This is a genomic window from Corynebacterium variabile, from assembly GCF_006539825.1.
GTDB classification, from domain to species: Bacteria; Actinomycetota; Actinomycetes; order Mycobacteriales; family Mycobacteriaceae; genus Corynebacterium; species Corynebacterium variabile.
In genome coordinates this window covers 1-57,020 of record NZ_BJNT01000022.1, presented here as the reverse complement: position 1 = coordinate 57,020, position 57,020 = coordinate 1, and the positions used below count along the sequence as shown (strand labels likewise).

The following is a 57,020-nucleotide window of genomic DNA, read 5'->3' as shown; positions in this document are numbered from 1 at the left end:
GCGCAGCTCGAGGAGCAGGCGTCCCGCAGCATCTTCTGGGAGCTGCCGGCCGGAACCCACCCGGACGACCCGGAGTTCGACAAGCAGATGTGGATGCAGTCCGTCCTCTACCGGTGGGGCATCTGCGGCTACACGGCCTATGTCGCCACCGGGGACGCCGGCTCGGTGGAGCGTCCCGCCGCCACCGTCTTCTTCGCACCCTCGGGGTACTTCCCGGGTGCTGCCGCGCTTCCCTCGGGACCGGCGTCCTCCGATGCGGTGCTCATCTCCACCGTCTTCGTCGACCAGCCCTACATGGGCCTCTACCTGGAGCACAGTCTCATCGAGACGGTCCTCACCGAGGCCGAACGCCGCGGGGTGAAGGCCGTGGAGGCCTTCGGACGCAATGACTCGGGCGAGGCCATGGACATGTACATCCCGGAGGGCTACCACGGCTGGGAGGAGCGTCCCGAGGGCGCGGATGACGCGTTGGAAGCTGCCCCGGTGCTCTCGGCGGACATCCTCGAGCAGGAGGGGTTCTACGTCATCGGCCCCCACCGACGCTTCCCCCGGTACCGCAAGGACCTCAACGCCGGGTCCAACCTGTTCTCCGCCTTCGGGGAGGACGCCCATGAGACGCTCAATGACCGAGGTCCCCTGTCCACGGTGCTCGGTGGTGGACGCTAGAGGCGCCCTTCCTCGGCCAGCAGCTCGGAGAAGGAGTACTGGCCGGTCTCCGCGACGTCCTTGTCGAACATGTAGAGCCGCTTGACGGCGACGACGATGGCCTCGGCGATCGCGTCGCGGGTGTCCGGGTTGGTCAGCTGGGCGACGTCACCGGGGTTGGTGATGTACCCGGCATCCAGCTGGACGGTCGGCATCTTCGTCGTGCGCAGTACGTCCCAGGTGCGACCGTGGGGGCGGTTGTCGCCCAGTGCGGTACGCGCGGTCACCTCACGCTGGATGATGCCTGCCAGGCGCTCGCCGGTCATCGAGGACGCCCCGGCCTCCGAGCCGTAGTAGAACGTCGCCGCGCCGCTGGCCTTGTCATTGGGGTACCAGTCACAGCGCAGTGAGATCATGAGGTCAGCGCCGAAGGCGTTGGCCATCGACGTGCGCTCCAGGTTCGACGGGTTGTCGGTCCGCGGCCGGGAGAGGATGGTCTCCATGCCCGCGGCGATCATGCGTCCCTCCGTGCGGGTCGCGAGGTCCCAGAGGATCTCCTCCTCCGCGATGTCCCCGTAGGGGCCGCGGACGATGCTGCCGGTGTCGCTGCCGCCGAAGCCGGGGTCGAGGACGACCCGCTTGCCGGTGAGCTGGGGGCCGGCGGCACGGATCTGCTCGCGCTCCCGGATAGCCTGGGGTGATCCACCGGTGATGCGGCGACCCAGGTAGGACAGTGCGCGCAGCGTCGCCGGGCCGACGATACCGTCAGGGTTCAGCCCGGCGTTGAGCTGGTAGGCCGCCACCGCATCGTGGGTCATCGGGCCGAAGTGGCCGTCAATCCGGGAGGTGAAGAAACCCAGGTCATGAAGGTGTCCCTGGAGTTCGGCCACATCGTCGCCGACCAGGTAGTGGCCGGGGCCCTGCAGGGACAGGACGCGGGCACCCAGCGAGTAGGACGCCTCGCGCAGTGCCCGGAGAGTGCCTTCGGTGATGTGGCCGTCCGCGATGATGCCCCGGTGCTGCTGGAAGCCGCGGAGGGCAGAGTCCAGCCCCTCGTCGAAGGTCTCGTCCTCGGGGCGCCACCGCTGGTTCGCCTCACCGGTGGCGTCACCGGCGAACCCGTCGATGAACCCCAGGCGCGCCAGAGTGCCCCGGACCTCGGCGACCCGGGGGCCGCGGTCACCCAGTTTGTACACTTCGTCGTACACTGCTGCGATATCCTGCCGCTCAGACCAGGGAGTCGAGCGCGTCGGTGAGCTGCGCCTTCGACTGCTTACCGTGGAACTCCGCGACCTTCTTGCCCTCGTTGAAGACGAGCAGTGCCGGGATGGACATGATCTGGTACATCGAGGCGAGAAGTCGCTCCTCTTCCACGTTGACCTTGGCCACCGTGGCCCGTCCGTCATACTCCTCGGCAATGTCCCGGAGGACCGGCTCCATCTGCTTGCAGGGCCCGCACCAGCTGGCCCAGAAGTCGACGATGACCGGCTGATCAGCGTCGATGACGGACGAACGGAACGAGTCCTGGGTGACGGTGACGGCTTCTGTCATGGGAGATCCTCCTGGGGTTGTGGGAGTGACAGACGATACCCCGAGGATACCCGGGAAAGGGTGCTATCCGGGCATTGACGCGGTCACCGGGGGAACCGACGGCAGCGTCAGAGTGCGGCGAGGTAGGCTTCCGCATCGAGCGCGGCACGGCAGCCGGAACCGGCCGCGGTGATGGCCTGCTGGTAGTGGTGGTCCACCAGGTCGCCGGCGGCGAAGACGCCCGGCAGCGAGGTGGCGGTGGAGGGCTCCGCGACCTTGACGTAGCCGTTGTCCTGGAGCTCGACCTGGCCCTCGAACACCGTGGTGCGCGGGTCGTGGCCGATGGCGACGAACATGGCGTCCATCGGGATCTCACGGGTCTCACCGGTGACGGTGTCCCGGAGCCTGAGGGCCTGGACGGTCCCCTCTCCCAGCACCTCGTCGACGGTGGCGTTCATGATCATGTCGATCTTCGGGTTGTTGCGGGCCCGCTCCTCCATGATCGCGGACGCCCGGAACTCATTGCGGCGGTGGATCAGGGTGACCTTCTCGCCGAACTTGGTGAGGAAGTCGGCCTCCTCCATGGCGGAGTCACCACCGCCGATGACGGCGATCTGCTTGCCCTTGAAGAAGAAGCCGTCGCAGGTGGCGCAGGCGGAGACACCGTGGCCGAGCAGTTCCTCCTCACCGGGGACGCCGAGGTAGCGCGGAGCGGCGCCGGTGACGAGGATGACGGACTTCGCGTGGAACTCCTCGTCCTCGGTGAAGACCTTCTTGACGTCACCGTCGAGCTCGACGCGAACGACATCCTCCATACGCAGGTCGGCACCGAAGCGCTCGGCCTGGTTGCGCATGTTCTCCATGAGATCCGGGCCCATGATGCCCGCCGGGAACCCCGGGAAGTTCTCCACCTCGGTGGTCTGCATCAGCAGGCCGCCGAAGTCCATGCCCTCGAAGACGAGGGGCTTGAGTTCGGCGCGGGCCGCGTAGACGGCGGCGGTGTAGCCGGCGGGGCCGGAGCCGATGATGATGACGTCGTGGAGGGTGGGGTTCTGCTCGCTCATGAGGTCCGATCTTAGACCCCGGGGAGTCAGAGCGTGACCGTGTCCGCTGACGGCGTACTACGGACGGTCGGAACCAGCCCGGCGGTGGTGAGATGGGCACGCAACTGGCGGCGCGCACGGCTGAGGCGTGACTTCACGGTGCCGACCGGGACACCGGTCCGGGACGACACGTCCTCCATCGACAGGCCGTGCAGATCGGAGAGCACGACAGCTTCCCGCAGTCCCGGGTGCAGGTTGTTGACCGCCTCGATGAGGACGAGACGTTGGACGGTGCGGGCGGCGTCCACGACACGGGGGTCCGGGGTGTGGCGGAGTCGGTCGAGCAGTCCGTCGGCCCCACCGTCGACGTCCTCGCGGCGGCGTCCCGCATCGCGGAGGTGGGTCAGTGCGGTGTTGGTGAGGATGGTGCGCAGCCAGGGCCCCGCTCCCCCGTTCCCCCGGAAGGACGCCGCCTGGCGGTGAACCTTCAGTAATGCGTCCTGCAGGATGTCGGCGTGTTGCTCCGGTGCTATCCGCAGGTGGTGGAGAGTCCATGTCAGTAGTCGTTCATGACGTGTGATGAGGACGCGGTAGGCCCGGCGACAACCGTCACAGTGACGTTGCAGGAGCTGTGCGTCGGTGAGGTCGTCGTGGTCGGTGGTGGTCTGGTCAGTTGCCGGCATCGGTGCCGGAAGTACAGCGGTCACTGTGGCTATCCCCTCGTGATATCCCCGTCTCCACCGCCCCGTGCTCGTGATCAAGCTGGTGGAGTATCCGTGAGTCGCAGTGTAGCGGGATTCCCCGCCTTCAGGGTGGAAACCGTTCTCCGGGTGCCCGGCCCTGTGGATGAGTTGTCCACAGCGGCCTGGTTGGCCTGCAGTGATGTGGTGAGGGGGTCGCGAACGGTCCGTCGGATGTCCGCGAGGGTCCTGTCACCTACAGTTGTGTAGCCCTACGCATACTATCGATGTAATTACATGTTTGGGATATGTGTTCGAATCGGTGCCGGACGGTATCGAAGAGCCGGCCGTTTCACGTGAAACGGGCGCTGCGATGTGATGTCGTGGCGGTGCGGAGCTCGTCATTGCACCCCGGAAACTCCCCGGTTTCACGTGAAACCGGCACTGTTTCCGCCGGATGCAGAAGGTGATGACCTGCGTCTTCCCGGAATTCGCAACAGAAAAAGCCACCGTTCCGGGTGGCTGTCGTATCTATCGGGGGCAGCTCCGGATCCTTCCCCGGCATCAGGAGCTGACAGTCGGCCGATGTGTGCGACACCGGTCAGTGTCACCTAACCGATCATCTGTACGTGACATCAATCGGCGAGTAGACCGCGGATTTTCGCGGCGATGTCCCGGGCGGTTGCCGTGGACACCGACGTGCCCCGCTGTGTCCCGAGAGTGAGGGTGTCGGCCAGGATGTCGGCCTGTCGCGCGGTGAGGCCGGCGAAGGCATCGGGGAATGCGTAGCGGTAACGGTCGGTAGGGGTGGTGGTGTCTGTCACGGGGGCTCCTCTCGTGCCGGATGCGGAACGCGCCCAGTCTGTCATCCAGGCGGACGTGCAACGGCACATATTCGAACATCTCCACTATATCTCTGAACGGTCGTTCCCGGGGTATTGCCGGGAATCCCGTCGGTTCGGAGAAGTGGTGATGCATTGATGCACCACTATGCCTGTAGTATTGCATCGATGCAACAGACGCTGGACGATGTCGTGACGGAGGTGGCGTCCATTCCCGAGGGATGGACCGCCACCGATGTCTCGCGTCGTGCCGGGATCAACCGGTCCACGCTCCACCGGATCAGTAACGGTGCCGTCGAGCCCACCCTCACCACGCTCCGGGAGCTCGCCATCGTCCACGGCATGGACATGACGGTGCAGCTCAGGCCGCTCAGCGACCCGGACGCCGCCACCGCCGCCACCCTCCTGCTGTCCGCCACGGCGGAGTCGACGGATGACCTCCCCACCGGCGTGCTGTCGTGGATGGACCGACTGGAACGTATCGCCGCAGGGGTGAAGAGCGATTCCGACCAGCAGGTCACCGTGGCGACACTGCAGGTGCTCAGTGCCGCTGGCCGGGCCTCGGATCTCCGGCACCGGGCCGGTGCCGCCTACCTGAGAGGACGGTCGGATGCCCTGCGTCTGGCCTCCGCCGGGGACGCGGCAGACGGCCAATGGGCGGTGTCGGGCGGTGCCGCCCCCGCATTCTCCGATACGACAGGACTGCCGGGCATCCTCTGGGTCAGTGATGTTGCGGCAACCGTCGCCGCCCTCTCCGACACCCACCGCAGCACCCGGGACCCGGCCCGTGCCGAGGTCATCGTCGCACCCGGCGACGAGTGTCTCTTCCGTGACCTCTCAGAACATGACGGTGTCTGCGTCGTCGCACCGGTCCGACAGGTGGTCGACGTCTGCGGCCTCGGTGCCGCGGCGGAGCGCACGGCACTCGATGTTGCCAGGTCGTGGTGGGAATGACACGAACATCTCTGCGAACGGCGCCGACTGCCCGTGAACTCCTCGGGACGCCCCTGGTGCCGCCTGCCACGGCACGCGAGCGCATCCGTCAGGTCGGAGTCTCCGAGGCGGTGGCCTCCTTCACTCGGGCACTCCCCCTCCTGGTGTGGAACATGACCGCCCTCGAGCACGGCTCCATGACTCTCCCGGAGGTCCACACGCTGCTCGGTGGCGTGACCGTCGGCGGGCACCTGCTCGACGAGGAGCACCGTGTCCTCGATCTCGCGTCCCGCTGCACCCGGTGCGCCCGCGCGGCCGGGACGGCGGAGGCCAGGGAGAGCGCACCGCCCACGGTGCAGGAGGCTCTCGCCCGCTACGTGGAGAACGTCGCCGCTGACGGGGAGGGACGCCGCGACCTGGCGTCCGCCCAGATCGGGCTCGCCACGGACCTGCTGGTCGGTGGTCACCGCGTCCCGCTCGTCCCCCGGTCGCGGCGGATCGAGCTGGACCACGCCCTGGCGACACTCGACCGCGGTGATCCGGCCGAGCTCGTCGGCTTCCTCAGGGACTGCGCAGTGCTGTGAACAGACGCGGTCTCGTAGAGTGAGAGCCGCGAAAACACCGCGAGCGACAGGAGAGCACCCCATGGAAGCACAGCGCCGGATCCCGAAGATTCGCGAGGCGTCCGGATTCAACGCCGTCATCTCGGAGAACTGGGGGCCGCTCGACCGCACCCCCACCCTGGTCCCGGGAACGGCCGAGGCCGCACAGGCCCACCGTGAGCGCTTCCTCGCCGCCGTGGACCGTCCAGGTGACGGCGTCTTCGTCATCGGTTCCGGCCTGCCGAGTGTGCGCAACGACGACAACGACCACGCCTTTCGCGCCAGCTCCACCTTCCTCTGGTTCACCGGCATGGGGATCGACGAGTCCTTCCTGGTCCTCACGGACACCAGCTCCACCCTCTACACCCAGCGGCCCGCCGGCCCCGGCGACCCCGACTTCTTCGGCAACGCCGCCTACGGCGAACTGTGGGTCGGGGCGATGACCGGACCGGCCGACTGGTCGGCGGCACTCGGTATCGACGTCCGACCGCTCAGCGAGCTCGACGATGACCTCACCACCCTCGGCGGCCCGTTCCGTGGTCTCGGCCGGATCCCCGACGCCTTGGCCCACCGCTTCGACATCCGTGCCGACGCGGACGCCCGCCGCGTCGCCGACCGGCTCCGTCAGACCAAGGACGCCTGGGAGATCGACCAGATGCGGGCCGCGGTCTCCGCCACCGTCCTCGGCTTCGAGCAGACCGTCGGACAGATCGCCACGGCGAAGACCATGGACCGCGGCGAGCGCTGGCTGCAGGGAACCTTCGACCGGGCGGCACGCACCTACGGTGTCGACGTCGGCTACGCCACCATCGTCGCCGCCGCGGGCCATGCCGCCCACCTGCACTGGACCCGCAATGACGGACCCGTCCGCGACGGTGATCTGGCGCTGCTGGACATGGGTATCGAGATGGAGTCCCGCTACACCGCGGACGTCACCCGCACCATCCCGGTCTCCGGAACGTTCACCGACGCACAGCGCGCCGTGTACGACATCGTCGTCGCCTCCCAGCGGGCGGGCCTGGCGGTCTGCACCCCCGGCCACCGCTACAGTGATTTCCACTTCGCCTCGATGCAGGTCCTCGCCGAAGGTCTCGACGATCTCGGCCTGCTGCCCGTCTCCGTCGACGAGGCACTGTCGGCCGACGGTCAGCACCACCGCCGCTACATCGTCTGCGGCGTCGGCCACCACCTCGGCCTCGACGTCCACGACTGCAGCCACTCCCCCTACGAGGACTACCAGGACGCCATGCTCGAACCGGGCATGGTCCACACCCTCGAGCCCGGCCTGTACTTCCACGTCAACGACCTGTCCGTGCCGCCGGAGTTCCGCGGCATCGGCGTGCGTATCGAGGATGACCTCGTCATCACCGCCGACGGCCACGAGAACCTCTCGGCCGACCTCATGCCCTTCGGCACCGACGAGATCGAGGCCTGGACGCAGGCCCGGCTGTAGCCGGACCTGCTCCCCCGGCTTCCCCTACTGCGCCGGGACGGTCTCACCGGCCGACGGAGCCTCAGTGCTCTCGTCCTCCTTCGCCACCTTCGGCGCGCCGTGCACGGTGATCTCCGCGACCTGCGCCGCGTCCGGCATTGGCAGGCCGGTGATCCACAGCAGCACCCGGTCCTGCGGATCCGGCAGATCCTTCGTCCCCTCCTGACCGTCGGTCGGCACACTCTTCGCGTCCGGCGCCAGGCTCAGCGTGTCGCCCTCCGAGGTGCCGGTGGCCAGCAGTGTGGTCTGGTCCAGTGAGGTGACGTCACCGGATCCGGTGCGCAGCTCGACGGTCATCCCGGGGTTCAGCCCGGACAGCTCGACCTCGGTCAGGGCCGTGGCCTGCGGAAGGGTCAGTAGCAGGCCGATGCCCTCCTTGACGGCGGCGTCCGTCGGACCGAACTGCACCTGGTACTGGGCACTCGCCCAGGCGGTCTCCGGGTTCCCGTCGATCGCGAGCGGGGCGTCCTCCGGATTGTCCGGGGTGCCTCGGCCGTCGACCGGGGACCACTCCGTGGCCTCCGTCGGCTGCTGCACACCGACGGTGCCCAGCCCCGAGCCGCCGAGGATCGAGTCGGTGGTGAGCGGCGAGTCCTTCCGGCCGCCGCCGAAGACGGCGAGGGCGATGACGATCACCGCGACCACCGCGATAACGCCGGCGACCGTCGCGACACCGATGACCGCCAGGCGGCCACGGTTCTCCGGGGCGGCACCGAAACCGGCCCGATCGGTGACCTCCGGGGTGACATCCGCAGCGGCCGCCAGATGCGGGCCGGTGTGCGGGTCGTCCGAGGGGCGGGTGGCACTGCGCAGTCGTCGCGCCAGCTCATGCCCGTCGGCGATCCCGCCGGACCGGGCGGCCTCCACGATCGAGGTGAGCTCGGCAGGGACGGTCTCGGGCGCACCGGGCACCCCGGAGAGCAGCAGGTCGAGGGAGACACCGATGGCGTGCACGTCGCCGGGACCGGCATCCGTGCCCGCATCGGTCGGGACCAGGCCGGGGAAGGCGAGGACGGCACGGCCGTCGGTGCTGATCCGCAGCCGGTTGCGGTGGTCGATGCCGAGGGAACAGCCGTTGCCCGCGGCGTCCGCCAGATCTGCCATGGCGTAGCCCGCGGCCAGCGGATCCGGACCGGACTCCGCGGCACGGGTCAGCGGGGAGCCCTGGGTCCAGTCCGAGACGATGACCACCACGGAACCCGCGTTGCAGATCTCCCGGACCAGCGCGACCGCCGGCGAGGTCGCCGTCGCATCGGCGAGCCGGGCGGACGCCGACACGATCTCGGAGGCCGACCGGCCCGACTTCAGCGTGTCGATGACGGTCAGGGCGACCAGGTCACCGTCGGCGTTGTCGCGGGCCTGCCACAGCCGGGCGGTCGGCGAGCCACCGTGGTCGGCGAGCAGCCGGAACCGGCCCTGCAGGATCGGGGCACCCGGTACCAGGCGCGGCCCGCGGACGCGGCCGGCGGACAGCGGCGGCAGCGCACCGACGAGGCCGGTGCCCATGCCGGAGTTGTCGCCGAAGGACATGTCGGTGATCCTCGTGGTGTAGCCGGTGGCAGGGGCGTTCTCCTCCAGGTCGGCGGCGGCGACCGCGGCCTTGCGGAAGAACCGGCCGACCAGGGGGAGTTTCGCCAGGGCCGCACCGATGGTGAGCACCTCCGGCAGCTTCGAGAACGACAGCATGACCCCGGCGAGGACCAGGAAGAGGACGCCGGTGACCAACAGGCGGACGATGTAGCCGATGGAGGAGGAGTCACTGACCACGAAGGCGGTGAGCAGGGCGTCCACCCGCCAGGCGATGAGGGCCGCGATGACGGACGCGCCCAGGGCCCACAGTGCCGTCTTCGCCACGCTGCGCATGCCCAGGTGCCCCAGGGACCGTTTGAGCAGCCGGTGGCCGATGATCGCACCGGTGACGAAACCCATGCCGTTCGCCGCACCCAGCAGCACCACGACAAGCCGCGGCTCACTGGCGATGTGCGGAGCGAGGTAGGCCAGCACCAGCTTGGTCACCGTGATTCCGCCGATGATGAAGGTCGGCGTCCACACCTCCTCGCGGGCGTAGAAGACACGCAGGTGCAGCAGCACAAGGGAGTAGGGGATCAGCGTGAACGCCGAGAAGCTGATCGTCCAGCCCAGGACGTTCGCCGCGTCCGCGGAGTAGTCGCCGTAGGCGAAGAGGGCGGGGCCGATGACCGTGCCGAAGGCGGTGAAGTAGATGATCACCGGCACCATGGCCAGCATCGTCAGCCGGGATGCCGTCGTCAGGTCCTTCACCACGGCCTTGTCGTCGCCGTCTGCGGCATTGCGCGACAGTCGCGGCATGAACGCGGTGAGCAGGGTGACGCCGATGATGCCGTAGGGCATCTGCAGCAGCTGCCACGCCTGTGTGTAGATCGTCGGGGCGCCGCCGTCCGCGGAGGACGCGATGCGGTTGTTGAGCACGAAGCCGACCTGGGAGATCGCCACGTACACGACGATGGCCAGGGCCATGCCACCGAACTGCTTGAGCCGGTCATCCAGCCCCCACAGCGGGCGGAGGTTGATCCCGGCCTTCTTCAGGTACGGCACCATGATCAGTGCCTGCACCACGACACCGGCGGTCGTACCCAGACCCAGCAGCATGATGTGCGGGTCGGTGATGGTCACGCTGTCCGTCGGGGAGAGCTTCGAGTCCTGCGGCAGCAGCCAGTAGAGACTCAGTACCCCGATCGTCACGACGTTGTTGACGACCGGGGCCCAGGCACCGGGTTTGAAGTACCCCTTCGTGTTGAGGATCGCCATCATCACCGCGAACATCGCGTAGAAGACGATCTGCGGCAGCACCAGGTAGGCGAAGGCCGTGGACATGCCCACATTGACCTTGCCGTCGGAGTCCAGCGACATCCGGGTCAGCAACGGCGCGGCGAAGACGGCGAGGACCGTCACCGTGATCATCAGGGTGAAGGTCAGGGTGATCAGGCGTCTGATGAACGCCTCACCCCGGTCGGGGTCCTCTTTCTCCGCGCGGACCAGCAGCGGGATGACAAGACTGGTGAGCACCGCACCGAGCACCAGCTCGGTGATGAGGTTCGGCAGGGTGTTGGCCGTGTTGAAGGCCGAACCGACCTCCACACCCAGCGCCGAGCCGATGAGCACGGTACGCAGGAAGCCGGTGATACGGCTCAGCAGCGTGGCAAAGGCCATGGAGCCGGTCGTACGCACGACATCGGCGTCGCTCGGCTTCCCGTCCGCTGCACCGTCGGCGTCAGCGGTGACGGTCGTGCCGGTGGCAGCCTTCGCACGCCCCGAGAGGGCAGACTCGGCCGAGACCGCGGCGTCCGCCTCGGCGGCGGAACCCGGGGCAGCACGGGACGCCCCGGTGGACGCCGCATCCGCGGACGCCGCACGCCGGGTCGGCTTCGACGGCCCACCGGATGCGCGGAACCGGTGGCGCTGCCCGGGCTTTTGCTCAGGGTCCTCGTTGGAATCAGTCACGTGCACCATCATTCTTTACTCGGCGGCTGTCTGGCGAACCGTCCACGGCGCGTCGTCGCTTCCGTAGTGTTCTCGCGGCGACGAAGATCAGCACGAGGCAGGCCGCGACGATGCCGACCAGACGCCAGTTCAGTCCGGGGACGGACGCCAGCCTGATCGTCACCTCATCGGAGATCCGCACGTCATCGGGGGTGGACAGGTACATTGTCAGGTCAGACTGCTCGGCCTCCGTGGGGATCTCGGAGGTCATCTGCAGGGTCACACTGCCCTGGGCGGGGATCTGCTGAACGCCCGGCGTGTTCAGGGTCACCCCGGGAGCTCCGGCGTAGTGCACCCGCACCGAGACCGGCAGCGGGAGACCGTTGCGGGCCACGACGATGAGCGGGGAGGAGTCACTGGTGCGGGTGAAGACATTGCCCGGCGGCAGCAGGGAGACCGAGGTGCGCAGGGCGTAGGCCAGACCGGTGACCTGCCCGGTGCGCTCCGAACCACGGTTGCGGACCGCCGCGGCGTCCTCCCGGAACCGGCGCCCGGTGTCGCTCACCGCGCGCAGCAGATCATCGAACATCGGCCGGGTGAAGATCCGGCGGGTCAGGGCGATGTTCGGGACATCCTCCATGATGTTGGTCAGATTGCGCAGGTGGCCGGCGACCTGGGCGACATTGCGTGCCGCACCGTCGTCGACCGGGGACGGGTCGATGTTCTCGGTCGAGTCATCGAGGGTCACGGGGGCGGCGGGGGCCGAGAGTGCGTCACCGAAGCTCACCGGTTCGGCCGACCCGTCGGCGAAGTGGTCCCGGACCGCGTCGAGGAAGGTCGTGGCGTCCTGCGGATCCACCGACCACGCGGCGGGTGGCACGGCGAGGACCTGGCCGGTCGTGGTGCGTGCGGCGTTCAGCTCCCGGTCGAGGACGCCCACCGCCGCCGCCATGCGGGACGCCGCCCCGTCCGCCGCGAGATCCCGGCGCGAGGAGGTGTCGGAGTAGGCGGCGGTCTCGGGACGCACACCGGTCGCGGCGAGGGCCGAGCCGAGTGCCGCGGGGAACTGCAGGGTGCGCATGGGGCTGTCCGGGAGGGTGCCGGTGGCGCTGCGGGTGATCTCGTCTCCCCCACTCTCGACCGTGCCCCGGTCGAGGGTCGCGTCGGCGATGACGGCCGTCGAGGGGGAATTCCCGTCCTTACCGCTGAGGTGGGACCGGGCGGCGGGTTCGATGTAGCCCGAACCGGGGATCTGGATTCCGGTGGCGGGGGTGATGTCGAGGACGTCCTCCACCACGGAGACGCCACGGTCGGTCATCTCCTCGGCGAGCCACGGGTCATTGCCGGTGGCGACGGCGTTGATGTCCGCGTTCGCGTAGGGCAGCGGCACCACACAGGCGTCCTTCACCACGTCGCGCAGGTCACTGAGCCAGGCGGACGCGGCGTCCGCCCCGGTGCCGGACTCCGAAGGGGCGTCATCGTCGTGGCGGTTCCAGCGGTCGCGCAGCCGGGTGGGCTCCTGGACCGGGGAAGGCACAGTGGCGCCCACCCGGTAGCCGTCGGTCATCCGGTCGACGGTCTCGAGCAGGTCAGGGTCGATGGCGAGGCAGGTGGACGCCTTGACCGTGGTGTCGCCGTCGGTGGCGTCACGCCAGGTGTCGAGCAGACCGCGGAGGCGTCCGCCCTCGGAGAGCTCACCGGCGAGGGTCTCGTCGGGGAGGTAGAGCTCGGAGGGGTCCGGGGCGTCGCCGACCTGACCGGCGACGGCGACGGAGGCCGAGGACAGCGGCCACAGGACCGTGAGGCCGGGTGCTGAGTCTCCGGAGTCCTCGTCTACCTGGTTGTCGGTGTCGGTGTCGGTGTCGGTGTCTTCGGTGACGGTGAGGGTCGTGCGCGCCCCGGCGAGATAGGAGATGTCGGCATCGCCGAGACTGCCGTTGAGGTTGAACAGCAGCGGGTGGACGCCCGCCCCGCTGAGCCCGAGGCCGGGCAGGGTCACATCGTCGGCGGTGGCGCCGGTGGCGTCGGCGTCCGTCTGGTACCAGTCGTCAGAGTGTCCCACCGGCACCCGGACGGTGATGTCGAGGGACTCCCCGGGACCGACCGTCGCGTCGAGCGTCTGGAACGGGCCGGCCCACGGGTACTCCCCCTGGTTGGCCAGCAGTGAGGTCGCCACACCGTCCGGCTCGGCGACCGTCTCCGCGTGCTGGGCGCGCAGCTCCAGGCCGGTGAGTGTCTGGTCCGAACCATTGGTGACCGAGACGGTGACCTCGAGCTCGTCATCCTCGGCGGCCCGTGCCGCCGACTGGGAGGTGACCTGCGCAGTCACCCCGGCCCCGGGCTCGGCCGAGCGGGCGTCCGGGTTCGCCCACAGCAGGTCAGAGGTGGTCGGGGCAGGGGCCTCCTGGGCGTCCTGCGCGGCCGCGGGAGAGACCGGGGACATCAGACACGCCCCCAGCGCCGCACTGACGGCGAGGGGGATCAGTCTGGAGAGCGGACGGGGCAGGCGCACTCGACCTCCTACCGCAGCGTCCGACGCCCGGCCTTCGCCTCGGCGCGGGCCAGGTCGGGCAGCCGGTCGAGGGCCTGTCGGGCGAGCTTGCGTTCATCGGCGTACGCCAGCTTCTCCACGAGATGACTCACCGGCAGCCAGGCCACCTCGGTGACCTCCGGGTCTTCGTCATTGAGTTCACCGTCGACCACGCGCAGCAGATGGTGGTGCACCGTCTTGTGGATCCGCTTGCCCTCGGTGACGAACCAGTAGTCGATGGTGCCCAGCTCGGAGAAGACCTGGCCGTGCACACCGGTCTCCTCCCACACCTCGCGCTCGGCGGTGGTGTGGGCGTCCTCGGCGTCCTCGATATGTCCCTTGGGGATCGACCAGAGGAGGCGTCCACGCCGGTCAAGGCGCCCGATGAGGGCGACGTACATCTTCGACAGGTCCACGGAACCGTCGCCGCGGACGGCCTCCGGCATGCCCGAGAGCACCAGGCCACCGGCGCTGGTCTCGACCGATGTCGGCAGTTCATGGTGGTCACGCTGGTGAACCGGGCGCGCCGGGGACCGCCGGGGGTCCGGGATGCTTCGACGACGCCTCTGACTCATGGTTGACCAGCGTAGTGCCTGCGACTGTGAAAGGGGGACCCGGCTGTACCATTGTGGGAATGCAACGAGATGCCGGAACCATGCTCGCGACCGCGCAGGACGCCGTGAAAGTCCACGACAGGACACTCACCGCCCTCGCCGGCGCCTTCGCCACCCGTGGACATTCCCTGTTCCTCGTCGGCGGTTCCGTCCGGGACGCCCTCCTCGGACGCCTCTCCCATGACCTCGACTTCACCACCGACGCACGTCCGGAGGTGGTGACCGGGATCCTCGACGAGGTGGCATCCACCGTCTGGGACACCGGCATCGCCTTCGGCACCGTCTCCGGTCTCATCCACGGGATGACCGTGGAGATCACCACCTTCCGGGCTGACCAGTACGACGGTTCTTCGCGTAATCCGGAGGTCACCTACGGCACCTCGCTGGACGAGGACCTGGTGCGCCGGGACTTCCGCGGCAACGCCATCGCCCTGGAGCTGTCGGCCGACGGTGCGCACGAGCTGCGGGACCCGCTGAACGGTCTCGAGGACCTGGTCAACGGTGTGCTCGACACGCCGGCCGCCCCCGAGCAGTCCTTCCACGACGACCCGCTGCGCATGCTCCGCGCCTGCCGTTTCGCCTCCCAGCTCGGCTTCGAGGTCGCACCCCGGGTGCAGGACGCGATGACACGGATGGCCGCCGAGATCGACCGGATCACCGTTGAGCGCGTCGCCGCCGAACTCGACAAGCTCATGCTCGGTGCTGAGCCGTGGACCGGCCTGGACCTCATGGTCGCCACCGGTATCGCCGCGCATGTCCTGCCCGAGCTGCCGGCCCTGCAGCTCACCCAGGACGAGCACCGGCAGCACAAGGACGTCTACGCCCACTCCCTGCAGGTGCTGCGCAATGTCACGGAGCTGGAGGGGCGGCTGGCCGGTGATCCCGAGGAGGCTGAGGACGCTGAGGCGCTGGACCACCGACGGCTGGTGCTGCGCTGGGCCGCGCTCATGCACGACTGCGGCAAGCCCGCCACGCGTGCCTTCACCGAGTCCGGTGCGGTGACCTTCCACCACCACGAGGTCGTCGGTGCGCGGATGACGCGCAAGCGGCTCAAGGCACTGAAGTTCCCGAAGAAGACCACCGAGGAGATCGGTCAGCTCGTCTTCCTCCACATGCGCTTCCACGGCTACGGCGAGGGCGCGTGGACCGATTCGGCGGTGCGCCGGTACGTCACCGACGCCGGAGACCTGCTCCCCCAGCTCCAGCTCATCGTCCGGGCCGACTGCACCACGCGGAACAAGCGCAAGGCCGCCCGGCTGCAGCGGGTCTGCGACGACCTGGACGCCCGGATCGTCGAGCTGAAGGAGAAGGAGGACCTCGCGGCGGTGCGTCCTGAACTGGACGGAAACGAGATCATGGAGATCCTCGGCCTCGCGCCGGGACCGGAGGTCGGCAAGGCCTGGGCGTACCTCAAGGAACTGCGGCTGGACCGTGGGCCGATGGAACACGACGAGGCCGTCGCCGCGCTCAAGGACTGGTGGAAGGACCAGGACCTCTAGTGTCCCCGACTATCCGCTCCGAGGTGACGGCCGGTGTCCGGGCGTCCTGGACGGTGGCACTGGGGCTGCTGCCGCTGGGCCTGGCCTTCGGCCTGCTCGTCAGCCAGTCCGGCTTCGCCTGGTGGTGGACGCCCGTCTTCAGCTTCGTCATCTACGCCGGTTCCATGGAGTTCCTGGCGATCTCCCTGGTCACCGGTGGCGTCGCCCCGCTGTCGGCGGCGGTGACCGGGTTCCTGGTGAACTTCCGGCACATCTTCTACGGGCTGAGCTACCCGGTGAAGGCTCTCACGTCGCCGGTGGCGAAGGCCTACGGCGTCTACGCCCTGACCGACGAGACCTATGCGATCCTCTCCGCGCACCGTGGGTCCTCGTGGACTGCGTGGACACAGCCGAAGATCATGGCGGTGCAGGTGTTCTGCCAGGCGTCCTGGGTGGTGCCCGGCATCGTCGGGGCACTGGTCGGAGCGGCCCTGCCGATGGACATAGAGGGGCTCGACTTCGCCCTGACCGCCCTGTTCGTGGTGCTGGCGATCGAGGCGATGTCTGCCCGCCGTGACGTGCTGCTGCCGGTCGTCGCCGTGGTGACCGGTGTGGTGGGGCTGCTCATCAGCCGGGACCAGATGCTGCTCATCGGGTTGACGCTGTACTTCGTCTTCCTCATCGGACGGTTCCTGTGGGACCGGCGGAAGGAGGAGGCATGATTCTGGCGTCCGCCGGTCTGCCCGAGGGCGTGGACCTGTCGAACACCCTGCTCATCCTCGGCGGGATCTGCGTGGTGACCGTGGTGCTGCGTGCCCTGCCGTTCGCGGCGATGAAGTTCTTCCGGGAGTCTGCGCTGGTGGCGTGGCTGGGCATCGCCATGCCGCTCGGCGTGATGATCGTGCTGGTCATGTACACGCTGGTCGACAGCACCGACAAGCCCGGCGGAGTGGGGGCGGCGCTCATTGCCGTGGCATTCACCGTGGGGCTGCACCTGTGGAAACGTTCGGCGACGTGGTCGATCCTGCTCGGTACGGCGCTGTACGTGGTCCTGGTGAACTGGGTGTTCTGAGCCCGTGGTGGGGCGTGGCCATTCCACGCCTGCCGAGTGTGCGCCGCCGTTTTCGGGTTTCGCTGCCATGGACCGGAGGACCCGGGGGCGCAAAGTCGACCGGAGGATCCGATGAGGCCGCTGTTTCGTGCCAGACCCGGGTGCGCGTCAGGTGTGCGTCGACTGGGTGGCCAGAACGCGGAAAACCACCCGGTCGACGCGTACCTGCGTGAGGGTGGGTGCGTGCGACGGGTGGCTCAGAGGCAGCGGAGGGAACGGCGGCCGTTCCACTACTGCACGAGACCTCCACGGAGGACTACTCCGTGGCGTCCTCCAGCTGCGGGACCAACAGGTCGAGTGCGTGAAGCATGGAGGCCGGAGTGCCCAGGGAGATCGCGTTGGCGAGATCCTCGTCGGCGACGACGGCGTGGCCGTCCTTCACCGCGGTGAGACGCTTCCAGGTCTTGTCGTTGGTCAGTTCGTCGGCGGTGAGCATGATCGGGAAGCCGACGACGACGTCGGAGTCGGCCTTGTCGGCGTTCTCCTCGGACAGTGAGACATAGAACTCGCCCGGCTTGGTCAGGTCGGAGATCTCCTTGTTCGGCTGGAAGCCGAGGCCCTGGAGCAGGTCAGCGCGGGCGTCGCCGGCGGAGTAGGCGGCCCACTCGACGCTGGTCTTGGCCAGGACGGTGCCGGTCTTCTCCGACCACTCCGGGTGCGCGTCCTTGACCTCGGTGATCCTGTCGTTGACCTCGGTGACCAGGTCCTCGCCCTTCTGGCTCTCACCGAGTGCGGTGGAGATCATCTCGACCTGCTTGTCCCAGGTCGTGGTGAATCCGTCGGCGTCTTCAGGGACGGCGACGGTCGGGGCGACGGCGGAGAGCTTGTTGTAGGTGTCTTCGTCGCCGGTGTCGCGGACGTCGAGGATGAGGTCCGGGTCCAGTGCGGCGATCTTCTCGAAGTCCAGCTCCTGGCTGTCGATGATCTCCGGGGCCTCGTCGTAGGATGCCTCGGCCCACGGGCTCAGGCCGTCGCCACCGAAGCCCAGCCAGTCGACGGCACCGACGGGCTGGACGCCCAGCTCGGTCGCGATCTCGGCATCGCCCCAGCCCAGGGCGACGACCTTCTGCGGCTGCTCCTTGACCTCGACCTCGCCGAACTTGGTGTCGACGGAGACCGGGAAGGAGTCGGTGGCGGTGGAGTCGGAGAAGGACGATGATGAGGAAGTGTCGTCATCGTCGTCGGAGGAGCAGGCCGCGAGAGCGACTGCGGTGGTCAGGGCCATGGCGGCCGCGCTGATGCGCATCATCCCGGAAGTCATGCAGGTGAGCCTACCGTTAGCCCGACGAACTGAACAGCCCAGAGGCGCAGACCGCGTTAGACTCGGAGCCCATGGGAACACCTCAGTTCATCACCGAACTCCGCGAGCACATCGGCCACACCGAACTGTGGCTCCCGGGCGTCACCGCGATCGTCGTCAAGGACGTCGCCCCGGACGCGCCCGCCTTCGCCACCCCGGAGGTCCTGCTGGTCCGCCGGTCCGACGACGGCCGGTGGACGCCGGTCTGCGGCATCGTCGACCCGGGTGAGGAGCCCCATGCCGCCGCCGTCCGGGAGGTCCGTGAGGAGACCGGCCTGACCGTCGAAGTGGACGCGCTGATCGGCGTCGGCGCCGTCGGCCCGGTCACCTACCCCAACGGCGACGTCTGCCGGTACATGGACACCACGCTGCGCTGCGTCGTCATCGGGGAGACGGAGGAGGATTGGACGCCGCGGGTCAACGACGAGGAATCCACCGAGGTCGGCTGGTTCCAGATCGCTCAGCTCCCTCCCCTGGACCCGCGGTTCCGCCTGGTCATCGCGGACGCCGTCGCCCAGCTCAAACATCCGGGCGGGTTCCGTCCGCGGATGGGTTACGTCAAGCGCGACCGGCCGGCCTGGCACTGAGACATGAGTCGGAAGCGGGCGCTGCCCAATGTCGTCGCCGATGCGCTGGAGCGCATCTGGGAGGGTGCGACCGCTGACGACCTGGAGTCCGCCGTCCTCGACTTCAAGGAGGACCCGGCGCACACCCCCACCCGCAATGCCACGGCCAAGGTCGTGGACATGCTGGTCAAGACGGCGACCTGTTTCGCCAACGGCTCGGCGGGGCGCGCCTTCATCGTCTTCGGCATCGCCGACCGCACCCCCGGCCCGGACGCCTTCAACGGCACCGAGCGGGATCCGGCGGACATCGCCCACACCATCTTCGCCAACACCCGACCCCACCTCACCGTGGACGCCTGGACCGCCGAGATCCATGACGCGCGCCTGGTCATCATCCGCGTCGCCGCCGGTATGGCCGTCTACACCGGCTTCGACGAGGTGGTGAAGCACCGGGTGGGGGACGCCTGCCTGCCGCTCGACGGTGAGGAACGCGTGGCTTTGGGGCGGGTGCGCCACAACCCGGATCCGACGGCGCGGCCGGTCGCACTGCCGGCGTCCGCTCTGGATCCTCACGGACTGTCGGTGGCGTGCGGCGTCCTCCAGGAGCGGGGCGGCTGGTTCGCTGAGGCGGTGGGTGACGGCTCGCCGGAATCGGTGCTGCATGCCCTCGACCTGCTGACCACTGACGGCTCCCCGACCCTGGCGGCGCGGATCCTGTTCGGGAGGCCGGACACTGAGCGTCCGGTGGCCCGGCATCTGTTCCGGGACTCGGGCGGGGACATGGTCGCGGAGACGGAGATCCACGACCCGCTGATTCTCGCCGCGCCGGCGCTGCAACGCCTGGTCAGGTCCCATGCGGATACGGTGATGCCGGTGCCGGCGCAGGCTGAGGCGCTGAATAATGCGCTACTGCACCGGGACTGGTCGCGGCCGGATCCGGTGGTGGTGTACCAGTCGACGGACATGCTGCGTGTGTCATCCCCGGGTGGCCTCGCGCCGGGTGTGGCGGCGGAACGGCTGCTGTCGGGGCCGTCGCAGCCGAGGAATCCGTCGCTGGTCAATGCGATGCAGATCCTCGGGTTGGTGGAGTGGTCCTCGCGGGGCTTCGACCGGATGTGGGTGTCGATGCTCGCGTCCGGGTTCGAGCCGCCGACGGTGGATGTCCGGGCGGACTCGGTGGATGTGGTGCTCTTCGACGGGGTCGCCGACCGGGGCTTTGTCGCGGCGCTCTCGGCGATCCGGGAGGAGTTCGGCCGGGGCATCACGCGGGACGCCGCGACGCTGGTCGTGCTGCGTTACCTGCTGGGCGGTTCAGATGCGGGAACGGCGGTGATCACGCTGGCGCGGGCGGCGTCCCTGCAGCAGTCCACCGAGGCGGACGCCAGGACGCTGATGACCTGGCTGGCCCAGCGGGAGCTGCTGCACCGCACGTCGAAGCGCCGGGACGAGTGGCGGTTGTCGGACAGGACGCTGGCTGTGGTGGTGGGGTGAGCGGGCGGAGAATCCCGTGTCCTACCAGGTGTTCTCCGGGCGTGTCGCCTCGTACTTCGCCGCGCGGACCGAGCACATCATCAGCTGCACCTGGTGGAAGATCATCAGCGGCACGATGATGAGGCCGGCCCCACCGCTGAACATCACCGTGGCCATCGGCAGGCCCGAGGCCAGGGACTTCTTCGTGCCGCAGAACTGGATCGCGACCTGGTCGGCGTAGTTGAAGCCGAGCTTCCTGGCGACCCACGAGGTCACCGTCAGCATGATCCACACCAGCACCACCGAGCCGATGATGATGCCGACGATCGCGACCCAGCTCACCGAGGACCACACCCCCATGACGATGCCCTCGGAGAACGCGACGTAGACCACCAGCCCGATGGAGATCTTGTCGACGTAGCTCGTCGGCTTGGCCTTGGCGAACGTCTGCACCGCCGGGACGACGGCACGGGCGATCTGCCCGACGATGAACGGTGCGAGCAGCTGCAGGGCGATGTCGAGGAAGACCGAGGTGTCGATGGTCAGACCGCCACCTGCCGAGCTCATCAGCAGCAGCACCAGCACCGGGGTGACGAACACGCCGATGAGGTTGGACGCCGAGGCACTGATGATCGCGCCGGGCACATTGCCCTTGGCGATGGAGGTGAAGTTCACGGACGACTGCACCGTCGACGGGACCAGACACAGGAAGAGAATGCCCTGGTAGAGGTCCTCGCCGATGGCGTGCTGCAGCGGCATCAGCGCCAGGCCGATGAGCGGGAAGAGCAGGAACGTGAAGGCCAGGATGAGCAGGTGGAGCCGCCAGTGCATGAGTCCGTTGAGCGCCTCACGCGTGGACAGTCGCGCACCGTAGAGGAAGAACAGCACGCCGATGACGATCTTCACGACCCAGTCCATGACGTCGGCGAAGGTGCCGTCGGCCGGGAAGATCAGCGCCAGGATGACGCCGAGGACGATGAGAACGATCAGCAGATCGGGCCGGTATCCCAGGATGCGGTCAATGAAGTTCCTCATGGTGAGACACCTTATCGGTCAGCACAGTTTTCTGCGAGATTCCGCACAGCGTCCCCCGGCGCATACGAGGACGCCGCCCCTGCCGCACGCACCGCCAGTGACCCGGCCGCAGCGGCGTACCGCGCGGCGTCCACCAGGGCCATCCCCTGTGCCAGAGCGGTGGCCAGGGTGCCGGCGAAAGCGTCGCCGGCCCCGGTGGTGTCCACCGCCTCCGAGACGGCAGGGGACGCCACCATCGTGCGCTCATCCTCCCCGTCACCCTCGATGACCAGCGCTCCCTGCGCCCCGAGCGTCACCACGGCACTTGTCGCAAGTCCGCGTCCGACCGCCACGGCGAGCCCGTCGAGGACCTCGTCCAGTCCGAGATCCCGGGGGACGCCGAGGACGTCCGCCGCCTCGGTCTCGTTGACGATCAACGGGTCGGCAGCGGCGATAAGCGCCCGGTCACGGGTGGTGACCGGTGCGAGGTTGAGGACGAATCGGGCACCGGTCCGCTCGGCGAGAGCGGGCAGCGCCGCGGAATGCTCCGGGGTGAGCTCCCCCTGCGCGAGCAGGACGTCCGCGGACTCCTCACCGGCACAGGACGAAGGGTCGGTCACCGTGTTCGCTCCGGAGGTCACGATGATGATGTTCTCCCCCGCCGTGTCATTCATGATGAACGCCTGGCCGGTCGGGGCGCCCGCGGTGCGTGCCACACCGGAGACGTCGACACCCGCATCCTGGAGGACGCCGAGTGCGGTGTCGCCGGCGGCGTCCTCCCCCACTGTGGCGATGAGCCGGACGGTGGCGGCCGGGTCAGACCCCCTGTCCTCCGCGAACCTCGCGGCGGCGACGGCCTGGTTCGCGCCCTTGCCGCCGAGCGCCTGGTTGCCACCGTCGGACAGCGCGCCGGGTGTGGCGATGACCGTCTCCCCGGCGGTCGGGAAGGCGTCGACGCGGACGAAGGTGTCGATGTTGACGGTGCCGCAGACGAGGACGACGGGGCCGGTGGACATCAGCTGCAGTGCTCGTTGACGTAGGTGTTGATGTTCACCGCGGACTGGGCGGTGCCCAGGGCGTCCGAGAGTCCGGCGAGAGGTCCACCGGAGCGCTCGGTCTCCTCGGCCTCATCGGAGTCGGAGCCGAAGGCGCGGTTCATGGTCTCGGCATCGTCCTGGATGTCCTCGGGGGCGACGTCCGCCAGTTCGGACCACATGTCACCGAGACTGTTGAAGGCGTCCCCGGCCTGGTTCAGGCCGTCGCCGATGTTGGCGCTGGAGGTGACGGTGTCCATCGCGGCGGTGAACTGGTCGCGGTGGTCGTTGACGGTCGAGCAGAAGCTCTCCTCGCTGCGCTCCTCGCCGGAGCAGGCGGCCAGGCCCGTCAGGGCTGCGACGCCTATACCCGCCACGGCCAGCAGGGTGCCGGTCCTCGTGATCGTCATGGTTCGCATGGGGCAGCCTCTTCCTCATCCGGTGTGGTTGTCGTACCCGCGACGGTACCCGCGGCGTCGGACCCGCTGCCGGTCCCCGTCTGTGCGGCCTATGGTGGCAGGCAGAAGGAGGAGATGATGTCCACGACGGAGTACACCTGCCCCATGCACCCGGAGGTCCGGCAGGACGGCCCGGGCACCTGTCCGACGTGCGGGATGGCCCTGGAACCGGCGGGTGGTGACGGCGCCGATCATGCCCACGGGCACGACGGGCACGCGCACCACGACAGCACCCCCACCACGCAGACCTCTGCATCCGACGGCGTGGAATACACCTGCCCGACGCACCCGGAGGTCCGGCAGATCGGCCCCGGCACCTGTCCGAAGTGCGGGATGGCCCTGGAACCGGTGAAGGCCAGCGACGCCACCGGCCCCGACCCTGAGCTGGCGGACATGACCCGCCGGTTCTGGATCGCCGCGGCTCTCGCCGTGCCGGTCATGGTCCTGTCCATGCTCTTCCCGATCGTGTCCGCTTTAGAGGACCTCATCCCGATGGCTGTATCCCAGTGGATCCAGTTCGCGCTGGCGACCCCGGTGGTCTTCTGGGCCGCCGCCCCGTTCTTCCGCCGCGGGTGGGACTCACTGCGCCACCGCTCGCTGAACATGTTCACCCTGGTCTCGATGGGCACCGGGGCGGCGTACCTCTACTCCGTCTTTGCGCTGCTGTTCCCCGGCATCTTCCCGGAGACCATGTACATGCACGGCCGCCCCGAGGTGTACTTCGAGGCGTCCGCGGTCATCGTCGCCCTCGTGGCGCTGGGGCAGGTCCTGGAACTGCGGGCCCGCGAATCCACCTCCGGAGCCATCCGTTCCCTCATGGACCTGGCGCCGGCGACCGCGCGACGCGTCGCCGACGACGGCACCGAGACCGAGGTCCATCTCGACGACCTGCAGGTCGGCGACGCGGTCCGGGTGCGTCCCGGAGAGAAGATCCCGGTGGACGGCACCGTGCTCGAGGGACGCTGCGCGGTCGACGAGTCCATGGTCACCGGCGAATCGCTGCCGGTCACCAAGGCACAGGGTGACGAGGTCGTCGGCGGTACCGTCGCCGGTTCCGGGACGCTGCTGGTCCGTGCGGACAAGCTCGGTGCGGAGTCCATGCTCTCCCGGATCGTCGACATGGTCGCGGACGCCCAGCGGTCCCGCGCCCCGATCCAGTCGGTGGTGGACAAGGTCTCCGCGGTCTTCGTGCCCACAGTCATCGCCATCGCCCTGGTCGCGGTCGTCGTCTGGCTGCTCGTCGGTCCCGACCCCCGCCTGACCCACGCGCTGGTCGCGGGAGTGTCCGTGCTGATCATCGCCTGCCCGTGTGCCCTGGGCCTGGCCACACCCATGTCGATCATGGTCGGGGTGGGACGCGGTGCCAGGGAAGGCGTCCTCATCCGGGACGCGCAGGCCCTGGAGGCGATGGAGAAGGTGGACACCGTCGTCGTCGACAAGACCGGCACCCTCACCGAGGGCAGTCCCGCGGTCACCGATGTGGTGCTCACCGGTTCCCTGACCAGGGAGGACGCCCTGCGTGTTGCCGCGGCGGTGGAGTCCTCCTCCGAGCATCCGTTGGGTGTCGCGGTCGTCGCTGCCGCGAAGGACGCTGACCTGACCGTCCCCGAGATCACGGACTTCACCTCTGACGCCGGCGGTGGTGTCAGCGGGACCGTCGACGGACATGAGGCGAAGGTCGGCAACCTCACTTTCGTCGGTGCCTCCGCAGGCGGTGCAGATGAGCTCCAGTCCCGTGCCGATGAGCTGCGAGCCGACGGTGCCACCGCGGTCTTTCTCGCCGTCGACGGGGAGGTCGAGGCGATCCTCGCCATCGCCGACCCGGTCAAGGAGACCACGCCCGGCGCTCTCGCGGCACTGCATGACCAGGGGGTGCGCGTCGTCATGCTCACCGGTGACAACCGCACCACCGCCGAGGCTGTCGCACGGAAGCTCGGCATCGACGAGGTGCACGCCGATGTCCAGCCCGAGGACAAGGCGTCCGTGGTCAATGACCTCACCGATCAGGGGCGCACCGTCGCCATGGCCGGCGACGGTGTCAATGACGCGCCCGCCCTCGCTGCCGCACGGGTCGGCCTCGCCATGGGCACCGGCACCGATGTCGCAATGGAGAGTGCGGGGATCACCCTGCTCTCGGGTGACCTCGGCGGCATCGCCCGGGCCCGGAGTCTGTCGCACGCCACGATGCGCAATATCCGGGAGAACCTGGTATTCGCGTTCATCTACAACGCCATCGGGATTCCGGTGGCCGCCGGTGTGCTCTACCCCTTCTCCGGCATCCTGCTCTCCCCCATGCTCGCCGCCGCCGCGATGGCGCTGTCCTCGGTGAGCGTCATCCTCAACGCCCTCCGGCTCCGGGTGACCGCGTTGGCGTAGCGGGGGTCCCGGAGTTCGGCGGCTTTCCCAGCTCACTGCCGTGGATTTGCAGGCACCTCGACCGTGGATTTGCAGGCAGTGCCGGGGCTGCGCCCTACTTCCCGTCCCGGGCGGCCATGGCGCGCCGGGCGGCGTCCAGGTCGAGCTTCGGGGCGCTCAGAGAGGTGGTGGTCCCGGAGAGGTCGTCGTCACCGTGGTCGCAGGCGCCGCAGTCCCCGCAGGATCCGCCACAGGAGTCACCGGCCGGGGAGACCACTCCGGTGGCGCCATTCGCCGGCGGGATGACCAGGCTGGCGTCCTCAGACGCGGCAGGAGCGTTGTTCCCCGAGGAGCAGCAGCCGGCCGCAGCACGCTGCTGCTCGGCCTCCTGGCCCTTGCGCAGGTCGATCTGCGCCATGATGTGCGCCCCATTCGCCGCACCGATGCCGATCAGTGCCAGAGCGCCGATGGCCAGCACACCGGCGACGACCCACAGCCAGCCACCCTGCAGGCTGACCAGCCCACTGAGCAGCAGGGCGACACCCGCACCGGTCCAGAACGGTCCGGCGATGCGGTGGCCGGTGACCCACATGTCCTTCGACTTGCGGACCTCCGGGATGCGCAGACCCACCCACCTGTTGCCCGGCAGCGTCCCCGTCAGCCCCATCAGACCGGTGACCAGCACCGCAATACCGAGGACGAACAGCAGGACAGAGAGAACGATCATGACCAGCAGTCTATTACAATGAGCAGCCATGAGTAATTCCAGCGAGTCCACCCCCTTCCGTTACACCCCGGAGCTCGCCGGCGACATCGAGGCCCGCTGGCAGAACACCTGGCGGGAGCAGGGCACCTTCAACGCCCCCAACCCCGTCGGGGACCTCGCTGACCCGGATCAGACGCTGCCGGACGACAAGCTCTTCGTCCAGGACATGTTCCCCTACCCCTCGGGTGTCGGCCTGCACGTCGGCCACCCCCTGGGGTACATCGCCACGGACGTCTACGCCCGGTACAACCGCATGCTGGGCCGCAACGTCCTGCACACGCTCGGCTACGACGCCTTCGGCCTGCCCGCCGAGCAGTACGCCGTGCAGACGGGTACCCACCCGCGCACCACCACCCAGGCGAACATCGACAACATGGAGCGTCAGCTCGGCCGCCTCGGCCTGGGCCACGACCGTCGCCGCGTCATCGCCACCACCGACACCGACTTCTACCGGTGGACGCAGTGGATCTTCCTGCGCATCTACAACTCCTGGTTCGACACGGACGCCCAGAAGGCCCGTCCCATCGCCGAACTCGAGGAGAAGTTCATCGCCGAGGGCGTCGACGGCACCGCCTGGGCCGACCTCACCCCGAAGCAGCAGCAGGAGGCGCTCGACGAGCACCGCCTGGTCTACCGCTCGAACTCCACCGTGAACTGGTGCCCGGGCCTGGGTACCGTGCTCGCGAACGAGGAGGTCACCGCGGACGGACGCTCCGAGCGCGGCAACTTCCCCGTCTTCCGCAAGCGCCTGTCGCAGTGGATGATGCGCATCACCGCCTACTCCGACCGTCTCATCGACGACCTCGCCGACCTGGACTGGCCGGAGAAGGTCAAGTCCATGCAGCGCAACTGGATCGGCCGGTCCCGCGGTGCCGAGGTCGACTTCGCCGTCGAACTCGCCGCACCCAAGTCCGAGGCCCGGATCCGGGTGTTCACCACCCGCCCGGACACCCTGTTCGGTGCGTCCTACATGGTCCTGGCCCCCGAGCACGAGCTGGTGGACGCCCTGGTCACCGACGCCCCCTACGCCGAGGGCACCAACCCGGCCTGGACCTACGGTCAGGCCTCCCCGAAGGACGCCGTGGCGTCCTACCGGACGGCCATCGCCGCGAAGTCCGACCTGGAGCGTCAGGAGAACAAGGAGAAGACCGGCGTCTTCACCGGCGCGTACGCGACCAACCCGGTCAACGGCGCGCAGGTCCCCGTCTTCATCGCCGACTACGTGCTGACCGGCTACGGCACCGGCGCGATCATGGCCGTGCCCGCCCACGACGACCGTGACCACGAGTTCGCCACCGTCTTCGGCCTGCCGATCCACGAGGTCGTGTCCGGCGGGGATGACGTGCAGAACGCCGCGTACACCGGCGACGGCGTCCTCGTGAACTCCACCAACGACCGCGGTCTGTCCCTCGACGGGAAGACCAAGGCCGAGGCCATCGAGGCGACCATCGCCTGGCTCGCGGAGCAGGGCGTCGGCGAGGAGAAGATCCAGTACAAGCTGCGCGACTGGCTCTTCGCCCGCCAGCGCTACTGGGGCGAGCCCTTCCCCATCGTCTACGACGCCGACGGTGTGGCCCACGCGCTGCCCGAGTCCATGCTGCCGGTCGAGCTGCCCGAGGTCGAGGACTACAAGCCGGTCAGCTTCGACCCGGACGACGCCTCCACCGAGCCCCAGCCGCCGCTGGCGAAGGCGAAGGAGTGGGTCGAGGTGCGCCTCGACCTGGGCGACGGCGAGCAGACCTACTGGCGCGACACGAACGTCATGCCGCAGTGGGCCGGTTCCTCCTGGTACCAGCTGCGCTACATCGACCCGACGAACTCGGATGCGCTGGTCGACATCGAGAACGAGAAGTACTGGACCGGCCCGCGGGAGGGCATGCCCTCCGGCGGCGTGGACCTCTACGTCGGTGGCGTGGAGCACGCCGTGCTGCACCTGCTGTACAGCCGCTTCTGGCACAAGGTCCTCTTCGACCTGGGCCACGTCAGCTCCTACGAGCCGTACCACCGCCTCTACAACCAGGGCTACATCCAGGCCTACGCCTACACGGACGCCCGTGGCGTCTACGTGCCTGCCGCCGAGGTCGAGGAGAAGGACGGCAGGTTCTTCTACAACGGAGAGGAGGTCAACCAGGAGTACGGCAAGATGGGCAAGTCCCTGAAGAACGCCGTCTCCCCCGACGAGATCTGCGACAACTACGGTGCAGACACCCTGCGTGTCTACGAGATGTCGATGGGTCCGCTGGACACCTCCCGCCCCTGGGCGACGAAGGACGTCGTCGGTGCGCAGCGTTTCCTGCAGCGTGCCTGGCGTCTGGCCGTCGACGAGGCGACCGGGGACGCTGCGGTCGCCGATACCGCTCTCACCGACGACGACAACCGTGCCCTGCACCGTACCGTCGCCGGCGTGCGTGACGACTACGCGAACCTACGGGACAACACCGCCGTCGCCAAGCTCATCGAGTACGTCAACTACCTCACCAAGGCCTACGCCGGTGCGTCCGTGCCGCGTGACGCGGTCGAGCCGCTGGCGCTCATGCTGGCCCCGGTCGCCCCGCACATCGCCGAGGAGATGTGGACCCGACTGGGCCACGAGGGATCGCTGGCCCACGCCGACTTCCCGACCTTCGGGGAGAAGTGGCTGGTCGACGACTCGGTCGAGCTGCCGGTGCAGGTCATGGGCAAGGTCCGTGGCCGCATCACCGTCGCGGTGGACGCTACGCGTGACGCCATCGAGGCGGCCGCCCTGGCCGAGCCGAACGTTGTCGCCCACACCGAGGGCAGGAACATCGTGAAGATCATCGTGGTCCCCGGCAAGATGGTCAATATCGTCGCCAAGTAGTCCGCGGGGGTCCTGGGGTGCCCCTGTCGGCCCCACGTTGTTCCCCGCAGTCCTGTTCGCCGGGCCCCTCCCCGACACAGCTGTTGCGCCGCCCTGGGTTCGGTCTCTCTGCCCTGGGTTTGTGTCGTTTTCACCGTCTGTGAGCGACACAAACCCAGGGCGCTGGGCATGTTCCCAGGGCGGTCGGGCGTCCGCTCTGTTCCGGCCGGCGAACCTGTGGCACACTTCTCCTATGAGTATCGGGGGATACGGTGGGGGAACCGCCGGCGAGAACGGGAACGTCGACTCATATGCATGTCTGATGCCGGAGCGGGAATGCGAGGTGACGGACCGGTACCGGGAGCGCATACGGAAGCGGGCGACACACGCAAGGGAGCTCCCCGGATACCGGCCTGTGACCAGGTCTGACCTGAAGGCAGCCGGCGTCACCCGGGCCCGGATCCGGAAGTTCTTCGTCAACGCAGAGCATGGGGTGTTCGTCCATGTGGACACACTGCTGCCGGAAATGACAGCCACCGGTTACCGCGGGGAGAGACGCATCCCCGCCGGGCTCCAGTACGGGATGACCCACTTTGTCGAGGAAGAGTCCCTGGAGTTCCTGGTGCCGAACGGTGCGGACACAACCTCGGCTCCTCCGCACGTCAGGCTGACGAGGACACGGAAACTCGAAACCTACCGTCGGGCGGCACTGTCACTGGACCCGACGTGCCCGGATCATCGGGCCACGGACCCTGCCACCACTCTGGCCAGGATGCTCATGGCGACGGCAGAGACGGATGCTGACCGCAGCAGACGCTGGAGAATACCCGACCTCATCACGGTGAGATTGCATCTCACGCCGACGTTCATCAGATCAGTACAGGTCAGTGACCATTTCCATCAGGCCTGGGGCGCCGTGGCAGTGGGAAGTGCGGGACCGCTGGTGGCGGCGGGACTGTCGGCGGAGACCGCAGCTGCTGTGCTCGGCTTCACGGATGTGGGGGCTGAATCGCCGCCGGAGACCCTTCACCGGTTGGTGGTGGGGGACCTCGCACCCGGGCTCCGCAGTCAGATCCCGGTGTTCCGCGAGAACGGGAAACTGTTGACCACGGTCGATCTGGGGTGGGAGGAGCACGGGATCTACCTCTTCTACGACGGGGCGCATCATCTGCAGAAAGAGCAGCGGGACCATGATTCGGAGGTGTTCGCTGGCCTGCAGCACCGCGGTGACACGGTATTCCGGGTGACCGCCGGGAATCTGAAGGACGCTGACAAGGTGCTGGAGCTCCGGGGTGGATCAGGAAGGCGCTTGACCGGCTGGGTTGATCTGACACGCGGTCTGACGAGAGGTCTACCGTCCCCGCCGCCCTCGGTTCGGGTCCGGTGCCCTGGGGTCTTGTCGGGTGAACGACATTCATTCGACACGATCCCGGGGCGTCACGCACAACTTCAGGGCGCGTGTCCCTCAGAGGTGAACATTTGTACTGGGTGGCGCGTAGGGCCCTGCCCGTCAGTCCCCCAGGATGAGCTTCGGCAGCAGGCTTGTGGCGACCAGGAGGAACCACGGCACCAGCGCCCACACGGCGCCCATCAGCGGCGCCCAGGCGTGGTAGCGGCTCCACTTGCGGCTGGTGATCACACAGGTCCCCACCGCACCCACGAAAGCCACGACGATCGGGGCGATGTGGGTCGCCGCAGAATCGCCGGTGATCAGCCAGAAGACGAGCAGCGTCAGCAGAGTGAGGACAGGCACGCCGAGACCCAACCGCCACGCCAACCGGACGGTGGCGCGGTGGTCCTCCTGCTCCAGATGGGAGATCAGGTCCTCGGAACTGTCCATCGAATCCATGGTTCCAGCGTAACGCAGGCGACTGCAGCGATCACAGGCGGTCAGTGGACGTCAGACAGCGGTCAGACTGCGGTCAGACGGCACTGACGAACACCGGCGCGGGCGAATGCCGCAGGATCTGGTTCGTGGACGGGCCGATGAAGACCCGGTTGAAGGAACCGAGGACGGAGGAACCGACGACCAGCAGGTCGCCCTTCTTCCACCGCAGGTCACCGATGGCTCCGGCCCAGTCGTCGCCGACACCGACCCCGGTCTGGACCTCCAGCCCGGGATGACGCTCCAGCGCCCGGTTCCGGCCGCGGTCGAGGATGGCCTCCGCCTGGCTCCGCCACCGCTCCAGCGCATCAGCGCTGTCGGGCAGGGGGACGCGGGTCGGGTACATCGTCGCGCCGACCGGGCTGAAGGCCACGAGACGCAGCGGCACCGAACAACGGGTGGCGAGGTCCGCGGCATGGCGCAGCGCCTGCTGGGACTGTTCGGTATCCACGTAGGCACAGCTCACCCGGGTGACACCATGGCTCGACAGGGTCGGCAGGTGCGGTGCGACGAGCACCGGCAGTGGAGAGCAGTGCAGCAGGGCATCTGCCGTAGCACCGGCCCGGAAGTGCCCCTCGGGGGCGTCGTCACGGGAACCGATGAGGATCACTTCGGCGCCGAAGTCGGTGGCGGCGGTGATCAGGGCCGTGGTCTCGGAATGGTTGACCAGCGGTGCGTCCGTCCCGTCGGAGCCGGAGGCGCCGGTGTCGATGTATCCCTCGGGGACGCCGGCGTCGCGGAGCGCGGTGCGGGCGTCCTCCAGGCAGGCGGCGGTCTCGGCGTGTGCCCAGTCGGTGACCCTGTCCAGGATGTCCGGGTCGGCGGCACCGCCGCCACCGGAGCTCTCCGGCCAGATGCGCGGGATGACGCACACGGGGCGGATCGACAGGGGGCCGCTACGGGACATCCAGGCCGCGACGGCGGCGGTGTCCGCACCGGCTGAGCCGGGGGCCCCGTCGCCGGGACGCCAGGCCAGGAGAATCCGGGTGGTGCTCACAGCGGCCACGGGTTACTTCGCGGCGTCCCCGTCGGTGGTCTCCGCGTCGGCCTCGGTCGAGGTGCCGGTGACGTGGGGGCCGAAGGTGGAGAGAACGCGGTCGAACAGCGGCAGGGCATTCTCGACCTGCTGCAGCTCCTCGTCGGTGAGGCCGTTGAGCAGTGTGGCGAGCTGCTCGACGCGCTCCTCGGTGATCTTCTCGAGCTGACGGGTGCCTTCGTCCGTGAGACGGACGCGCACACCGCGACGGTCGCTGACGTCGCGGACGCGGGAGACGAGCCCCATCTGCTCCAGGTGGTTCACCGCGTTGGAGGCGGTGGGCATCCGGATGGCCTCGAGGTCGGCGATCTGGCTGATGCGCAGAGGGCCGTTGTCCTGCAGGTTCATCATGATCGAGAGCTGGGCCATGCTGATGGCGGAGGTGGCGGTCTGGCGGAAGTAGAGCAGGTACAGACGGGTGAGTACCGGACGGAGCTGCTTCGCGACGCCGAGGGAAGAGACGGTCATGCCGACTAACTTACCTGTTCTACGGAGGAATTGTTCACCCGGGAGGAATGTTCTGGAAGAATATGCTGGCCGTCACAGTGTGACGGCCAGCGGGTGGAGCGGGAGGCTCAGAGACGCGCGAGGGACTCGGTGACGTCCTGCTGCAGGTCGGCACCGTCTTCACCGGCGATGAAGACCTCGAGGTCCTTGCGGCCCTGGTCGTCGTTGACCTGGCGGCGCGGGGACTTCATGAGGTAGGTGGAGGCGGGGTCGACGGAGCCGCCGATGCCGCGGTCCTTGGCGATCTTCGCGGCACGCACCGCGTCGATGATGACGCCGGCGGAGTTCGGGGAGTCCCAGACCTCGAGCTTGTACTCCAGGTTCAGCGGGACATCACCGAAGGCGCGGCCTTCGAGGCGGATGAAGGCCCACTTGCGGTCGTCGAGCCACTCGACGTGGTCGGACGGGCCGATGTGGACGTTGCGGTCGGAGATCTTGCCGGCCAGCTCACCGTGGAGGTTGGAGGTCACGGCCTGGGTCTTGGAGACCTTCTTGGACTCGAGACGCTCACGCTCGAGCATGTTCTTGAAGTCCATGTTGCCGCCGACGTTGAGCTGGTAGGTGCGGTCGACGGTCACGCCGCGCTCCTCGAAGAGACGGGCGAGGACGCGGTGGGTGATGGTCGCGCCGACCTGGCTCTTGATGTCGTCACCGACGATGGGGACGCCGGCGTCGGCGAACTTCTTCTCCCACTCGGGGTCGGAGGCGATGAAGACGGGCAGGGCGTTGACGAAGGCCACACCGGCGTCGATGCAGCACTGCGCGTAGAACTTGTCGGCGTCCTCGGAACCCACCGGGAGGTAGCAGACCAGCACATCGGTACCGGACTCCTTGAGAGCGGCGACGACGTCGTCGTGGGTCGGCTCGGCCTCGGCGGATTCCTCGATGGACTCGCGGTAGTACTTGCCCAGGCCGTCGAGGGTGCGTCCACGCTGGACGGTCACGCCGGTCTCCGGGACGTCGCAGATCTTGATGGTGCAGTTCTGGCCCGATTCGATGGCGACGGAGACGTCCTTGCCGACCTTGTCGGCATCCACGTCGAAGGCGGCGACGAGATCGATGTCGCGGACGTGGTAGTCACCGAAGCGGACATGCATGAGGCCGGGCACGGTGTCGCCGTCCGCGGCGTCCTTGTAATACTCGAGGCCCTGGACGAGAGAGGTGGCACAGTTGCCCAGGCCCACGATGGCGAGCTTGATGTTGGAAGAGGTGTTCTCGGTCATGGTTCTGGACCATAGACCCGTTTCGGCGAGAATCTGCACGTCGAAAGGGGTCTGAACGCCTCTTGACCGGTTCACCGGAGTGCTTGACCGATCAAGTTCAGGTGTCGGACGGCGTGCCTGCAGCACCCCTAGACTGGTCGGCATGACCCACTCCCCTGTCCCCTACCGTTCGGTGGACCACGAACTGGACCGGCGCCGCACCCTGCGGGCCCTGTCGCGCGGCGGGATGTCCCGGGCCGAGGTCTGTGACGCGACCCGTGAAGTGCGGGCCAGCGCGGAGGTGCTCGGCGTCCCCGCTGGTCGGGCATGTCCGGTGTGTGGTGCCGACCTGCGGGAAACTCAGTGGATCCATGGCACAGCAATAGGGGAAAAGTCAGGCACAGCGCGTAGTCTTGCGGAGATACGACAGCTTCTGTCTGTCCTCCGGGGCGGTGAGGAACTCACCGTCCACACGGTGGAGGTCTGCCTGCGGTGCGGGTGGAACCATCTCCTCCGCGAGGACGGGTACCGGGGAGTTGCCGGGAAAGTTCTGCCAGAATCCGGGTCCGTGGAGTATCCCACAACGTACGACGACGGGCCCGGCCATCGACGGGAAGACCAGCTAGGTGACTAACGACAACAGTTCGAACGAGGACGTGAACGGCGCGGCGGCGTCGTCGGGTGACGCGGGAGACAATCTCCGCGTCCGGACACGGCGTCGCCGTCCGCGGTGGCGGAGGGTCATCACGACCGTCTGCTCGGTTATCGCGGTCCTCATCATCGTGCCGCTCGTCGCCTTCTTCGCCGCCTACGCGGTGACGAAGGTTCCGCAGCCTGAAGAGCTCCAGAACAACCAGATCTCGAACATCTACGCGGCGGACGGCTCCTCGGAGCTCGCCCGCATCGTGCCCCCGGAGGGCAACCGCGAGAACATCGACATCAACGAGGTGCCCGAGCACGTGCGTAGTGCCGTGCTCTCCGCCGAGGACCGCGACTTCTACTCGAACAGCGGCTTCTCGGTCACCGGCTTCGGGCGTGCGGCGATCGGTCAGCTCACCGGCAACGACTCTGCCGGTGGTGGTTCCACCATCACCCAGCAGTACGTGAAGAACGCCGTGGTCGGTGACGAGCGGTCCCTGGTCCGAAAGGGCAAGGAGCTGGTCGTCTCCGCGAAGATGACGCGTGAGTGGTCCAAGGACGAGATCCTCGAGGCCTACCTCAACACCATCTACTTCGGACGTAACGCCTACGGCATCAGCGCCGCGGCGAAGGCCTACTTCAACAAGCCCGTCCAGGAGCTCACCGTCGAGGAGGGCGCGGTGCTCGCCGCGTCCATCCAGCGGCCCAGCCAGCTTGACCCGTGGACCAACCGTCCCGAGGCCGAGGACCGGTGGAACTACGTGATGGACGGGCTCGTCGGTCTGGACAGCATCGACCGCAACCAGCGGTCGGCGGCGGTCTACCCGGAGACCATCGACCCGGCGACCGTCGACCAGAGTTCGATCGCCGAGGGCACGAACGGCCTGATCAAGTCACAGGTCCTCGCCGAGCTCGCCGCGAACGGCATCTCGGAGGAGGCGGTCAACACCGGTGGACTGAAGATCACCACCACCATCGACTCCGCGAAGCAGCAGTCCATGGTGGACGCGGTCCACTCCCGACTGGACTCCTACGGCGACGACGTCCGCTCCGCCGGCGTCTCCGTCAACCCGAAGACCGGTGGCGTCGAGGCCTACTACGGCGGCGACGACCCGAACGGCTTCGACTGGGCGAACGCCGGTCTGCAGACCGGATCGACCTTCAAGATCGTCACCCTGGCCGCCGCCGTGGAGCAGGGAATCCCCACCAGTGCGATGTACGACTCCTCCCCTGTCACCTCCGGTGACAACACGGTCACCAATGACTCGGGCGAGACCTGCGGCACCTGCTCCCTGGCCCAGGCGCTGAAGATGTCGCTGAACACCTCCTTCATCCGCCTGACCCAGAGCCTCGACAACGGTGCCCAGGACGTCGCGGACATGGCACACAAGCTGGGTGCCGCCGAGTCCATCCCGGGCATCGACCAGACACTCACCGAGAACGGTGAAACCCCCTACGAGGGCATCACCCTGGGTCAGTACCAGTCCCGCCCGCTGGACATGGCGTCCATCCTGGCGACCCTGTCCAACCGCGGTAAGTACATCCCCCCGCACTTCGTCGAGAAGGTCGAGACCCAGTCCGGTGAAGTACTCCTGGACAACTCGGAGATGGAGGGTACCCAGGTCATCAACCCGGACACCGCAGACGCCGTGATCTCGGCCATGGGCCCGATCGCCGGCTACTCCAACAACCACGACCTGGCCGGACGCCAGTCCGCCGCGAAGACCGGTACCGCCCAGCTGGGTGACACGGGTCAGAACAAGGACGCCTGGATGATCGGCTCCACCCCGCAGCTCGCCACGGCGGTCTGGATGGGCAACGTCAACGGTCAGCCGCTGGTCGACATGACCTACGGCGGATCGATGTACGGCTCGATGTCCCCGGCGGACATCTGGAAGAACTTCATGGATGCCGCGCTGGTCAATGAACCCGCGGAGAACTTCGAGGGCGGCGTGGCCGCCGACACCTCCACCGGTGGCGGTGGCGGCGGCTGGACCGGCGGCTACGAGAGCACGCCGCAGGAGGACACGCAGGAAGGACCGGCGGAAGAGGCCCCGGCGCCGCAGGACAACGGTGGCGGAACCGGAGAGGGCGGCGGCGAGCTGCCGGACGTCGGGCAGATGATCGAGGACTTCCTCAACGGAGGCAACTAGCTGTGTCGGACGCCGGGCTCATCGTCACGATGGTGAGCGTGTTCCTCGGATTCCTGCTCTTCGGGGCATCCTTCAAGAGCTTCATGGTGCGGCGACGGCCGGCGGTGACGTGGGGGCTGTTCACCGTCGCGGTCGTGTTCATCACATTCGTGCCGGTGGGGATTGCGGTCTTCTGGGCCTCGTAGAGTATACTGGACCGGTTGCTGACGCAACGAACCCTCCTGCCGCGCCCAACAGGGGCACGGCCGAAACACTAGACCACAGGAGGTGATGAGGTCCGTGCGTCAATACGAGATGATGATCATCATCGACCCGTCCCAGGACGAGCGCACCGTTGCCCCGTCCCTGGATAAGTTCCTCGAGACGGTTCGCAAGGAAAACGGTACGGTCGACAACGTTGACATCTGGGGCAAGCGTCGCCTGGAGTACCCGATCAACAAGCAGGCCGAGGGCATCTACGCCGTCGTCGACATGCACTGCGAGTCGGCTACCGTCCAGGAGCTTGACCGTCTGCTGAACCTGAACGAGATCATCATGCGCACCAAGGTGCTGCGCAAGGACGCCAAGTAAGGCTCCTCACGGCGCAGGTCAACCGGATTCCCGGTTCCACTGATTCACCATCGCCAGCGAAGACAGGAAAGACACCACATGGCACAGGGAGACACCCCGATCACTTTGGTCGGCAACCTCGTTGCTGATCCTGAACTCCGGTACACGCCCTCGGGCGCTGCCGTGGCGAACTTCCGTGTCGCCTCCACCCCACGCCGGTTCGACTCGCAGTCGAACCAGTGGGTGGACGGTGAAGCTCTCTTCCTGGCCTGCAACATCTGGCGCCAGGCGGCCGAGAATGTGGCGAACTCGCTCACCAAGGGTGACCGGGTGATCGTCCAAGGCCGTCTGCGGCAGCGCAGCTACGACACGCGCGAAGGTGAGAAGCGCACCGTGTACGAGATCGAGGTCGACGAGGTCGGCCCGTCTCTGCGGTATGCGACGTCCCAGGTCACCAAGACCCCCCGTCAGGGTGGTCAGGGTAACTGGAACGGTGGGAACCAGGGCGGAAACCAGGGCAACCAGGGCGGCTACTCCGGTGGCAACCAGGGTGGCCAGGGAAACCAGGGCAACCAGGACGGTTTCGGTGGAAACCAGAACCGCTCCGCTGCCCCGCAGCAGGGTAACCAGGGCGGCTTCGGCGGACGCAACGCGTCCAACGACGACGATCCCTGGAGCTCCGCTCCGCAGTCCTCCGGTTTCGACGGTGGCGACGAGCCCCCGTTCTGATCTGTCGTGTGATCGCGTTCACAGACATTTCCGCAAACCCCCAGAACAACGAAAGGCACCGGATCAATGAAGCTGATCCTCACCGCTGCCGTTGACAACCTCGGTGTCCCGGGCGACATCGTCGAGGTCAAGGCCGGCTACGGCCGTAACTACCTGCTCCCCCGCGGCCTGGCGATCACCGCCACCAAGGGTGCTGAGGCACAGGTCGAGAACATCCGTCGCGCGCAGGCTGACAAGGTCATCCGCGACCTGGACCACGCCCACGAGGTCAAGGCCGAGATCGACCACCTGCAGGGTGTGTCCGTCAAGGTCCGCACCTCTGACAAGGGCAAGCTCTTCGGCTCCATCAACGCCGCCGATATCGCCGCCGCCGTCAAGGCTGCCGGCGGTCGCGAGCTGGACAAGCGCACCATCGTCCTGAACCAGGGCGACATCAAGGCGACCGGCTCCTACAACGTGGACGTCAAGCTGCACCCGCAGGTTGTCGCTTCCCTGAACTTCAAGGTCGTCGCCAAGTAACTGGCGTCACCACCGTTATCCGCTCTCCCCGCGGGACACCGTCACGGTGAACCACGGCGTGGGACGGCCCCGGCCCAGACACCCGGTCTCCGTCAACCATCGCGCCCAGGGGCGGGCGACCCCGAAGAACATACTTCGACAACAGCACACGACACGGACCTTCCCGGCCAGACACCGGGGCAGGTCCGTGTCGTGTTTTCGGTGCGTCCGGAGAAGGTGGCGACCGGGGGCTTTCCGGGAGGACACCCTGTGTGTTCCGGGGTGCGATCGGGCCCCGTTTCTGTACCTGTGGACAACTCCCGCAACCCACGATGCATAGAGATCGGAAAATATGCGCATATTCGACCTGCGGTGATGGAAACAGACCTACGTCCACCTGCTGTTCGGTGGGTGGACAGGAAGTTGTCCACGCACGTGTTCCATACAGTCCACAGCTGTAAAGCTCTCTGACCTGCGTTAACGGTGGTCACCTCGGGTAATCGGCGGAAGTTGTCCACAGGTTGTCCACAAGCCGACCTGCGGCATTGCCAGCTATGCACGCCGTGTCCACAAGTTGTCCACAACAGCTTGTGGACAACTCTGTGGAGAGCTGCGGCACAGTGGGCTTCTGCGGCCCTTTGGTCCACCCCCGCGCCCGCGTCTACAGTGGGCTCATGAGTGCACAGGAGAACACGGGGACCGACGTGCCGGGGGGAAGCTCCGGGGACGGTTTCGCGACCAGCTTCGGGGATGCCCCGCTGCCGCCCGAACCGTCGGCCTGGGACGAGGGGCCCGGCGACAGTTTCGGTGGCGGTGGCGGCAGCACTTCCGGCCGGTCCGGCGGAAGTTTCCGCGGCAAGGGGAAGGGGCGTGGCCGGGGCAGTGACAACGTGGACTTCTCCGGCCTCGGCGAGCCGATGCGGCAGATGCCGCAGAACGTGGAGGCCGAGCAGGGCGTCCTCGGTGGCATGATGCTGAGCAAGGACGCCATCGCCGATGTCGTCGAGCGGCTCAAGCCGGAGGACTTCTACCGCCCGGCCCACCGCACCATCTACGAGACCATGCTCGAGCTCTACGGCGAAGGCATGGAGGTCGACCCGGTCATCCTGGGTGGCCGGCTTGACAACAACGGCCTCATCGACGAGGTCGGGGGTCTGCCGTACCTGCACGAGCTGTCGAGCAAGGTGCCGACGTCCGCCAATGCCGGCTACTACGCCGACCTGGTCGCCGAGAAGGCGGTGCTGCGTCGGCTGGTGGGGGCGGGCACCCGTATCGTCCAGTACGGCTACTCGGGGCTGGAGGGCGCGGAGCTGGAGAGCGTGGTCGACCGCGCCCAGCAGGAGATGTTCAACATCACCAACGAGTCCGCCAGCGAGGACTACATGGTCCTGGCGGACCTGCTGGAATCCACCATGGACGAGCTCGACGACCTGGCGTCCGGCGCCGGTGGCGAGGGAGGTGTGATGTCGGGGTTCCACGACCTCGACGAGATGACCAACGGGTTCCGCGGTGGACAGATGATCATCGTGGCGGCGCGTCCCGGTGTCGGTAAGTCGACGCTGGCCCTGGACTTCATGCGCTCGGTCTCGGTCCAGCAGAACAAGGCCTCCGTGCTGTTCTCCCTGGAGATGAGCAAGTCTGAGGTGATGATGCGCGTCTTCTCCGCGGAGGCGGCGGTGCCGCTGTCGGCGATGCGCGGCGGCAAGATGGATGACGGTCAGTGGGACAAGCTCACCCGTCGCGTCACCCAGATCGAGAATGCGCCGATCTTCATCGACGACTCGCCTAACCTCACGATGACGGAGATCCGGGCGAAGGCCCGACGTCTGGCGCAGAAGCACAACCTGGGCCTTATCGTGGTCGACTACCTGCAGCTGATGAGCTCGGGCAAGAAGGTCGAGTCGCGTCAGCAGGAGGTCTCGGAGTTCTCCCGTCAGCTCAAGCTGCTGGCCAAGGAGGTCGACGTCCCGCTGGTGGCGATCTCTCAGCTCAACCGTGGTGTGGAGGCCCGTGGCGACGACGCGCTGCCGCGCGTGTCCGACCTGCGTGAGTCCGGCTCGCTGGAGCAGGACGCCGACATCGTCATCCTCATCAACCGACCTGACTCGCAGAACCGTGACCACGAGCGGGCAGGCGAGGCGGACCTGATCCTGGCGAAGCACCGTGGTGGTCCGATCGGCACGGTGCGGGTGGCCCACCAGCTGCACTACTCGCGGTTCTCGGAGCTCTCGCCGGGGGCGTGATCCGCCAGGGCGGGGTGGGGGCTCACTTCCCGCCGGGGCACCCGGAGGGAAGGTCGAACTGGGCGAGCAGGTCGTCCAGGATGGCGGAGAGCTGCGACGCCTGGGTGGGGGAGAGCCGGTCGGTGAACAGTTCCCGGACGGCGTTCACGTGGCCGGGGGCTGCCGCGGTCACGACCTCGAGGCCGGTCCGGGTGAGCACGATGTAGGCGCCACGGCGGTCGTCTCCGCAGGCCTCGCGGTCGAGGAGGTCACGGTTGCGCATCCGGGTGATCTGGTGGGAGAGCCGGGAACGGTCCCACTGGAGCCGGTCGGCCAGGGCCGCGATGCGCATGCGGTGGTCGGGTGCCTCGGAGAGGTTGACGAGTACCTCGTAGTCCGGGAGCGAGATTCCGCTGTCGCGTTGCATCTGACGTGCCAGGTTGGCCTGGATCCGGGGACCGGCCACCAGCCACTGACGCCAGAGCTGCTGCTCCTCCGCGGAGAGCCAGCGGGGTTCCTGGGGGTCCTGGTTATCAGTGCGGGTCATGCTCCCCATTCAATCACAGTGAGGAGATGGTTGACACGTCAACTACATCTGTCTATAGTGGAATCCATCGCCACGGGATACCGTGGGCATTGCAGGACATCACAGAAGACCACCTGAAAGGTTCACACCATGAGCTCCGTCAACGACTACGCCGGCACCTACACCATCGACCCCGCCCACTCCGAGATCGGTTTCACCGCCCGCCACGCGATGGTCACCAAGGTGCGCGGCACCTTCGACACCTTCACCGGCACCGCCACCTCCGGCAAGAACCTCGAGGGTGCGGCCATCTCCGTCGACATCGACGCCGCCTCCATCAACACCCGCAACGAGGGTCGCGACGGCCACGTGAAGTCTGCCGACTTCTTCGACGTCGAGAACTTCCCGAAGATCACCTTCACCTCCACCTCCGTCACCGCCAAGGGCGATGACGAGCTCGAGGTCACCGGCGAGCTGACCATCAAGGACGTCACCAAGACCGTCACCATCGACTTCGAGTTCGAGGGCGAGGTCGTGGACTCCTTCGGCGCCACCCGCGCAGGCTTCGAGGGTGGGCTCGAGATCAACCGCACCGACTTCGGCCTGACCTGGAACGCCCCGCTGAAGACCGACGGCGTCCTGGTCTCCGAGAAGATCAAGCTGAACTTCGACATCTCCGCCACGAAGAACGAGGCGTAGTCGGTAGGCCCCTAACCGGCCAGCTGCGTCCCGGCCCACAGGCCGAGACCCGCGAGCAGAACCGTCACCACCAGCACGCCCACCCCGTTGAGCGCCGCTGCCCGGTGGCGGTTCTGCCGTATCAGGTTCATGGTCTCCACCATCGCCGTGGAGAAGGTCGTGTAGCCGCCGAGGAACCCGGTGCCGACGACCGCCTGCCAGTCCTCCGGCAGGGCCCCGGCGGTGACCAGGCCGGTGAGCAGGCCCAGGGCCAGTGAACCGGTGGCATTGATGAGAAAGGTCGCCCACGGCAGACCTGCCGTGGAACTGCCACCGGACGTGGCGGCGAGCCGGGCCTTCACCACCCCGTCGAGCACGAAACGGCATCCGGCGCCCAGGCCACCGGCGAGGCAGAGGATGCAGAAGAGCAGGGGAGTCATCAGGCGTCCTCCTCCCCGGTCAGCTCGACCCGCGGGGTGACGCGCACCGCCGCGGCCATCCGCATACCCGCTGCCGCCGCAAGGACGCCGACGATCACCGAGACCAGGGCATACCCCAGTCCCGCGAGCGGCAGCCCGTCCGAGGTGAGGGATGCGGCGTCCGTCGCCAGGGCACTGTAGGTGGTGAATCCGCCGAGCACGCCGGTGCCGGCGAACAGGCGCAGGACGCGGCGTCCTCCCGTATCCGGGCCGAGCCGGGGGAGCAGACCGAGCAGGAAGCCCAGGAGAAACGCGCCGCCGATATTGATCGCACCGATGATCCAGGGCACCTCATCGTAGGGGAACGCGAGGACAAGCCCCTCGCGCGCGGCGACGCCGGCCATGCCGCCGAGGATCACCGGGATGATGAACCGCAGCTGCAGATGGACGGGTCGGGCGGGGACGTCAGGCACACGGTCATCCTACGACCGTGCCGGCTACACCGCGGTGTAACCGCCGTCGATGAGGTGGTAGGAGCCGGTGATGAAGGAGGCGTCGTCGGAGAGCAGGAAGGCGACGAGCTTCGCGATCTCGTCGGCGCGGCCGAGGCGTCCCAGCGGGTGTTCGGCGACCAGCGCCTCCTTCTGTTCGTCGGGCATGTGGGCGAGCAGGGGAGTGTCGATGTAGCCGGGGCCCACGGCGTTGACGCGCAGGCCCGCGGGGCCGTACTCGGTGGCGGCGTTCTTCGTCAGGCCCACGACACCGTGCTTCGCCGCGGTGTAGGCGGCATTGCCCGGGGCGGCGACGCTGCCGTGGATGGACGCCATGTTCACGATCGCGGACTGGTCGGCGCCGGCCTCGAGCATGGCGGGGATCTGGTAGCGGTTGCCGTAGAGGACGCCGTTGAGGTTGATCCCGATGACCCTGTCCCAGTTGTCGGTCTCCAGCGCACCGACCGGGGCGCTGGCCCCGGCGATGCCGGCGTTGTTCACGGCGTAGTTGAGCTTGCCGTAGGTGGTCACGGCGAAGTCGACGATGGCCTTGTTGTCCTCGGCCGAGGAGGAGTCCGCCCGGAAGGCGGAGGCGGTACCGCCGTCGGCGGTGATGGACTCGGCGACGCGCGTCGCAGCGTCCTCGTTGATGTCGGTGACGACGACGGACGCGCCGCGGGCGGCGAGCTCGACGGCGCAGGCCTCGCCGATGCCGGAACCGCCGCCGGTGACGACGGCGACCCTACCGCTGAAATCTGTGGCTGACATGGTGTTTTCCTCTCGGTGAAGTGGTGTGGTCGATCACCGCCGAGAGTACGTGCCGGACCGGGGGACGCCGCGGGGTCGGTCCCGGACGGGGGTGGGCGCAGCCGGGGCTGCCGTCAGCGGGGCTTCTTCGCGGTGATCCACACGTCGATCTCGGCGGTGACCGGCTCCACGCCGGCGTCGTCGAGCATCTGGAACCTGATGGTGTGCAGTTCACCGCCGGACTCGCGGGTGATGGCGGAGAAGTCGACGTCGTCGAGGGTCGCGGTGATGGTCAGGCCGCCGGTGGACTTCGCCGGGTAGTCGGCGCGCATACCGCGGGGGATCCAGCGGTGGGTCGTCGGCACGGTCGCCTCGCAGACCAGGCCCATCGCGGCCTCGGCGCCGTTGAGGGCGGCGATGACGTGGAAGGTGCCGATGTGGTTCTGCACGCCCCACCACTTCCCGAGGCGGAGTACGGCGCGGCCGGGCTCGACCTCGCGGACACGCGGGGCGACGGTGCGGAAGTAAGGGGCCTTGAGGGCGTAACCCAGGGAGAACAGGCCGCGCTGCGGGGCGGAGCCGTTGAACTTCTTCCAGAGTTTCAGCAGGGGAGGTGTGGAGTCGCTCATGTGCGGTCAGCCTAGTGGGTGGGGCCGTACTCCGCCGACGTTCGGTGGAAAGTGCCGGTACGGTGGGCGGGAGTACCCGTACCCCGCCTGCGGAATAGGGCGCCGGACCCGCGCGTTGCACGACCTGAACAGCTTCTCCCGAAAGGACCAGACATGAGCACCCAGACGATCACCAACGACAATTTCAAGGACACCATCGACAAGGAGGGCATTGTCCTCCTCGACTTCTGGGCCGAGTGGTGTGGCCCCTGCAAGCGCTTCAGCCCGGTCTACGAGCAGGTCTCCGAGGAGTACCCGGACCACGTGTTCGGCAAGATCGACACCGAGGCCAACCAGGAGCTCGCCGCCGGTCTGCAGATCCAGTCCATCCCGACCCTCATGGCCTTCCGTGACGGCATCCTCGTCTACCGCGATGCCGGCGCTCTGCCGCCCAAGGCGCTCAAGGACCTGATCACGCAGGTCGAAGGCCTGGACATGGACGAGGTCCGCCAGAAGGTCGCCGAGCAGCAGTCCCAGGAGGGCTGATCTCCCGGCCGGGATGACCGGCCGGTCCCGGTGACTGCCGCTGAACGTCGCTGACGCGAGGTGCAGGAAGTGTTTATGCTGGACAGCACTGACCTCACCATCGACCACCGGGAGTCACCATGGCGAATCCTTTTTCCAAGGGCTGGAAGTACCTCATGCAGTCTCTGGACATGAAGATCGACGAGAACGCCGATCCGAAAGTCCAGATCCAGCAGGCGACCGAGGCCGCGAAGAAGCAGCACCGGCAGATCACAGAGTCCGCCGCGAAGGTCATCGGTAACCGGAACCAGCTCGAGATGCAGCTCAACCGTCTCGCGAAGGACCGTGAGTCGCTGGAGGCCAACACGCGCACCGCCATCCAGCAGGCGGACGCCGCCACCGCCTCGGGGGATCAGGTGAAGGCCAACGACCTGGCGTCCACCGCGGAGATCTTCGCCACCCAGCTGGTCACCGTCGAGCAGCAGATCGAGCAGACCAAGCAGCTTCACGCGCAGGCCAGCCAGGCTGCTGAGCAGGCACAGCAGCAGCAGGCTCAGTCTGCCGCGAAGCTGGAGGAGCAGCTCTCCCAGATCGACCAGCTGCGCGCGCAGGTCGACCAGGCGAAGATGCAGGAGGCCTCCAACCAGGCGATGGAGTCCATGCAGGGCATCCAGGCCGATGATTCCGTGCCGACTCTTGACGGGGTGCGCGCGAAGATCGAGGCCCGCTACGCCAACGCCCTCGGTGCCCAGGAGCTCACCGAGAGCAGTGTCGCCGGTCGGATGGCGGAGATCGGGCAGGCCGGTCGTGACATGGCCGCGGCCAGCAGGCTCGAGCAGATCCGCGCGTCCATGGGCGGCGCCGGCGGTGCCGCTCAGCCGGCTGTGGAGTCCGCGTCGGGTGGGGACGCCGCGATCGAGGCAGGGGACGGGGCCGCCGAGGCGGACGCGGATGCCGCCGAGGCCACCGGGACACCTGAGGACGCCGCGGCGTCCTCCCCGGAGAACCCCTTCGGCCGCTCCTGAGACAGACCCCTCCGACACGGCCGCCGGGTGGCCGACATCACCCGGACGAGCACAGGTAAACCAGCGTTTACCTGTGCTTTTGTCTGTCTTTGCATTTCTCGTGCAAGTTTGCATCCGGTGAAAACGGGTGTATGCTGTTACCTCGTCGCTGCCCCTCCGTCCGGTCCGGAGCGGGCACTGAAGACAGTCACCGGTGACGACCTCCCGACCTGTCCACACTGAAGAGCCGCAGTTCACGGCCCCAGACCGAGCAAGGAAAGCGTGACCCTCCCAGACCATGTCTGAACCCCAGAACCCCACCGCGGCGGTAACGGCCGCGGAGCAGCCGGCCCGCCCCGGCCTCCTCATCGGCATCCTCGTCATGGCCGCCTTCGTGATGATCCTCAACGAGACGACGCTCTCGAACGCCCTGCCCGATCTCATGATCGAGTTCAGCGTCGGCGCAGACACCGCACAGTGGCTGACCACCGCCTTCATGCTGACCATGGCCGTCGTCATCCCGATGACCGGCTACCTCATGGCCAGGATCCCCGGCCGTGCGCTGTACATCATCGCCGTCGCGCTCTTCGCGGTCGGCAGCGTCATCGCGACCTTCGCGCCCGCATTCTGGGTGCTGCTCGTCGCCCGCGTCGTGCAGGCCGCCGGTACCGCACTGATCATGCCGATGCTGATGACCACCATCATGGTCCTCGTCCCGGCCGAGCGTCGTGGCGCGATGATGGGCCTCGTCGGCATCGTCATGGCCGTCGGCCCGGCTATCGGCCCGACCTACGCCGGTGTCGTCCTCGAGATCGCGTCCTGGCGCTGGATCTTCGGCACGATGATCGTCCTCGGCGTCATCGCCCTCGTCATCGGTGGCATGCAGATGCGCAGCTTCCAGCCGACCTCGAAGCCCCCGTTCGACGTGTTCTCCGCGTTCCTCTCCGCGATCGGCTTCGCCGCCACGGTCTACGGCCTGTCCAAGCTCTCCGACCTGGCCGACGGCTTCCCGACCCAGTCCGTGATCTTCCTGGTCATCGGTATCGTCGTTCTGACTGTCTTCTTCCGCCGCCAGAGCTCCCTCATCGACGCCGAGGCCCGCGGCGAGCATGTCACCCCGCTGATGAACACCGCCCCGCTGAAGATCCGCGAGTACGTGCTCTCCCTGGCGATGCTGCTCATCAGCTTCTGCACCCTGTTCGGCTTCATCATCCTCATGCCGATCTTCGCGCAGACCGTCCTGGGACTCTCCGCCCTGCAGACCGGCCTCGTCACCCTGCCCGGCGGCATCATCATGGGTGTGCTCGGGCCCGTCGCCGGCCGTATCTTCGACGCCAAGGGCACCCGCCCGCTGATCATCCCCGGTGCCGTGATGATGATCATCGCGATGTTCCTCATGACCCGGCTCGACGAGGACAAGAACGTCTGGTTCCTCATCGGCTGCGCGGTCGTGCTGAACATCGGCCTGGCCTGCCTGATGACCCCGCTGATGGCGAATGCCCTGGCCGCCGTGCCGACCCACCTCTCAGCGCACGGTTCCTCGATCCTCAACACCCTGCAGCAGCTGGCCGGTGCCGCCGGCACCGCCCTGTTCGTGGCGGTCATGGGTATCGGTGAGTCCCACTCCAATTCGGTCGAGCCGATCATCCCGGTCGAGGTTGACGGTCAGATGGTCCCGGCTCCGATGGGCCCGATGATCGACGGTGTGACCATGTCCTTCTGGATGGGTGTCTGCATCGCCGTGGTCGTGTTCATCATGACCCTCGTGCTGAAGGTCGACGTCAAGCGTGGCCCGGTCGAGGTCATCCGCGAAGACTCCGACGTCGAGGCAAACGCCTGACAGCAGCGTTGACATCGGCGTGCGCTGATCAGCAGCGCGCTCCGACGAGGCGCAGGACCAGTTCCGTGACCTCGTCGATCAGGGGGGTGGCGTCTTTCCCGTCCCGGCCGTCGCCGGAGACGGGGACCGTGGGGGAGAGATGCCCGAGGAGGGACTCGACGACGGTGCCGGTGACGGCCCGCGCCGAGGTTGTGGGGTTCCGGGTGGGGAGTTCACCGGAGCCGACACCGTCGGCGATGATGCCGACAATCAGGGCGTGGTACTGACGCCGGCAGGTCAACCGCTCCTGGTTCACCCGCGCGCCGACCGGCTCGAACAGCAGCGCTTCGGCGGTGTGCCGACCGTGCAGGGCACGGGTGGCGAAGGCGCCGACCAGCGCGGTGAGCCGCCCGGTGGCGGTGGAGCCGTGGGTGCGTGAGGCGTGGTCCACGGCGGCGAGTTCCGTGGCGGCGAGCCGTTGGAATACCGCGGCGAGCAGGTCATCATAGCTGCCGAACTGCCGTTCCACGGCACCCGACGCCATGCCGGTGAGCTCGGCGATATCGCGCGTTGTCGCGGCGACGAATCCGCCGTCGGCGATGAGGGAGGACGCCGCGTCGAGGATGTCGGTACGAGAATCACGGTTCGGGTGGTGGGCCCGGGAGGAACGTCGTGCGGTCCGGGACGCGGGCAGGGAGACTGCCGGGCGGGTCGTGGTGAAGGGGGCGGGATCGCTCGGGAATTGGCCGGGGCCAGCGAGTTGCCGACGGTGGTGTCGGTGAGCGAAGCGGTCATGATGGGCGAACCTTCCGTGGTGGGGTGTGTGGTCTCCGGTGACAGTCCGTCGGGGCGGCCCCTCAGACTGTGTTGTAGCGCACACTGCAGGTTTGTTCGGGGAAGGGTAGCCAAAACCACGTACTTCTTCCGAAACTTTTTCCTGCTCGGTCTACGCCCGGTCGACCAGGGCGGTCAGGTCCACCCCGGACGGCAGTGTCCCGTACTCCATGCCGCGGGTCATCGGGTCCACGCGTCCGGCGAGGAAGGCCGAGGCCACCGGGGCAGGGGCGTGGGTCAGCAGGGTCTGGGCCTGCAACGTCAGTGCGAGGGACTCGATGAGTCGTCGGGCGAGAACGGGTGCCTCGGCCGGCGAGGAGGCGGCGTCCTTCAGGAGCGTGGTCATGCGGTTGAACTGGGCGTCGTACCGCTCGTCGACGCCGACTGACCGGGATATCTCCGCGACGAAGGCCTCGCCGGCCTCCGGCTGACGGGCCAGCGCCCGCAGCACATCCAGGGCGATGACATTGCCTGAGCCCTCCCACACCGCGTTCACGGGGGCCTCGCGCAGTCGCCGCGCCAGGGGGAAGAGCTCCGTGTAGCCGTTGCCGCCGAGGCACTCCAGCGATTCATAGGCGTGGTGGGTGCCCCGCTTGCACACCCAGTACTTCGCGACCGCCGTGGCGAGGCGTCGGAAGTCCTCGAGGCTGTCGTCGTCGTGGGCGGCGGCCAGACGCATCGCGGTCCAGGTCGCGGCCTCACTCTCCACCTGCAGGTCGGCGATGACATTCGCCATCGCCGGCTGGTCGATGAGCGTGGCCCCGAACGCCGCCCGGTGCCGGGCGTGCCACGCCGCCTCCGCCACACCCTGGCGCATCCCCGCCGCCGAGCCGAAGATGCAGTCCAGGCGGGTGCGGTTGACCATCTCGATGATCGTGGGGACGCCGCGTCCTTCCTCGCCGACAAGCCACCCGACGGTGCCGTCGAGCTCGATCTCGGAGGAGGAGTTCGACCGGTTGCCGAGCTTGTCCTTGAGGCGCTGGATGAAGAAGGCGTTGCGCCCGCCGCCGGGCAGGATCCGGGGCACGAGGAAGCAGGACAGTGCCTGGTCAGCGTTACCGGAGCCGCTGGCGTCCCCGGTCCGGGCGAGGACGAGGAAGGCGTCCGACTGCGGGGCGGAGCAGAACCACTTGTGGCCGGTCAGGGACCATGTCCCGTCGGCATTGGGTGTTGCGCGGGTGGTGTTCGCCCGCACATCCGAGCCGCCCTGCTTCTCCGTCATGGCCATGCCGAAGATCGCGGAGGACTTCGTCGCCGGGTCGCGCAGTTCGGGGTCGTAGGAGGTGGACAGCAGCTTCGGCTCCCAGAACTCCGCGATCTCCGGCGACTTCCGCAGGGCGGGGACCACCGCATGGGTCATCGACACCGGGCACCCGTGGCCGGCCTCGACCTGGCTGACCAGCATGAACCCGGCGGCACGCTCCACATTCGCGCCGGGACCCGGATGTGCCCAGGCGGAGGTGTGCAGCCCCTGGTTCACCGAGAACCCCATGATGCGGTGGTAGGACGGGTGGAACTCCACCTCGTCGACCCGGTTGCCCCACCGGTCGTGGGAGGTGTGCACCGGCGTGATGCGGTTCGCCAGGTCCGCGTCATGCTGGTAGGACGCCGTCCCGACCTCCGCGCCGATGAGGCCGAGACGGTAGGTGTCGGCGTCCGGGGCGAAGGTGTCGACCGCCTCGACGAGGGCGGGGTCGCAGGTGAACTCGTTGATGTCGACGCGCGGGGCGGACTGGTTGAAGACGGTGTGCGTGGTCATGATGCTCCCAGGGCTCGTAGACAGAAGGTGGTCACGGAACTGATGAGTTCCTCGGGGGTGTCGGGGCGGCTGCTGAGCCTGCCCATCAGTGCCTCGGCATTGGCGCCGATGACGGCGCGTGCGGAGGTGGCGGCGTCCTGTGCGGGGATTTCCCCGGCCGAGATCCCGGCGGCGATGACGCCTACGAGAAGCTCGTGGTAGCGGCGGCGGAAGATGAGCCGTTCGCCTTCGACCAGGGCGTTCACCGGCTCGAAGAGCAGGGCCTCGGCGGTGCGGGGGCCGGTCAGGGCGCGCCGGGAGAAGGTCGTGAGCAGGGCGGTTATCCGGTCGCTGACCCGCGCGTCGGCGGACTGTACGGCGTGCTCGACGGCGCGGTACTCACGGTCGGCCAGTTCGCGGAAGATCTCGGCGAGGAGTTCCTCGCGGTTGCCGAAGTAGCGGTAGACGGTCCCGGTGGCGATGCCGGAGGTGTCCGCGATCGCGCGGACGGTGGCGGCGCCGAAACCGCCGGTGGCGACGAGGACCGTGGCGGCATCGAGGATGTCGGCACGGCGTCTCTCGGCGCGGGCCCGCGTGTTCTCGGTGGGGCGGTAGGGCACGGCGTCCTCCGGTTGTCGTCGTCCGTCATCTTCCACAAAAGTGTGAACTGTGGTTCACTGTGGTTCAGGTTACATTACCGAACGAAAGAGAGCTGCACCATGAATCTCATCGACGTCCTCGACGCCAGCGTGCGACGCAACCCCGACCACACCGCCGTCGAGTGGGGTGGGGAATCCATGACCTACCGGGAACTGCGGGACGCCGCCGACCGCGCTGCCTCGGTGTTCGCAGGGCGCGGCGTCCTGCCCGGGGACCGGGTCATGGTGATGACGCTCAACGACCCCGGATTCCTCGTCGCCATGTACGGCATCTGGCGCTGCGGGGCTGTCCTCGTCCCGGTGAACCACAAGATGACGCCGCCGGAGATCGAGCAGATTGCGACGCACTCCCGTGCCGTCGCCGGCGTGGTCAGTGACCGGTTGGCGGAAACTGCGGCGCAGGGCGCGCCGGGCATCGGGTGGCTCACCACGGGCTGGGAGCCGGGCACCTTCGAGGACGCCGTCTCTGCTGCTGAGCCGTACACCGGCGGTCTCGTCGACGAGACCGACTACGCCCAGGTGCTCTACACCTCCGGTTCCACCGGGTCACCCAAGGGATGCGTCCTGACCCACCGGGCGGTCAGCGCGATCGCACCGAACATGGTCTCCAACATGCCCTTCGCCGCCGATGAGCGGATGCTCGTGTGCATGCCCGTGTGGCACGCCTCCCCGTTGAACAACTGGGTGCTGACCACCGTCTTCATCGGCGGGACCGTGGTGCTCATGCGCGAGTACGACCCCGCGCAGTTCCTGTCCGTGCTGGAGGAACGGCGGATCACCTCGGTCTTCGGCGCACCGGTCGCCTTCATCGCCCCGGTGCAGCTGGCGAAGGCGGGGGCGGAACAGGGTGCGCGGCAGCCGGCGTCCTACGACCTGTCGGCGATGCGGATGCTCATCTACGGGGCCGCACCGCTGGGCGAGGAGATGGCGCGGATGCTCATCGACGCCTACGGCACGGAGAACTTCTACCAGGTCTACGGCATGACCGAGACCGGGCCGGCGGGATCGCTGCTGAAGCCCGCCGACCAGGTTCGCAAGGCCGGATCCATCGGCCGCGGGATGCTCGGTGTGGACCTCAAGGTCGTCGCCGACGACGGTGCCGAGGTCACCGCAGACGGCGAGGGGGAGATCTGGATGCGGTGTGACTCGATGATGAGCGTCTACCTCTCCGACCCTTCGGTCACGGCGGAGGCCTTCATCGACGGCTGGTACCGCACCGGGGACGTCGGACGGGTGGACGCCGAGGGCTACATCTACATCGCCGACCGCAAGAAGGACGTCATCATCACCGGCGGGGAGAACGTGTACTCCACCGAAGTAGAGGAGGCGATCCGGGACATACCGGAGGTCCGTGATGTCGCCGTGGTCGGACGCGTCCACCCGGAGTGGGGTGAGACGGTGGTCGCCGTGGTCGTCACCGATGAAGGGCAGCTGCTCAGCGTGGACGAGGTGCGGGCGCACCTCGCCGGGAAGCTGGCGAAGTACAAGATCCCCCGTGAAGTCGTCGTGGCCCGTGGCCTGCCGCGTAACCCCTCGGGCAAGCTGCTCAAGCATGTCATCCGGGCTGAGGTGAATGCGTAGATCTTCGCCGATGTCGGCATTACGCAGCGTGAGGTTGTTTTCAGCACCCTGCCAACGACCTCAGACTGCGTGCTGCCGACATCATGCGGAGAAGCTACACCGTCGCGACCTCGGGGAGCAGCAGCTTCTCCCACAGGTTCTCGTTACCGCGGCGGTAGAGGCCCATGTGTCCGATCTTCTCCCGGCCGACCTCCGACGGTGCGTAGCGCTTCGGGGTGAGCTCGGCCCCGGTGTAGAAGCTCTCCAGGTGCGCGCTGGCCTTCGCCGACATCGTGGCGTCATCGGTGAAGGTCAGGGCGGTGACGGGCATGGTCACCGCGGCGCAGGTCGTGCGGTGCTCCGGGAGGACGCCTAACAGGTAGTCCGGGTTCCGGCACCAGCGTGCCCACTGCGTCATGACGGGGCCGGGGATGTCCCGGAGCAGTCTGATCCTCTTGCCGGGGTAGTACCCGAACACCTTGACCAGCGCCGGGGCGAGTGCCCACCACAGCAGCGGGGCGATGGCCTTGTCCGGGTAGTCCGCGTTCTTCCACCAGCCGGTTCCGCCGCAGCTGATGACGGCGCGGGTGATCTTCGAGTGGTCGGTGAAGGGGAGGAGCTGGCAGCCGAGGCTGTGACCGATCCAGGTCAGCGGGACGCCACCGAAGTGCTCCGCCAGATCCTCGTGGACATGGTCGACGACGGTGGCGGCGTCCGCGGCCCAGGTGAGGATGTCGGCTGTGACGTCCTTGAGCGGGGTGCGGGCCGAGGCGCCGTAGCCCTGGTAGTCGAAGGTGTAGGCCACGATGTCCCGGTCAGCGAGCCAGGTGGCGACGGCCGTGTAGTAGCTCGCCTTCGTCGCCATCGCCGGGGAGATGAGGGCGGCTCCCCGGGGCTGCCCGTCCGGGGCGAATCGTGTGACGGCGATCGGCTCGCCGTTGCCGGCGGTGAGGGTCACGGTGTCTGTACTGGTCATGGGTGCTCCTGGTCGGTAGGGGTGTCGGTAGGGGTGAGGTCGCCGGTGTTCAGCCGGACAAGCATGAGGGTGACGGCGTCCGCGTCGGCCTCGTTGAAGGACGCCCCGAGGGCCGCCTTCTCCAGGGCGAGGCCGAGGACGGCGGCCCAGAAGCCGCGGGTGATCTCACCTGGCGAGGCCCGGACTGTCCAACCGGTGCGGGTGAAGGTGTCCGCCATCGCGCGTTCGCCGGCGTCGTACAGGGCGGCGTGGGTGGTGACGATGATCTGCTGCAGTGCGGGGACGCGCCGGGCGGCGAGCATGGCTTCGGCGTACATGGTCAGTGTCTTCGCGCCCGGGCCGAGCAGGTAGGTGACCAGGCCGCGGGCGTGGGCCTCCGGGGTGGCGGAGCCGCGCGTGCGTTGCTCGGCGAGGCGGGCGGTGCGCAGGACTGCGTGGGAGGCCGCGTGGATGAACAGGGGTTCCTTGCCGCCGAAGTGGTAGGTCACCTGGTTCGGGTAGGCACCGGCGGCCCGGGCGATCTCCGCGACGGAGACGTTGTCGTAGCCCCGGTCGCGGAAGAAGGTGACGGCAGCGGCCAGCAGTGCGGTGCGGGCCTCACCGTTGTTGTAGGCCATACAAGAAATCTAGCGTGGTCCGTGCGGTGGCGCAGGAGAACCGGCAGGGACAGGGGAGGACGCAGCTACAGGCGGTGGCGCCCGCTCTCGTGCTGTTGCGTGGCACGCGCCGGGCGGGACGGGCGGGCAGCCCAGGTGGGACGCTCGGGCGGAGCGTAGGAGTGCTCGGGGAAACCGCTGAGGTAGCCCGGGGAGGACATCGGTGGCGCCTCCGGCGGCGGGCTGACCCGGGGGAGCAGATCGATCGGCTCGGGGTCCGGGGCGGTGTAGGTGGGCTCCGGTGCCGGTGCCGGTGCCGTGGTCGGGGCCGGTGCGGCGCCGGGACGCCAGCGGGAGACGGCGTCCTCCAGGGGGCCGTAGCGGAAGTCCTCGTTGGCCACCTTGAGTGCGACCCAGAGATCGGAGAGGCACTGTCGGCGGTAGAGTTCGGGCAGGTCATCGACCCAGTGGAGGACCTGGGACGCCGCACCGGCGAAGTCGGTCGAGGCGCCACGGGCGGCGAGGAAACGGAGGGTGAGGGACATGCCGTCGATGTCCTCGACCATTTCGGGGGTGGGGGCCGGGGTTGGATCGGGAGGCGGAGAGGGGGTGTACTCCGGGGGAGATTCGGCCCGTGGCGTCCAGACCGGCTGCGGGTCGGGGACCCATGCAGGCTCGGGATCCGGTGTCGGTTCCGGCCGGGGAGTGTGGAAGGTCTCGCTGTGCCGGGAGGGGGCGACGGTGGGCTCAGCAACCGGCTCCGGCGTGGGGGAGGGGTCCGGTTCGACCGTCAGGGTGACCGTGACCCTGTGGTGGTCGATGGTGGGTTGGTGCAGGTTGAGGTGGGTGCGGACCCTTGTTACGGCGTCGTCGAGGACAGGGACGAAGAGAACGTCCCCGTTGTTGAGTGCGAGATCCCAGCCGTTCTGCTTCTTGCGGGCAGTCACTGAGACGCCATAAGTAACCGGTGCCATCAAAGTATGATTTTAGTGGTGTGCGGGGGTAGTTACCGGCTGATCGCGTCTTTCACGGCCTGCAGCTGGACCTTTCCGAGGCCGCGCAGAGTGCGGTTGGCGGCGAGTGTCCGGCGGGGTATTTCTGGCGGGGTGTTTCTGGCGGGGTGATTCCGGCGGAGACTCCCTACAGTGCCGCTTCGATGGCGTCGATGACCGCCGGGTCGTCCGGGGTGGTCTGCGGGCGGAAACGGTTGAGGACGCGTCCGTCGGCGGAGACGAGGAACTTCTCGAAGTTCCACTGGATGTCGCCCGCCTCGCCCTCGGCGTCCTTCGTGGTGGTGAGGGCCTGGTAGAGCGGGTCGCGGTCATCGCCGTTGACGTCGGTCTTGGCGAGCAGGGGGAAGGTGACGCCGTACGTGGTGGAGCAGAAGGTCTGGATCTCCTCGGCGCTGCCGGGCTCCTGACCGGCGAACTGGTTGCAGGGGACGCCGACGACGGTGAGGCCGGTGCCGTCGGTGGTGCTGTAGGTCTTCTGGAGCTGCTCGAGGGCGGTGTACTGCGGGGTCAGGCCGCACTTGGAGGCGACGTTGACGATGAGCAGCGGGCCGTTGAAATCGTGGAGGTCGAGCGGGTCGCCGGTGAGGGACGTGGCGGGGATGGACTTGATGTCGGTGGTGTCTGAGGTGTTGTCGGTCATGGGCGCGAGGGTAGTCCCGGTGGGCGCAGAGTTCAGGGGGTATCGCCGTCACCTCTCGCGCGTACGCTCGGCGGCACCGCGTCCCGGCCGGCACGGCGTCCTGATCCGCAGGGCGTGACGGGACCGCACGCGAACGGAGACCACCGATGAGCGACCTCGAACTCAACCCGCTGTTCGCCCGCACCGACGAGGCGACCAGTTTCCCGCGTCACCGCATCCCGGAGGCCGGCAGTCTGCCGGAGACCGCCTACCAGCTCATCCATGATGAGGCGATGCTCGACGGCAACGCCCGGATGAACCTCGCCACCTTCGTCGGCACGTGGATGGACGACCACGCGAACCGGCTGTACAGCGAGGCCTTCGACAAGAACATGATCGACAAGGACGAGTACCCCGCCACCGCGGAGATCGAGGACCGCTGCTGGCGGATGATCGCCCGGCTGTGGAACGCGCCCGATCCTGACCACACTATGGGCACCTCCACCGTCGGGTCCTCGGAGGCGTGCATGTTCGGTGGCCTGGCGCTGAAGCGGCGGTGGCAGCACCGGCGTCGCGCGGCGGGGGAATCTACCGAGCGGCCGAATATCGTGCTGTCCTCGGCGGTGCAGGTGTGCTGGGAGAAGTTCTGCAACTACTTCGACGTCGAGCCCCGCTACGTGCCGGTCAGTGAGGAGCACCGCGTCCTCGACGGTCATGACCTGGACAGCTACGTCGACGAGAACACCATCGGCGTGGTCGCGATCCTGGGCGTGACCTACACCGGCATGTATGAGCCGGTGGCCGCGATCGCCGCCGCGCTCGACGACATCGAGGACCGACGTGGCCTGGACATCCGGATCCACGTGGACGCCGCGTCCGGCGGGATGATCGCCCCGTTCCTGCAGCCGGACCTGGAATGGGACTTCCGGCTGCCGCGGGTGGCCTCGATCAACACATCCGGGCACAAGTACGGGCTGGTCTACCCGGGGCTGGGTTGGATCGTGTGGCGCACGCAGGAGGATCTGCCGGAGGACCTGGTCTTCCGCGTCAGCTACCTCGGCGGGGACATGCCGACGCTGGCCCTGAACTTCTCCCGGCCGGGCGCTCAGGTGCTGCTGCAGTACTACCTGTTCCTGCAGCTGGGAATGGACGGCTACCGGCGGGTGCAGGGCACCACGATGGAGGTGGCGCGGTACCTCGCCGGCGAGATCGGGAAGATGCCGGACTTCGAGCTGTGGAGTGAGGACCTCGACATCCCGGTGTTTGCGTGGCGGCTGGCGGTGGAGGACGCGTCGGGTGGCGCGCGCCGGGAGAGGAAGTGGACGCTCTACGATCTGTCCGACCGGCTGCGGATGCACGGCTGGCAGGTGCCGGCGTACCCCATGCCGGACGACCTCAGTGATGTGACGGTGCAGCGCATCGTCGTGCGCAACGGGATGAGCCACGACCTGGCGACGCTGTTCGTCCGGGACCTGCGCACCTGCGTCCATTACCTCGACGGGCTGGCCGCGCCACTGCCGTCCTCGGCTGACTGTGGGCAGGGGAGGGGGTTTCATCACTGAGGTGGTTGGGGGTGAGACAGAGCAGCAGGCAGTGGCCGGCACAGAGCCGAGCTACTCGATAGTGACGACGACACCGAGTTTGTCCAGGGAAGCCCTGATTCTCAGGGCCTGATCCCGGATAGTGAGGCCGGCGACCGCGGTGGAGCCAGGGAGTGGAAGCTGCATTCGGAAGAGGAAAGCGCCGGGGATCGGGTGCGTCGGAGAAAGCGATTCTTGGTGATGGCTCAACCCCCACGCAGTGGGGAGGACCGGGTGATCTTGGCGGTCCCGTCGGGGTACGTGGCTCAACCCCCCGCAGTGGGGAGGACGGTCTAGGGCCGAATCGGGCTCGGCCATGAAAGGCTCAACCCCCACGCAGTGGGGAGGACTGTCCGTCCTGGTCAAGTCTCTTTGAGTGGTGTTCTTTGTCGGTCCCTGTGGACAGGGGATTGTCAGCGACGAGTCGACCAGCTCAGCCGTCGTCGTAGACCATAGGGACCGTGGGGA

The 57,020-nt window shown here is 67.9% G+C and carries 53 protein-coding genes (1 of these 53 running past the window's edge); 24 read left to right on the top strand and 29 right to left on the bottom strand.

All coding sequences use genetic code 11. The features are described 5' to 3' along the window. Positions 1-666, top strand: partial view of a hypothetical protein gene (locus CVA01_RS12820; protein WP_014011493.1) — the 3' portion only. It extends 39 nt beyond the left edge of the window; only the last 666 of its 705 coding nucleotides appear in the window; its start codon lies beyond the left edge, outside the window; its stop codon occupies positions 664-666. Here CVA01_RS12820 and CVA01_RS12815 read toward each other — a convergent pair. The 5 genes from CVA01_RS12815 to CVA01_RS12795 form a co-directional block, all read right to left on the bottom strand. Continuing rightward, a complete protein-coding gene (locus CVA01_RS12815) occupies positions 663-1,853 on the bottom strand; it encodes an N-acetylmuramoyl-L-alanine amidase (RefSeq protein ID WP_041630267.1) in 1,191 nt (396 codons plus the stop codon). The two genes, CVA01_RS12820 and CVA01_RS12815, sit on opposite strands and share 4 nt — an antisense overlap. Before the next feature lie 19 nt (positions 1,854-1,872). Next, positions 1,873-2,196 (bottom strand): thioredoxin, encoded by a 324-nt coding sequence (gene trxA, locus CVA01_RS12810; protein ID WP_073883839.1) that lies wholly within the window; start codon positions 2,194-2,196, stop codon positions 1,873-1,875. Positions 2,197-2,303: 107 nt separating this feature from the next. Then, positions 2,304-3,239, bottom strand: coding sequence for a thioredoxin-disulfide reductase (trxB, locus tag CVA01_RS12805; RefSeq protein ID WP_073883840.1), 936 nt, complete (start codon positions 3,237-3,239; stop codon positions 2,304-2,306). 26 nt (positions 3,240-3,265) lie between these two features. Beyond that, positions 3,266-3,925: an RNA polymerase sigma factor gene (locus CVA01_RS12800; protein WP_014011490.1), complete on the bottom strand. Its 660-nt coding sequence runs from the start codon at positions 3,923-3,925 to the stop codon at positions 3,266-3,268. A 608-nt stretch (positions 3,926-4,533) separates the two neighbouring features. After that, complete coding sequence (locus tag CVA01_RS12795; protein WP_041630265.1) at positions 4,534-4,722, bottom strand: hypothetical protein; 189 nt, start codon at positions 4,720-4,722, stop codon at positions 4,534-4,536. Positions 4,723-4,908: 186 nt separating this feature from the next. Here CVA01_RS12795 and CVA01_RS12790 point away from each other — a divergent pair, with 186 nt between their 5' ends. From CVA01_RS12790 to CVA01_RS12780, 3 genes are all read left to right on the top strand, one after another. Further along, positions 4,909-5,694: a helix-turn-helix domain-containing protein gene (locus CVA01_RS12790; RefSeq protein ID WP_052302570.1), complete on the top strand. Its 786-nt coding sequence runs from the start codon at positions 4,909-4,911 to the stop codon at positions 5,692-5,694. Continuing rightward, the gene (locus tag CVA01_RS12785) at positions 5,691-6,257 is read left to right on the top strand and encodes a hypothetical protein (protein ID WP_141331229.1); all 567 of its coding nucleotides are present in this window, start codon (positions 5,691-5,693) and stop codon (positions 6,255-6,257) included. Before CVA01_RS12790 ends, CVA01_RS12785 begins: the two co-directional genes overlap by 4 nt. Positions 6,258-6,318: 61 nt before the next feature. After that, positions 6,319-7,728 carry an aminopeptidase P family protein gene (locus CVA01_RS12780; protein WP_141331227.1) on the top strand — a complete coding sequence of 470 codons (1,410 nt, stop codon included), beginning with the start codon at positions 6,319-6,321 and terminating at the stop codon, positions 7,726-7,728. Between the two features lie 24 nt (positions 7,729-7,752). Here CVA01_RS12780 and murJ read toward each other — a convergent pair whose 3' ends face one another. The 3 genes from murJ to CVA01_RS12765 are packed head-to-tail and all read right to left on the bottom strand — an operon-like array spanning position 7,753 to position 14,331. Further along, complete coding sequence (murJ, locus tag CVA01_RS12775) at positions 7,753-11,256, bottom strand: murein biosynthesis integral membrane protein MurJ (RefSeq protein WP_141331225.1); 3,504 nt, start codon at positions 11,254-11,256, stop codon at positions 7,753-7,755. Further along, entirely contained in the window at positions 11,240-13,738 is a 2,499-nt protein-coding gene (locus tag CVA01_RS12770; protein WP_244938306.1) for a hypothetical protein, read from the bottom strand. Before CVA01_RS12770 ends, murJ begins: the two co-directional genes overlap by 17 nt. A gap of 8 nt (positions 13,739-13,746) precedes the next feature. Further along, entirely contained in the window at positions 13,747-14,331 is a 585-nt protein-coding gene (locus CVA01_RS12765; protein ID WP_373862686.1) for an NUDIX hydrolase, read from the bottom strand. Positions 14,332-14,390: 59 nt separating this feature from the next. On the opposite strand from CVA01_RS12765, the gene CVA01_RS12760 reads away from it, so the two are divergent. From CVA01_RS12760 to CVA01_RS12750, 3 genes are read left to right on the top strand one after another with little or no spacing between them, the layout of a single operon-like run. Next, positions 14,391-15,869, top strand: a complete 1,479-nt coding sequence (locus CVA01_RS12760; protein ID WP_234946303.1) for a CCA tRNA nucleotidyltransferase — start codon at positions 14,391-14,393, stop codon at positions 15,867-15,869. After that, complete coding sequence (locus CVA01_RS12755; RefSeq protein WP_014011481.1) at positions 15,869-16,570, top strand: AzlC family ABC transporter permease; 702 nt, start codon at positions 15,869-15,871, stop codon at positions 16,568-16,570. Before CVA01_RS12760 ends, CVA01_RS12755 begins: the two co-directional genes overlap by 1 nt. Then, on the top strand, positions 16,567-16,920 hold the full coding sequence (locus CVA01_RS12750; protein WP_141331223.1) for a branched-chain amino acid transporter permease: 354 nt from the start codon (positions 16,567-16,569) through the stop codon (positions 16,918-16,920). Before CVA01_RS12755 ends, CVA01_RS12750 begins: the two co-directional genes overlap by 4 nt. A 295-nt stretch (positions 16,921-17,215) precedes the next feature. Here CVA01_RS12750 and CVA01_RS12745 read toward each other — a convergent pair whose 3' ends face one another. Beyond that, positions 17,216-18,220: an iron-siderophore ABC transporter substrate-binding protein gene (locus CVA01_RS12745; protein ID WP_141331221.1), complete on the bottom strand. Its 1,005-nt coding sequence runs from the start codon at positions 18,218-18,220 to the stop codon at positions 17,216-17,218. Between the two features lie 71 nt (positions 18,221-18,291). Here CVA01_RS12745 and CVA01_RS12740 point away from each other — a divergent pair, with 71 nt between their 5' ends. Further along, positions 18,292-18,846, top strand: coding sequence for an NUDIX hydrolase (locus CVA01_RS12740; RefSeq protein WP_014011478.1), 555 nt, complete (start codon positions 18,292-18,294; stop codon positions 18,844-18,846). Positions 18,847-18,849: 3 nt separating this feature from the next. Then, positions 18,850-20,316, top strand: a complete 1,467-nt coding sequence (locus tag CVA01_RS12735) for an ATP-binding protein (protein WP_014011477.1) — start codon at positions 18,850-18,852, stop codon at positions 20,314-20,316. 21 nt (positions 20,317-20,337) lie between these two features. On the opposite strand, the gene CVA01_RS12730 is transcribed toward CVA01_RS12735, so the two are convergent. Genes CVA01_RS12730 through CVA01_RS12720 form a run of 3 tightly spaced genes read right to left on the bottom strand, consistent with a single transcriptional unit; the run spans position 20,338 to position 22,753 of the window. Next, positions 20,338-21,330: a bile acid:sodium symporter family protein gene (locus CVA01_RS12730; RefSeq protein WP_141331220.1), complete on the bottom strand. Its 993-nt coding sequence runs from the start codon at positions 21,328-21,330 to the stop codon at positions 20,338-20,340. Between the two features lie 11 nt (positions 21,331-21,341). Then, on the bottom strand, positions 21,342-22,325 hold the full coding sequence (locus CVA01_RS12725; RefSeq protein ID WP_141331219.1) for a ribokinase: 984 nt from the start codon (positions 22,323-22,325) through the stop codon (positions 21,342-21,344). Then, positions 22,325-22,753, bottom strand: coding sequence for a hypothetical protein (locus tag CVA01_RS12720; protein ID WP_141331218.1), 429 nt, complete (start codon positions 22,751-22,753; stop codon positions 22,325-22,327). Before CVA01_RS12720 ends, CVA01_RS12725 begins: the two co-directional genes overlap by 1 nt. A 126-nt stretch (positions 22,754-22,879) precedes the next feature. Between CVA01_RS12720 and CVA01_RS12715 the strand changes: the two genes are divergently transcribed. After that, positions 22,880-25,177, top strand: coding sequence for a copper-transporting P-type ATPase (locus CVA01_RS12715; RefSeq protein ID WP_141331217.1), 2,298 nt, complete (start codon positions 22,880-22,882; stop codon positions 25,175-25,177). A gap of 94 nt (positions 25,178-25,271) precedes the next feature. Here CVA01_RS12715 and CVA01_RS12710 read toward each other — a convergent pair whose 3' ends face one another. Beyond that, a complete protein-coding gene (locus CVA01_RS12710; protein ID WP_141331216.1) occupies positions 25,272-25,883 on the bottom strand; it encodes an SdpI family protein in 612 nt (203 codons plus the stop codon). A 28-nt stretch (positions 25,884-25,911) separates the two neighbouring features. Between CVA01_RS12710 and leuS the strand changes: the two genes are divergently transcribed. Then, on the top strand, positions 25,912-28,761 hold the full coding sequence (gene leuS / locus CVA01_RS12705; RefSeq protein WP_141331215.1) for a leucine--tRNA ligase: 2,850 nt from the start codon (positions 25,912-25,914) through the stop codon (positions 28,759-28,761). A 1,489-nt stretch (positions 28,762-30,250) separates the two neighbouring features. Here the strand turns inward: leuS and CVA01_RS12695 are convergent. From CVA01_RS12695 to CVA01_RS12680, 4 genes are all read right to left on the bottom strand, one after another. After that, the gene (locus tag CVA01_RS12695) at positions 30,251-30,589 is read right to left on the bottom strand and encodes a hypothetical protein (RefSeq protein WP_014011469.1); all 339 of its coding nucleotides are present in this window, start codon (positions 30,587-30,589) and stop codon (positions 30,251-30,253) included. Between the two features lie 73 nt (positions 30,590-30,662). After that, on the bottom strand, positions 30,663-31,631 hold the full coding sequence (locus CVA01_RS12690; RefSeq protein ID WP_141331214.1) for a universal stress protein: 969 nt from the start codon (positions 31,629-31,631) through the stop codon (positions 30,663-30,665). A gap of 3 nt (positions 31,632-31,634) precedes the next feature. Continuing rightward, on the bottom strand, positions 31,635-32,129 hold the full coding sequence (locus CVA01_RS12685) for a MarR family winged helix-turn-helix transcriptional regulator (protein WP_014011467.1): 495 nt from the start codon (positions 32,127-32,129) through the stop codon (positions 31,635-31,637). Between the two features lie 107 nt (positions 32,130-32,236). Further along, positions 32,237-33,391, bottom strand: a complete 1,155-nt coding sequence (locus tag CVA01_RS12680; protein WP_141331213.1) for an inositol-3-phosphate synthase — start codon at positions 33,389-33,391, stop codon at positions 32,237-32,239. A 142-nt stretch (positions 33,392-33,533) separates the two neighbouring features. Here CVA01_RS12680 and CVA01_RS12675 point away from each other — a divergent pair, with 142 nt between their 5' ends. The 7 genes from CVA01_RS12675 (at position 33,534) to dnaB (ending at position 40,181) form a co-directional block, all read left to right on the top strand. Next, entirely contained in the window at positions 33,534-34,004 is a 471-nt protein-coding gene (locus CVA01_RS12675; protein WP_158307515.1) for a DUF5318 family protein, read from the top strand. Next, on the top strand, positions 33,997-36,162 hold the full coding sequence (locus tag CVA01_RS12670) for a transglycosylase domain-containing protein (RefSeq protein ID WP_141331212.1): 2,166 nt from the start codon (positions 33,997-33,999) through the stop codon (positions 36,160-36,162). The genes CVA01_RS12675 and CVA01_RS12670 overlap by 8 nt, the downstream gene beginning before the upstream one ends. A gap of 2 nt (positions 36,163-36,164) precedes the next feature. Further along, a complete protein-coding gene (locus tag CVA01_RS12665) occupies positions 36,165-36,347 on the top strand; it encodes a hypothetical protein (RefSeq protein WP_041630260.1) in 183 nt (60 codons plus the stop codon). A gap of 85 nt (positions 36,348-36,432) precedes the next feature. Further along, on the top strand, positions 36,433-36,732 hold the full coding sequence (gene rpsF, locus CVA01_RS12660; protein ID WP_174775643.1) for a 30S ribosomal protein S6: 300 nt from the start codon (positions 36,433-36,435) through the stop codon (positions 36,730-36,732). 78 nt (positions 36,733-36,810) lie between these two features. Next, on the top strand, positions 36,811-37,440 hold the full coding sequence (locus CVA01_RS12655; protein ID WP_141331210.1) for a single-stranded DNA-binding protein: 630 nt from the start codon (positions 36,811-36,813) through the stop codon (positions 37,438-37,440). Positions 37,441-37,506: 66 nt separating this feature from the next. Beyond that, a complete protein-coding gene (gene rplI, locus CVA01_RS12650; protein WP_014011462.1) occupies positions 37,507-37,959 on the top strand; it encodes a 50S ribosomal protein L9 in 453 nt (150 codons plus the stop codon). A 653-nt stretch (positions 37,960-38,612) separates the two neighbouring features. After that, positions 38,613-40,181 carry a replicative DNA helicase gene (gene dnaB, locus CVA01_RS12645; RefSeq protein ID WP_141331208.1) on the top strand — a complete coding sequence of 523 codons (1,569 nt, stop codon included), beginning with the start codon at positions 38,613-38,615 and terminating at the stop codon, positions 40,179-40,181. A gap of 22 nt (positions 40,182-40,203) precedes the next feature. On the opposite strand, the gene CVA01_RS12640 is transcribed toward dnaB, so the two are convergent. After that, positions 40,204-40,707 carry a MarR family winged helix-turn-helix transcriptional regulator gene (locus CVA01_RS12640; RefSeq protein ID WP_082796438.1) on the bottom strand — a complete coding sequence of 168 codons (504 nt, stop codon included), beginning with the start codon at positions 40,705-40,707 and terminating at the stop codon, positions 40,204-40,206. A gap of 129 nt (positions 40,708-40,836) precedes the next feature. Here CVA01_RS12640 and CVA01_RS12635 point away from each other — a divergent pair, with 129 nt between their 5' ends. Then, complete coding sequence (locus CVA01_RS12635) at positions 40,837-41,385, top strand: YceI family protein (RefSeq protein WP_014011459.1); 549 nt, start codon at positions 40,837-40,839, stop codon at positions 41,383-41,385. 11 nt (positions 41,386-41,396) lie between these two features. Here the strand turns inward: CVA01_RS12635 and CVA01_RS12630 are convergent, their stop codons facing one another. The 4 genes from CVA01_RS12630 to CVA01_RS12615 form a co-directional block, all read right to left on the bottom strand. Beyond that, entirely contained in the window at positions 41,397-41,804 is a 408-nt protein-coding gene (locus tag CVA01_RS12630) for a fluoride efflux transporter FluC (protein ID WP_141331206.1), read from the bottom strand. After that, on the bottom strand, positions 41,804-42,256 hold the full coding sequence (locus CVA01_RS12625) for a fluoride efflux transporter FluC (RefSeq protein WP_141331204.1): 453 nt from the start codon (positions 42,254-42,256) through the stop codon (positions 41,804-41,806). Before CVA01_RS12625 ends, CVA01_RS12630 begins: the two co-directional genes overlap by 1 nt. 24 nt (positions 42,257-42,280) lie before the next feature. Further along, positions 42,281-43,042: an SDR family NAD(P)-dependent oxidoreductase gene (locus CVA01_RS12620; protein WP_141331202.1), complete on the bottom strand. Its 762-nt coding sequence runs from the start codon at positions 43,040-43,042 to the stop codon at positions 42,281-42,283. Between the two features lie 113 nt (positions 43,043-43,155). Beyond that, positions 43,156-43,650: a hotdog fold domain-containing protein gene (locus tag CVA01_RS12615; RefSeq protein ID WP_014011455.1), complete on the bottom strand. Its 495-nt coding sequence runs from the start codon at positions 43,648-43,650 to the stop codon at positions 43,156-43,158. A gap of 153 nt (positions 43,651-43,803) precedes the next feature. On the opposite strand from CVA01_RS12615, the gene trxA (CVA01_RS12610) reads away from it, so the two are divergent. The 3 genes from trxA (CVA01_RS12610) to CVA01_RS12600 all read left to right on the top strand — a co-directional run bounded on the left by trxA (CVA01_RS12610) (position 43,804) and on the right by CVA01_RS12600 (position 46,998). Beyond that, positions 43,804-44,175, top strand: coding sequence for a thioredoxin (gene trxA / locus CVA01_RS12610; protein ID WP_014011454.1), 372 nt, complete (start codon positions 43,804-43,806; stop codon positions 44,173-44,175). A gap of 119 nt (positions 44,176-44,294) precedes the next feature. Beyond that, on the top strand, positions 44,295-45,179 hold the full coding sequence (locus CVA01_RS12605) for a PspA/IM30 family protein (RefSeq protein ID WP_073883857.1): 885 nt from the start codon (positions 44,295-44,297) through the stop codon (positions 45,177-45,179). A gap of 277 nt (positions 45,180-45,456) precedes the next feature. Beyond that, entirely contained in the window at positions 45,457-46,998 is a 1,542-nt protein-coding gene (locus CVA01_RS12600; RefSeq protein ID WP_141331200.1) for an MDR family MFS transporter, read from the top strand. Positions 46,999-47,026: 28 nt separating this feature from the next. On the opposite strand, the gene CVA01_RS12595 is transcribed toward CVA01_RS12600, so the two are convergent. From CVA01_RS12595 to CVA01_RS12585, 3 genes are all read right to left on the bottom strand, one after another. After that, positions 47,027-47,857, bottom strand: coding sequence for a TetR/AcrR family transcriptional regulator (locus CVA01_RS12595; protein ID WP_141331197.1), 831 nt, complete (start codon positions 47,855-47,857; stop codon positions 47,027-47,029). Between the two features lie 66 nt (positions 47,858-47,923). Beyond that, positions 47,924-49,570 carry an acyl-CoA dehydrogenase family protein gene (locus CVA01_RS12590; protein WP_141331195.1) on the bottom strand — a complete coding sequence of 549 codons (1,647 nt, stop codon included), beginning with the start codon at positions 49,568-49,570 and terminating at the stop codon, positions 47,924-47,926. After that, on the bottom strand, positions 49,567-50,169 hold the full coding sequence (locus CVA01_RS12585; RefSeq protein WP_141331193.1) for a TetR/AcrR family transcriptional regulator: 603 nt from the start codon (positions 50,167-50,169) through the stop codon (positions 49,567-49,569). Before CVA01_RS12585 ends, CVA01_RS12590 begins: the two co-directional genes overlap by 4 nt. 99 nt (positions 50,170-50,268) lie before the next feature. Here CVA01_RS12585 and CVA01_RS12580 point away from each other — a divergent pair, with 99 nt between their 5' ends. After that, entirely contained in the window at positions 50,269-51,789 is a 1,521-nt protein-coding gene (locus CVA01_RS12580; RefSeq protein ID WP_141331191.1) for a class I adenylate-forming enzyme family protein, read from the top strand. 94 nt (positions 51,790-51,883) lie between these two features. Here the strand turns inward: CVA01_RS12580 and CVA01_RS12575 are convergent, their stop codons facing one another. From CVA01_RS12575 to CVA01_RS12560, 4 genes are all read right to left on the bottom strand, one after another. Then, complete coding sequence (locus tag CVA01_RS12575) at positions 51,884-52,744, bottom strand: alpha/beta hydrolase family protein (RefSeq protein WP_141331189.1); 861 nt, start codon at positions 52,742-52,744, stop codon at positions 51,884-51,886. Next, entirely contained in the window at positions 52,741-53,361 is a 621-nt protein-coding gene (locus tag CVA01_RS12570; RefSeq protein WP_141331187.1) for a TetR/AcrR family transcriptional regulator, read from the bottom strand. The genes CVA01_RS12575 and CVA01_RS12570 overlap by 4 nt, the downstream gene beginning before the upstream one ends. Positions 53,362-53,426: 65 nt before the next feature. Next, complete coding sequence (locus CVA01_RS12565) at positions 53,427-54,287, bottom strand: hypothetical protein (protein ID WP_141331185.1); 861 nt, start codon at positions 54,285-54,287, stop codon at positions 53,427-53,429. Positions 54,288-54,480: 193 nt separating this feature from the next. Beyond that, entirely contained in the window at positions 54,481-54,993 is a 513-nt protein-coding gene (locus tag CVA01_RS12560; RefSeq protein WP_141331183.1) for a glutathione peroxidase, read from the bottom strand. 146 nt (positions 54,994-55,139) lie between these two features. On the opposite strand from CVA01_RS12560, the gene gad reads away from it, so the two are divergent. Next, on the top strand, positions 55,140-56,534 hold the full coding sequence (gad, locus tag CVA01_RS12555; RefSeq protein ID WP_141331181.1) for a glutamate decarboxylase: 1,395 nt from the start codon (positions 55,140-55,142) through the stop codon (positions 56,532-56,534). Positions 56,535-57,020: the final 486 nt, after the last annotated feature.

Coding starts and splice junctions, on each gene's coding strand:
- trxA (WP_073883839.1), bottom strand. CDS start 2,196: ATGACAGAAGCCGTCACCGTCACCCAGGACTCGTTCCGTTCGTCCGTC.
- trxB (WP_073883840.1), bottom strand. CDS start 3,239: ATGAGCGAGCAGAACCCCACCCTCCACGACGTCATCATCATCGGCTCC.
- CVA01_RS12790 (WP_052302570.1), top strand. CDS start 4,909: ATGCAACAGACGCTGGACGATGTCGTGACGGAGGTGGCGTCCATTCCC.
- CVA01_RS12785 (WP_141331229.1), top strand. CDS start 5,691: ATGACACGAACATCTCTGCGAACGGCGCCGACTGCCCGTGAACTCCTC.
- CVA01_RS12780 (WP_141331227.1), top strand. CDS start 6,319: ATGGAAGCACAGCGCCGGATCCCGAAGATTCGCGAGGCGTCCGGATTC.
- murJ (WP_141331225.1), bottom strand. CDS start 11,256: ATGGTGCACGTGACTGATTCCAACGAGGACCCTGAGCAAAAGCCCGGG.
- CVA01_RS12765 (WP_373862686.1), bottom strand. CDS start 14,331: ATGAGTCAGAGGCGTCGTCGAAGCATCCCGGACCCCCGGCGGTCCCCG.
- CVA01_RS12760 (WP_234946303.1), top strand. CDS start 14,391: ATGCAACGAGATGCCGGAACCATGCTCGCGACCGCGCAGGACGCCGTG.
- CVA01_RS12750 (WP_141331223.1), top strand. CDS start 16,567: ATGATTCTGGCGTCCGCCGGTCTGCCCGAGGGCGTGGACCTGTCGAAC.
- CVA01_RS12745 (WP_141331221.1), bottom strand. CDS start 18,220: ATGACTTCCGGGATGATGCGCATCAGCGCGGCCGCCATGGCCCTGACC.
- CVA01_RS12740 (WP_014011478.1), top strand. CDS start 18,292: ATGGGAACACCTCAGTTCATCACCGAACTCCGCGAGCACATCGGCCAC.
- CVA01_RS12735 (WP_014011477.1), top strand. CDS start 18,850: ATGAGTCGGAAGCGGGCGCTGCCCAATGTCGTCGCCGATGCGCTGGAG.
- CVA01_RS12730 (WP_141331220.1), bottom strand. CDS start 21,330: ATGAGGAACTTCATTGACCGCATCCTGGGATACCGGCCCGATCTGCTG.
- CVA01_RS12725 (WP_141331219.1), bottom strand. CDS start 22,325: ATGTCCACCGGCCCCGTCGTCCTCGTCTGCGGCACCGTCAACATCGAC.
- CVA01_RS12720 (WP_141331218.1), bottom strand. CDS start 22,753: ATGACGATCACGAGGACCGGCACCCTGCTGGCCGTGGCGGGTATAGGC.
- CVA01_RS12715 (WP_141331217.1), top strand. CDS start 22,880: ATGTCCACGACGGAGTACACCTGCCCCATGCACCCGGAGGTCCGGCAG.
- CVA01_RS12710 (WP_141331216.1), bottom strand. CDS start 25,883: ATGATCGTTCTCTCTGTCCTGCTGTTCGTCCTCGGTATTGCGGTGCTG.
- leuS (WP_141331215.1), top strand. CDS start 25,912: ATGAGTAATTCCAGCGAGTCCACCCCCTTCCGTTACACCCCGGAGCTC.
- CVA01_RS12695 (WP_014011469.1), bottom strand. CDS start 30,589: ATGGATTCGATGGACAGTTCCGAGGACCTGATCTCCCATCTGGAGCAG.
- CVA01_RS12685 (WP_014011467.1), bottom strand. CDS start 32,129: ATGACCGTCTCTTCCCTCGGCGTCGCGAAGCAGCTCCGTCCGGTACTC.
- CVA01_RS12680 (WP_141331213.1), bottom strand. CDS start 33,391: ATGACCGAGAACACCTCTTCCAACATCAAGCTCGCCATCGTGGGCCTG.
- CVA01_RS12675 (WP_158307515.1), top strand. CDS start 33,534: ATGACCCACTCCCCTGTCCCCTACCGTTCGGTGGACCACGAACTGGAC.
- rpsF (WP_174775643.1), top strand. CDS start 36,433: ATGAGGTCCGTGCGTCAATACGAGATGATGATCATCATCGACCCGTCC.
- CVA01_RS12655 (WP_141331210.1), top strand. CDS start 36,811: ATGGCACAGGGAGACACCCCGATCACTTTGGTCGGCAACCTCGTTGCT.
- rplI (WP_014011462.1), top strand. CDS start 37,507: ATGAAGCTGATCCTCACCGCTGCCGTTGACAACCTCGGTGTCCCGGGC.
- dnaB (WP_141331208.1), top strand. CDS start 38,613: ATGAGTGCACAGGAGAACACGGGGACCGACGTGCCGGGGGGAAGCTCC.
- CVA01_RS12640 (WP_082796438.1), bottom strand. CDS start 40,707: ATGACCCGCACTGATAACCAGGACCCCCAGGAACCCCGCTGGCTCTCC.
- CVA01_RS12635 (WP_014011459.1), top strand. CDS start 40,837: ATGAGCTCCGTCAACGACTACGCCGGCACCTACACCATCGACCCCGCC.
- CVA01_RS12630 (WP_141331206.1), bottom strand. CDS start 41,804: ATGACTCCCCTGCTCTTCTGCATCCTCTGCCTCGCCGGTGGCCTGGGC.
- CVA01_RS12620 (WP_141331202.1), bottom strand. CDS start 43,042: ATGTCAGCCACAGATTTCAGCGGTAGGGTCGCCGTCGTCACCGGCGGC.
- CVA01_RS12615 (WP_014011455.1), bottom strand. CDS start 43,650: ATGAGCGACTCCACACCTCCCCTGCTGAAACTCTGGAAGAAGTTCAAC.
- trxA (WP_014011454.1), top strand. CDS start 43,804: ATGAGCACCCAGACGATCACCAACGACAATTTCAAGGACACCATCGAC.
- CVA01_RS12605 (WP_073883857.1), top strand. CDS start 44,295: ATGGCGAATCCTTTTTCCAAGGGCTGGAAGTACCTCATGCAGTCTCTG.
- CVA01_RS12600 (WP_141331200.1), top strand. CDS start 45,457: ATGTCTGAACCCCAGAACCCCACCGCGGCGGTAACGGCCGCGGAGCAG.
- CVA01_RS12590 (WP_141331195.1), bottom strand. CDS start 49,570: ATGACCACGCACACCGTCTTCAACCAGTCCGCCCCGCGCGTCGACATC.
- CVA01_RS12580 (WP_141331191.1), top strand. CDS start 50,269: ATGAATCTCATCGACGTCCTCGACGCCAGCGTGCGACGCAACCCCGAC.
- CVA01_RS12575 (WP_141331189.1), bottom strand. CDS start 52,744: ATGACCAGTACAGACACCGTGACCCTCACCGCCGGCAACGGCGAGCCG.
- CVA01_RS12570 (WP_141331187.1), bottom strand. CDS start 53,361: ATGGCCTACAACAACGGTGAGGCCCGCACCGCACTGCTGGCCGCTGCC.
- CVA01_RS12560 (WP_141331183.1), bottom strand. CDS start 54,993: ATGACCGACAACACCTCAGACACCACCGACATCAAGTCCATCCCCGCC.
- gad (WP_141331181.1), top strand. CDS start 55,140: ATGAGCGACCTCGAACTCAACCCGCTGTTCGCCCGCACCGACGAGGCG.